57 protein-coding genes and 1 riboswitch (2 of these 58 running past the window's edge) are annotated in these 55,372 nt (G+C 66.5%); of the genes, 33 read left to right on the top strand and 24 right to left on the bottom strand.

From position 1 onward, the window contains the following. The 4 genes in view from OSH07_RS20090 to OSH07_RS20105 are tightly spaced (at most 25 nt apart) and all read right to left on the bottom strand, a layout consistent with a single transcriptional unit that may run on beyond the window. Window positions 1-311 carry the beginning of a GMC family oxidoreductase gene (locus OSH07_RS20090; protein WP_266340469.1) on the bottom strand. 1,720 nt of this gene lie to the left of the window's left edge, so the window shows 311 of its 2,031 coding nt (coding positions 1-311); its start codon is at window positions 309-311; the stop codon falls past the left edge of the window. Between the two features lie 21 nt (window positions 312-332). Next, window positions 333-1,169, bottom strand: coding sequence for a carbohydrate ABC transporter permease (locus OSH07_RS20095; RefSeq protein ID WP_266340470.1), 837 nt, complete (start codon window positions 1,167-1,169; stop codon window positions 333-335). Next, window positions 1,166-2,059, bottom strand: a complete 894-nt coding sequence (locus OSH07_RS20100) for a carbohydrate ABC transporter permease (RefSeq protein WP_266340471.1) — start codon at window positions 2,057-2,059, stop codon at window positions 1,166-1,168. Before OSH07_RS20100 ends, OSH07_RS20095 begins: the two co-directional genes overlap by 4 nt. Before the next feature lie 25 nt (window positions 2,060-2,084). Further along, window positions 2,085-3,323: an ABC transporter substrate-binding protein gene (locus OSH07_RS20105; RefSeq protein WP_266340472.1), complete on the bottom strand. Its 1,239-nt coding sequence runs from the start codon at window positions 3,321-3,323 to the stop codon at window positions 2,085-2,087. Window positions 3,324-3,721: 398 nt separating this feature from the next. Here OSH07_RS20105 and OSH07_RS20110 point away from each other — a divergent pair, with 398 nt between their 5' ends. Further along, on the top strand, window positions 3,722-4,735 hold the full coding sequence (locus tag OSH07_RS20110; protein ID WP_266340473.1) for a LacI family DNA-binding transcriptional regulator: 1,014 nt from the start codon (window positions 3,722-3,724) through the stop codon (window positions 4,733-4,735). 34 nt (window positions 4,736-4,769) lie between these two features. Here OSH07_RS20110 and OSH07_RS20115 read toward each other — a convergent pair whose 3' ends face one another. The 8 genes from OSH07_RS20115 to OSH07_RS20150 all read right to left on the bottom strand — a co-directional run bounded on the left by OSH07_RS20115 (window position 4,770) and on the right by OSH07_RS20150 (window position 13,088). Next, window positions 4,770-5,537, bottom strand: coding sequence for a sugar phosphate isomerase/epimerase family protein (locus tag OSH07_RS20115; protein WP_266340474.1), 768 nt, complete (start codon window positions 5,535-5,537; stop codon window positions 4,770-4,772). 522 nt (window positions 5,538-6,059) lie between these two features. After that, on the bottom strand, window positions 6,060-6,962 hold the full coding sequence (locus tag OSH07_RS20120; protein ID WP_266340475.1) for a hypothetical protein: 903 nt from the start codon (window positions 6,960-6,962) through the stop codon (window positions 6,060-6,062). 246 nt (window positions 6,963-7,208) lie between these two features. Then, a complete protein-coding gene (locus OSH07_RS20125) occupies window positions 7,209-8,558 on the bottom strand; it encodes an LLM class flavin-dependent oxidoreductase (protein WP_266340476.1) in 1,350 nt (449 codons plus the stop codon). 29 nt (window positions 8,559-8,587) lie between these two features. Then, window positions 8,588-9,316 carry an ABC transporter ATP-binding protein gene (locus OSH07_RS20130; protein WP_266340477.1) on the bottom strand — a complete coding sequence of 243 codons (729 nt, stop codon included), beginning with the start codon at window positions 9,314-9,316 and terminating at the stop codon, window positions 8,588-8,590. 26 nt (window positions 9,317-9,342) lie between these two features. Further along, on the bottom strand, window positions 9,343-10,371 hold the full coding sequence (locus OSH07_RS20135; RefSeq protein WP_266340478.1) for an ABC transporter substrate-binding protein: 1,029 nt from the start codon (window positions 10,369-10,371) through the stop codon (window positions 9,343-9,345). Further along, window positions 10,358-11,191 carry an ABC transporter permease gene (locus tag OSH07_RS20140; RefSeq protein WP_266340479.1) on the bottom strand — a complete coding sequence of 278 codons (834 nt, stop codon included), beginning with the start codon at window positions 11,189-11,191 and terminating at the stop codon, window positions 10,358-10,360. The genes OSH07_RS20135 and OSH07_RS20140 overlap by 14 nt, the downstream gene beginning before the upstream one ends. A gap of 10 nt (window positions 11,192-11,201) precedes the next feature. Then, on the bottom strand, window positions 11,202-11,987 hold the full coding sequence (gene thiM, locus OSH07_RS20145) for a hydroxyethylthiazole kinase (RefSeq protein ID WP_266340480.1): 786 nt from the start codon (window positions 11,985-11,987) through the stop codon (window positions 11,202-11,204). 219 nt (window positions 11,988-12,206) lie between these two features. Beyond that, entirely contained in the window at window positions 12,207-13,088 is an 882-nt protein-coding gene (locus tag OSH07_RS20150) for a sulfurtransferase (RefSeq protein ID WP_266340481.1), read from the bottom strand. A 511-nt stretch (window positions 13,089-13,599) separates the two neighbouring features. Here OSH07_RS20150 and OSH07_RS20155 point away from each other — a divergent pair. Both OSH07_RS20155 and OSH07_RS20160 read left to right on the top strand, forming a co-directional pair. Continuing rightward, entirely contained in the window at window positions 13,600-14,220 is a 621-nt protein-coding gene (locus OSH07_RS20155; RefSeq protein ID WP_266340482.1) for a hypothetical protein, read from the top strand. Between the two features lie 69 nt (window positions 14,221-14,289). Further along, window positions 14,290-14,393, top strand: a riboswitch (yybP-ykoY riboswitch). A 71-nt stretch (window positions 14,394-14,464) separates the two neighbouring features. After that, a complete protein-coding gene (locus OSH07_RS20160; protein WP_266340483.1) occupies window positions 14,465-15,028 on the top strand; it encodes a manganese efflux pump MntP family protein in 564 nt (187 codons plus the stop codon). A gap of 54 nt (window positions 15,029-15,082) precedes the next feature. Here the strand turns inward: OSH07_RS20160 and OSH07_RS20165 are convergent, their stop codons facing one another. Beyond that, window positions 15,083-15,409 (bottom strand): NIPSNAP family protein, encoded by a 327-nt coding sequence (locus OSH07_RS20165; protein WP_266340484.1) that lies wholly within the window; start codon window positions 15,407-15,409, stop codon window positions 15,083-15,085. Between the two features lie 319 nt (window positions 15,410-15,728). Here OSH07_RS20165 and OSH07_RS20170 point away from each other — a divergent pair, with 319 nt between their 5' ends. The 6 genes from OSH07_RS20170 (at window position 15,729) to OSH07_RS20195 (ending at window position 20,788) form a co-directional block, all read left to right on the top strand. After that, window positions 15,729-16,088: a c-type cytochrome gene (locus OSH07_RS20170; RefSeq protein WP_266340558.1), complete on the top strand. Its 360-nt coding sequence runs from the start codon at window positions 15,729-15,731 to the stop codon at window positions 16,086-16,088. A 153-nt stretch (window positions 16,089-16,241) separates the two neighbouring features. After that, a complete protein-coding gene (locus OSH07_RS20175; protein WP_266340485.1) occupies window positions 16,242-17,069 on the top strand; it encodes a cytochrome c oxidase subunit II in 828 nt (275 codons plus the stop codon). Between the two features lie 86 nt (window positions 17,070-17,155). Then, complete coding sequence (locus tag OSH07_RS20180) at window positions 17,156-18,961, top strand: cytochrome c oxidase subunit I (RefSeq protein WP_266340486.1); 1,806 nt, start codon at window positions 17,156-17,158, stop codon at window positions 18,959-18,961. Beyond that, window positions 18,958-19,662 carry a cytochrome c oxidase subunit 3 gene (locus OSH07_RS20185; RefSeq protein ID WP_266340487.1) on the top strand — a complete coding sequence of 235 codons (705 nt, stop codon included), beginning with the start codon at window positions 18,958-18,960 and terminating at the stop codon, window positions 19,660-19,662. Before OSH07_RS20180 ends, OSH07_RS20185 begins: the two co-directional genes overlap by 4 nt. Window positions 19,663-19,672: 10 nt before the next feature. After that, window positions 19,673-20,407, top strand: a complete 735-nt coding sequence (locus tag OSH07_RS20190) for a heme-copper oxidase subunit III family protein (protein ID WP_266340488.1) — start codon at window positions 19,673-19,675, stop codon at window positions 20,405-20,407. Window positions 20,408-20,416: 9 nt separating this feature from the next. Beyond that, a complete protein-coding gene (locus OSH07_RS20195) occupies window positions 20,417-20,788 on the top strand; it encodes a cytochrome C oxidase subunit IV family protein (protein ID WP_266340489.1) in 372 nt (123 codons plus the stop codon). A gap of 73 nt (window positions 20,789-20,861) precedes the next feature. Here OSH07_RS20195 and OSH07_RS20200 read toward each other — a convergent pair whose 3' ends face one another. The 3 genes from OSH07_RS20200 to OSH07_RS20210 all read right to left on the bottom strand — a co-directional run bounded on the left by OSH07_RS20200 (window position 20,862) and on the right by OSH07_RS20210 (window position 23,904). Next, complete coding sequence (locus OSH07_RS20200) at window positions 20,862-21,188, bottom strand: BrnA antitoxin family protein (protein WP_266340490.1); 327 nt, start codon at window positions 21,186-21,188, stop codon at window positions 20,862-20,864. 122 nt (window positions 21,189-21,310) lie between these two features. Next, window positions 21,311-22,480, bottom strand: a complete 1,170-nt coding sequence (locus OSH07_RS20205; protein WP_266340491.1) for a cystathionine gamma-synthase — start codon at window positions 22,478-22,480, stop codon at window positions 21,311-21,313. Continuing rightward, entirely contained in the window at window positions 22,477-23,904 is a 1,428-nt protein-coding gene (locus tag OSH07_RS20210) for a cystathionine beta-synthase (protein ID WP_266340492.1), read from the bottom strand. Before OSH07_RS20210 ends, OSH07_RS20205 begins: the two co-directional genes overlap by 4 nt. A gap of 277 nt (window positions 23,905-24,181) precedes the next feature. Between OSH07_RS20210 and OSH07_RS20215 the strand changes: the two genes are divergently transcribed. The 22 genes from OSH07_RS20215 (at window position 24,182) to OSH07_RS20320 (ending at window position 43,491) form a co-directional block, all read left to right on the top strand. Continuing rightward, window positions 24,182-24,358 (top strand): hypothetical protein, encoded by a 177-nt coding sequence (locus tag OSH07_RS20215; protein ID WP_266340493.1) that lies wholly within the window; start codon window positions 24,182-24,184, stop codon window positions 24,356-24,358. A 14-nt stretch (window positions 24,359-24,372) separates the two neighbouring features. Further along, window positions 24,373-25,005 carry a helix-turn-helix domain-containing protein gene (locus OSH07_RS20220; RefSeq protein WP_277614345.1) on the top strand — a complete coding sequence of 211 codons (633 nt, stop codon included), beginning with the start codon at window positions 24,373-24,375 and terminating at the stop codon, window positions 25,003-25,005. A gap of 105 nt (window positions 25,006-25,110) precedes the next feature. Next, window positions 25,111-25,506, top strand: coding sequence for a hypothetical protein (locus OSH07_RS20225; RefSeq protein ID WP_266340494.1), 396 nt, complete (start codon window positions 25,111-25,113; stop codon window positions 25,504-25,506). Window positions 25,507-25,880: 374 nt separating this feature from the next. Further along, window positions 25,881-27,173: an ABC transporter substrate-binding protein gene (locus tag OSH07_RS20230; RefSeq protein ID WP_266340495.1), complete on the top strand. Its 1,293-nt coding sequence runs from the start codon at window positions 25,881-25,883 to the stop codon at window positions 27,171-27,173. Window positions 27,174-27,455: 282 nt separating this feature from the next. Beyond that, complete coding sequence (locus OSH07_RS20235; RefSeq protein ID WP_266340560.1) at window positions 27,456-28,313, top strand: carbohydrate ABC transporter permease; 858 nt, start codon at window positions 27,456-27,458, stop codon at window positions 28,311-28,313. Further along, window positions 28,310-29,176 carry a carbohydrate ABC transporter permease gene (locus tag OSH07_RS20240; RefSeq protein WP_420909659.1) on the top strand — a complete coding sequence of 289 codons (867 nt, stop codon included), beginning with the start codon at window positions 28,310-28,312 and terminating at the stop codon, window positions 29,174-29,176. The genes OSH07_RS20235 and OSH07_RS20240 overlap by 4 nt, the downstream gene beginning before the upstream one ends. Before the next feature lie 323 nt (window positions 29,177-29,499). After that, a complete protein-coding gene (locus tag OSH07_RS20245; protein ID WP_266340496.1) occupies window positions 29,500-30,750 on the top strand; it encodes an extracellular solute-binding protein in 1,251 nt (416 codons plus the stop codon). 104 nt (window positions 30,751-30,854) lie between these two features. Beyond that, window positions 30,855-31,790 carry a carbohydrate ABC transporter permease gene (locus tag OSH07_RS20250; protein ID WP_266340497.1) on the top strand — a complete coding sequence of 312 codons (936 nt, stop codon included), beginning with the start codon at window positions 30,855-30,857 and terminating at the stop codon, window positions 31,788-31,790. Continuing rightward, on the top strand, window positions 31,790-32,629 hold the full coding sequence (locus OSH07_RS20255; RefSeq protein ID WP_266340498.1) for a carbohydrate ABC transporter permease: 840 nt from the start codon (window positions 31,790-31,792) through the stop codon (window positions 32,627-32,629). The genes OSH07_RS20250 and OSH07_RS20255 overlap by 1 nt, the downstream gene beginning before the upstream one ends. Continuing rightward, a complete protein-coding gene (locus OSH07_RS20260) occupies window positions 32,626-33,396 on the top strand; it encodes a PIG-L deacetylase family protein (RefSeq protein ID WP_266340499.1) in 771 nt (256 codons plus the stop codon). Before OSH07_RS20255 ends, OSH07_RS20260 begins: the two co-directional genes overlap by 4 nt. Next, the gene (locus OSH07_RS20265) at window positions 33,393-34,295 is read left to right on the top strand and encodes an ROK family protein (protein ID WP_266340500.1); all 903 of its coding nucleotides are present in this window, start codon (window positions 33,393-33,395) and stop codon (window positions 34,293-34,295) included. Before OSH07_RS20260 ends, OSH07_RS20265 begins: the two co-directional genes overlap by 4 nt. Next, the gene (locus OSH07_RS20270; protein ID WP_266340501.1) at window positions 34,292-35,035 is read left to right on the top strand and encodes a GntR family transcriptional regulator; all 744 of its coding nucleotides are present in this window, start codon (window positions 34,292-34,294) and stop codon (window positions 35,033-35,035) included. Before OSH07_RS20265 ends, OSH07_RS20270 begins: the two co-directional genes overlap by 4 nt. Before the next feature lie 60 nt (window positions 35,036-35,095). Next, on the top strand, window positions 35,096-35,881 hold the full coding sequence (locus OSH07_RS20275; RefSeq protein ID WP_266340502.1) for an SIS domain-containing protein: 786 nt from the start codon (window positions 35,096-35,098) through the stop codon (window positions 35,879-35,881). Between the two features lie 630 nt (window positions 35,882-36,511). Then, entirely contained in the window at window positions 36,512-36,691 is a 180-nt protein-coding gene (locus OSH07_RS20280; protein ID WP_266340503.1) for a hypothetical protein, read from the top strand. Between the two features lie 49 nt (window positions 36,692-36,740). Further along, window positions 36,741-37,154: an OsmC family protein gene (locus OSH07_RS20285; protein WP_266340504.1), complete on the top strand. Its 414-nt coding sequence runs from the start codon at window positions 36,741-36,743 to the stop codon at window positions 37,152-37,154. 62 nt (window positions 37,155-37,216) lie between these two features. Continuing rightward, on the top strand, window positions 37,217-37,723 hold the full coding sequence (locus tag OSH07_RS20290) for a nucleoside deaminase (protein WP_266340505.1): 507 nt from the start codon (window positions 37,217-37,219) through the stop codon (window positions 37,721-37,723). 147 nt (window positions 37,724-37,870) lie between these two features. Then, window positions 37,871-39,469, top strand: a complete 1,599-nt coding sequence (locus OSH07_RS20295; protein ID WP_266340506.1) for an ABC transporter substrate-binding protein — start codon at window positions 37,871-37,873, stop codon at window positions 39,467-39,469. Next, window positions 39,470-40,549, top strand: a complete 1,080-nt coding sequence (locus OSH07_RS20300; protein WP_266340507.1) for an ABC transporter permease — start codon at window positions 39,470-39,472, stop codon at window positions 40,547-40,549. After that, a complete protein-coding gene (locus OSH07_RS20305) occupies window positions 40,546-41,412 on the top strand; it encodes an ABC transporter permease (RefSeq protein WP_266340508.1) in 867 nt (288 codons plus the stop codon). The genes OSH07_RS20300 and OSH07_RS20305 overlap by 4 nt, the downstream gene beginning before the upstream one ends. Next, window positions 41,405-42,247, top strand: coding sequence for an ABC transporter ATP-binding protein (locus tag OSH07_RS20310; protein WP_266340509.1), 843 nt, complete (start codon window positions 41,405-41,407; stop codon window positions 42,245-42,247). Before OSH07_RS20305 ends, OSH07_RS20310 begins: the two co-directional genes overlap by 8 nt. Then, on the top strand, window positions 42,244-42,960 hold the full coding sequence (locus OSH07_RS20315; RefSeq protein ID WP_266340510.1) for an ABC transporter ATP-binding protein: 717 nt from the start codon (window positions 42,244-42,246) through the stop codon (window positions 42,958-42,960). Before OSH07_RS20310 ends, OSH07_RS20315 begins: the two co-directional genes overlap by 4 nt. A gap of 24 nt (window positions 42,961-42,984) precedes the next feature. Beyond that, on the top strand, window positions 42,985-43,491 hold the full coding sequence (locus tag OSH07_RS20320; RefSeq protein ID WP_266340511.1) for a heme-degrading domain-containing protein: 507 nt from the start codon (window positions 42,985-42,987) through the stop codon (window positions 43,489-43,491). Window positions 43,492-43,761: 270 nt separating this feature from the next. Here the strand turns inward: OSH07_RS20320 and OSH07_RS20325 are convergent, their stop codons facing one another. The 7 genes from OSH07_RS20325 to OSH07_RS20355 form a co-directional block, all read right to left on the bottom strand. Beyond that, window positions 43,762-44,628, bottom strand: coding sequence for an RNA polymerase factor sigma-32 (locus tag OSH07_RS20325; RefSeq protein WP_266340512.1), 867 nt, complete (start codon window positions 44,626-44,628; stop codon window positions 43,762-43,764). Between the two features lie 233 nt (window positions 44,629-44,861). After that, window positions 44,862-45,455 (bottom strand): CarD family transcriptional regulator, encoded by a 594-nt coding sequence (locus OSH07_RS20330; protein WP_266340513.1) that lies wholly within the window; start codon window positions 45,453-45,455, stop codon window positions 44,862-44,864. Window positions 45,456-45,920: 465 nt separating this feature from the next. Further along, window positions 45,921-46,259, bottom strand: a complete 339-nt coding sequence (gene fdxA / locus OSH07_RS20335; RefSeq protein ID WP_266340514.1) for a ferredoxin FdxA — start codon at window positions 46,257-46,259, stop codon at window positions 45,921-45,923. Between the two features lie 119 nt (window positions 46,260-46,378). Then, window positions 46,379-46,783 (bottom strand): RNA-binding S4 domain-containing protein, encoded by a 405-nt coding sequence (locus tag OSH07_RS20340; RefSeq protein WP_266340515.1) that lies wholly within the window; start codon window positions 46,781-46,783, stop codon window positions 46,379-46,381. 18 nt (window positions 46,784-46,801) lie between these two features. Continuing rightward, on the bottom strand, window positions 46,802-49,969 hold the full coding sequence (locus tag OSH07_RS20345; RefSeq protein WP_266340516.1) for a helicase-related protein: 3,168 nt from the start codon (window positions 49,967-49,969) through the stop codon (window positions 46,802-46,804). A 585-nt stretch (window positions 49,970-50,554) separates the two neighbouring features. Then, complete coding sequence (locus OSH07_RS20350) at window positions 50,555-52,564, bottom strand: DUF2075 domain-containing protein (protein WP_266340517.1); 2,010 nt, start codon at window positions 52,562-52,564, stop codon at window positions 50,555-50,557. Window positions 52,565-52,729: 165 nt separating this feature from the next. Then, window positions 52,730-53,587, bottom strand: coding sequence for a DUF3108 domain-containing protein (locus OSH07_RS20355; RefSeq protein ID WP_266340518.1), 858 nt, complete (start codon window positions 53,585-53,587; stop codon window positions 52,730-52,732). A 255-nt stretch (window positions 53,588-53,842) separates the two neighbouring features. Here OSH07_RS20355 and rpmB point away from each other — a divergent pair, with 255 nt between their 5' ends. Continuing rightward, window positions 53,843-54,145: a 50S ribosomal protein L28 gene (rpmB, locus tag OSH07_RS20360; protein ID WP_266340519.1), complete on the top strand. Its 303-nt coding sequence runs from the start codon at window positions 53,843-53,845 to the stop codon at window positions 54,143-54,145. Between the two features lie 4 nt (window positions 54,146-54,149). Then, window positions 54,150-54,791 carry a queuosine precursor transporter gene (locus tag OSH07_RS20365; protein ID WP_420909660.1) on the top strand — a complete coding sequence of 214 codons (642 nt, stop codon included), beginning with the start codon at window positions 54,150-54,152 and terminating at the stop codon, window positions 54,789-54,791. Window positions 54,792-54,854: 63 nt separating this feature from the next. Here the strand turns inward: OSH07_RS20365 and OSH07_RS20370 are convergent, their stop codons facing one another. Next, window positions 54,855-55,372 carry the 3' portion of a DNA helicase gene (locus OSH07_RS20370; protein ID WP_266340521.1) on the bottom strand. 196 nt of this gene lie beyond the right edge of the window, so only the last 518 of its 714 coding nucleotides appear in the window; its start codon lies beyond the right edge, outside the window; it ends in the stop codon at window positions 54,855-54,857.

A 55,372-nucleotide genomic window follows, 5' to 3' on the forward strand; every position in this document is an offset into this window, starting at 1 on the left:
CGCCAGGACGCGGCGCCCGGATTGCCGCCATTGTCGGGATCGGCGTAGACGCCCTCGGCGACGAGTTCGGCCAGAAGCTGGAACCAGGCCTCCGTCTCGCGCGCGCGCAGGATCGCCTCCTGCGCCTCGGCGGCGCGTTCGACGAAATCGGCCGGCAGGGTGTCTAGGCCGGAGGCCACGATGGCCGCCTGGTCCGGGTTCTCGCGAAAATGTCGGTCGAGATAGGCGGGCGCGCCGAATTCGAGGGCTCCGCCATCCTGGTCTATAGGCATGATGAGGGCCACGGCGGCCAGCAGCAGCGCGTTGTTCATGGCAGTCGACTCCGACAGTGATTACCGGCCGGCGAGAGAGCCGCCGATGCCGCCGATGCTGAAATAGCGGTTGAGAACGGCGAACAGGATCACGGGCGGGGCGAGCATGATGACGGCGCAGGCCATCACCGGTCCCCAGTCCGCGAGGTTCTGCTGGAAGAAGGTCTGCAGGCCGATCGGCATCGTGAAGGCGCGCTCCGACCGCAGGAACACCGAGGCGACGATGTAGTCGTTCCAGGAACTCAGGAAGGTGAACAGCGCCGTCGACAGGATGCCCGGCAGCGAGTTGGGCAGGATGATGCGGACGAAGCCGCCGAACACGGAGGCGCCGTCGATCCAGGCGGCTTCCTCGAGCGTGATCGGCAGGGAGTCGAAATAGGCCGTCATCATCCAGCAGCCGACCGCGATCGACGAGGCGACATAGACGATCGACACGCCGGAGAGCGTGTCCGCGAGGCCGATCTTGGCGAACATGATGAAGAGCGGGATGATGAAGGCGACCGCCGGCAGGCTCTGCAGCACGAAGATGAACAGCGAGAAGGCGGAGGTCGCCCGGCCCTTGCCGCGCGAGAGCACATAGCCGGCCGGCGCCGCCACCGCGACGGCGGCGACCGTCGAGATCGCGCTGACGAGGAAGCTGTTCGTCAGCCAGCGCAGCACTTCAGTCTGCGTAAGCACGTACCAGAAGGTGCCGAGCGTCGGTCCGGTCTGCTGCCAGGCCATGGGCGGGCGAAGCGCCAGCCAGAAGACGACCAGGATCGGCGACAGCAGCACCAGGGTGATCGCCAGCGTGACGAGCGACCGCAGCCAGGGGCGGGGGCTCGCGCCGACGGGGCGGACGGAGGATTTCGCGTTCATTGCAGGCTCGACTTCTGGATCTGGCGCAGCAGGACGACCGAGAGCGTGATCATCACCGCGGTCATGAGGAAGGCGATCGCCAGGCCGATGCCCGGCAGGAAGTCGAGGAAGGTCGTCCGGTAGGCGAGGACGATCAGGGACGTCGTTGCCTCGAGCGGACCGCCTCGCGTCAGAAGATAGATGGTCGGGAAGTCGTTGACGCAGAACACCGCCATCAGGATCCAGCTGATGTAGGTGGAACGCGCCGTCACCGGCAGGATGATGTGGCGGAACTGCTGCCACTTGCCGGCGCCGTCGATGGCGGAGGCTTCGTAGAGATTGCTCTCGACGCTTTCCAGCGCCGCCGCGCACATCATCATCATGAACGGGTAGCTGATCCAGACCTTGAACACGCAGACCGTGACCATGGCGAGGGTCGGGTTGCCGAGGAACATGACATTGCCCATGCCGAGGGCGCGGGCGATGTTGGGGAGCACGCTGTCACGCGCCGCCAGCAGCCAGTTCCAGCTCATGGCGGTGACGACGATCGGCACGATCCACGGCAGCAGCAGCAGCACCTTGAAGGCGTCCCGGCCGGGAAAATTCGGCTTCAGCTGCAGCGCCAGCGCGAACCCGAGCGCCCAGCTGCCGAAGACGCCGCAGGCGGTGAAGACCAGCGTGAACCAGGTCGCCCGCCAAAAGCTCTGGCCGGTCAGCACCTCGGCGAAGTTCTCCAGGCCCACGAAGGGGCCTGGAGCGATGAGGCTGCCGCCATGCACCGATTGGATGATCGCGAAGAACAGCGGGTACGCGTTCACCGCGACCATCAGGATCAGCGCCGGAAGCGCCAGCCCTGTCAGGGTCAGCCGGTGGCCGAATTGCGGGATCTGTCTACGTGTCGCGGCAGTCATGCCTCGGTCTCCGGCCGGATCTTCGCTACGCCTTCATGACCTTGACCAGGCCTGCCTGCAGCTCCTCGAGCAGGGCCTTGGAGTTCTTCTCGCCCTGCAGGATCCGTTGCAGCATGTTGATCATGGCGGAGCCGCCATCGACGGCGTTCAGCGCGCCGAAGGGATATTTGGAGCGGGCCGCGATGGTCTTGCCGATCGGCTGCCATTCATTGATCGACCGCGCCATGTTCGGGTCGTTCTGGAAGATCGGCAGGTCGGTGATGCTCTTCTTCGTCGGCAGGTCGGAGCACACGCCCCGCTCCCAGAACAGGTGCAGATTGTCGAGATAGTGTGCCAGGAAAGCTTCCGACGACGGCTGCGACGGCGTGGTCTTGAACATCATCAGCGGGTTGACCCAGTAGGCCGCGCCCTTGTTGCCGCTGACGCTGGCGAGCGGCGAGGCAACGATCAGGTCCGCCGCCACCTCGGCCGGCATCTTGGCGGGCAGGCCGACCTGCTCGAAGCCCATGGCGATGTGGCCGCTCGTCCAGTCCGGCATGACGTTGGCGGCGTAGTCGTAGCCGATCGCATAGGGATCGATGATCTCCTTGGCGACGAGCTCGTGCAGGAAGTCGATCGCCTCGATGTTGCGATCGGTGACGCAGTCCGGATCGCCGTCCTCGTTGAACAGGCCGCCGCCATTGTTGAGCAGGACCGACGCGACGTTGTGGAAGCCGTAGCCGGAGGTCGCGAAGCCGACATAGCCGGCCTTCTGCAGCGCCTCGCCGGCCTTGATGTAGCTCTGCCAGTCGGTCGGAACCTCGGCGCCGGCCTTTTCCAGGATCGACTTGCGGAACCAGAGCACGCGCAGGTCGATCGACCACGGCATGGCGGCCAATCCGTTCTTGGTCTGCAGCGCATCGATGAGGCCGGGCAGGAAGTCGTCCTTGCCGTCCTTCTTCAGCCACGCCAGCAGGTCGTCGGCCGGCGCCATCTTGCCCTGCTCCATGAAGTAGAAGGGCAGGTAGGCCGCGCCGGAGCTGACGGCGGGGGTCGTGTTGGCGGCGCCGGCGGCGGTGAAGGTCTGGTACCAGTTCGCCCATGGGATCGACTGGTACTCGACGCCCAGCAGGCCTTCGGCCGGCTTGTAGGCGTTGGCGATGCCCTTGGCGGCGTCGGTGTAGGTCTGGCCGGTGCCCCAGACCATGTCCCAGAACTTGATCTTCTCGCCGGACTGGGCCCAGGACTTCCCTACGCCAAGGCTCAGGGCCGTGGCCGCTGCCATCGTGCCGCCGAGAAAGGTTCTCCGGTTGATGGAACGCGGGGGTATCGACGCTTCGTTCATGCTCAATTCCTCCTTTTGAGCGCGGCAGAATTCGTCCCCTTCAATGGGGCTTCGGTCAAAGTCCTGCCCCCGCCATGGTGACGGGCGCGAAGATGTGGATTGATGTCGTCGTGAACCGCTGGTCGGCGTGTTTGCAGATGCCCGGCGGTCCTTCTCCCAAATCACCGAACCGTTTCGGTATTCCATGCTCCGCTCGATCGAGTCAAGGGCCGATCGAGCGCCGGACGCAGGATCGACTGGGGGCATTCGGCTTGCATTCAGTCGCTCGGTCCGGGTTGCAGTGGCCGATCGCGGTGGTTATCCTCATGGGAATGAATTCTGAAGAAACGGTTCGGTAGATGGCGACCATTCGAGACGTGGCCAAGATGGCCAAAGTTTCCATTTCGACGGTCTCGGTCGCCCTTCGCGACGGCTCGCAGGTCACGCCGGAGACTTTGCGACGGATCACCGAGGCGGCCGAGGCAGTGGGCTATTCGCCCAATCCGGTCGCGCAGAGCCTCAAGGCCGGGCGTTCCCGGCTGATCGGCGTCGTCATCGGCTCGATGCAGAATCCGTGGTTCGGCGACCTGATGGCGGCCATCGAGGAGACGGCGCTCGAGCATCATCATCTCGTCACCCTGTCGGAGACGAAGACGGATCCTCTGCGTGAGCGGGCGATCATCGATGCCCTCACCGGCCAGCGTGTCGGTGGCATCATCATCTCGCCCCATCTGCCGGCCGGCGACCACCTGCAGTTCCTGGCGACGCTGAAGACGCCGCTGGTCGCCATCGATCACAAGATCGAGGCGCTCAATACCGATTTCGTCGGCATCGACAACGAGCTCGCGACCGCGATGCTGACCCAGCATCTACTGCGCCTCGGCCATCGCAGGATCGCTCACATCGCCGGAACCGCCGGGTTGTGGACGTCCGGACAGCGGGAGAAGGGATTTCGCGCAACTCTCCTCGCCAGCGGGATCGAGCCCGATGACGCCTTGATCGTCGACGGTCAGTACAGCGGCGACGTCGCCTATGACCAGACGATGCGGCTACTGACCCGCCCGGACCGCCCGACCGCGATCGTGGCGGCGAACAGCCTGATGGCGCTCGGCGCGCTTCAGGCGATCAACGATCTTCGCTTCAATTGTCCCGACGACATTTCGCTCGCGACGATCGACAGCGTGCCCTGGGCCAGCGTCATCTGTCCGCAGCTCACCGTCGTGGTGCAGCCGATCGCGGAAATCGCGCAGGCGGCGACGATGTTCCTGCTCGACCGTATCCATCATCGTGGCAGCGAGCCAATCAAGCCGCGCGAAAAGATCTTCGTACCGAAGTTCATCGCTGGACGCAGTTGCGCTCCCCCGAGGGGGTAAAGGTCTCGGGCCGATATCGGCCCGATATACAGCGTCAGCGGTCGTCCTTGCCGTCGAAGAGTTGCGCGAGGCTTTCGTAGGACCGCCTGGCGACATATTCCCAGTCGGCCGGCTCGTCATGTTCGACCACGGCAAGCGTGGCGTTGGTCGCCCTGATCGCGGGCAGCAGCGCTACCCAGTCGATGACGCCGTCGCCATGCGCCAGCCAGCCGTCTTCTTCGGCCGTGCCGAGCGGCGCCGCGTCCTTGGCGTGGATGGCGATGATGCGGTCGGCGAAGCGCCTCAACTCGGTCTCGATGTCGCTGCCGGCCTGGAACACCCAGCCGCAATCAAGTTCGAGGCGGACAAGCGGGTCGGAATGCTCGACGAGAATGTCGATCGGCCGCGCTCCGTCGGCAAGCGGCTGGAACTCGAAGTCATGGTTGTGCCAGGCGAAGTTCAGGCCTGCGGACCAGGCGATCTCGGCCTCCTTCGAGAGTCGTTCGGCGAGCCGCTTCCATCCATCCGCTCCGGTGGGGCGGCGCTCCGGCATGACCCCGGGCCGGACGATGGTCCTGCCGCCCAGGACCTGTGCCGCTTCGATCCATGCCGGCAGGTCGTCCGCCTCGGTGGGGTCGGCGATGAAGACGCTCGGTGCGTCGAGGCCGGCGTCGTCGAGGGCGCGACGGAAGCCCCTGGGGTCGTCCTGATAGGCGCCGGGCCACAGCTCGATATGGTCGTAGCCGACACGCTTCAGGAACGGGAGCTGGCCCGTCAGCGGGAGGGCTTTCCGGGAGGTGTACAGCTGGTATGCGATTTCCACTTGCGGTCTCCGGGTCGAGAGGGGCCGGCCTGTCCGTAACAGCCGACGATGCGAGATATGCGGTGTCGCCGGTTGTCGGCGACGATCTGCGGACGGTCCGTCGGGAGGCGTGTCTGGGTGGGCGTTACCGAAACGGTATGGTAAGAACCGGGCGATTGAGCCTCGCGACTTTACCGGCTTCGGTTCGTCTTGCCTGAGGCGTGCCGCGCGCGTCGTCGGCCGCCGTGGAGCCGACCCGGATCGCGCGGCGAAAAGGCAAAAATGGCTGATTTATGGGCCAGTCGACGCCATCTTGCGGCGCCGCCCGAGGGCGCGATCTACAGCGGCCGGCGTCGCTCATGCTCGTCGCTACATCGTCCTCCCCACGATGAAAGCGCTTCAGGCCGAAAACGTATCGGCGTGGGAAAACGCTGTCAATGCCGAATCGTTTCGGTTCTGTGGTGTCGAGGGCAGACATGGAAAAATTCAGGCCGCCCGGAAGCCGGGCGGCCTGAGTTTCGATGGAGCTTCGGGATGCGTCGGTCAGCGGTGGAGGACTGCCGCATCGTCGTCGCGGCGGCTGCCGGCGTAGGCGGCGGCGACCGAGGCGATGAAGGCGCCCACGAGCATGGCGACGACGGTCAGGAGCGTGGTGGTCAGGCCGGCCTTGCGCGCCGCGTCGGCGGCCTCCTTGGCCTTGTCCTTCGCCGCCTGGATCTGGGCCAGCACGTCGGTGACGCGCTTTTCGGCGTCGGCCTGCGTCAGGCCGGTGCGGCTCGCGACCAGTTGGGCCAGATAGGCCTTGTCGCCGGCCGGGAATTCACCGCTCGCCGCATCCTGCAGCAGGATTCGCGTCACCTCTGCGCGCATCGCGCCATTGTCGCCCTGCGCGGAAGGCGCCGAGCCCGCCTGGGCTGCCGGGCGGAACATTAGGTCGATGAAGTAGCCGCTCGGATCGCCGGCGCCGTCGGCGGAAGCCGTCGCGCCATGCGCCGCTCCCTGGGCCGCGCCGGAAACCAGCGCCGTCGTCGACTGCACGCCCTGCGAGATCGCGGCGCCGATCGCCGAGGTCAGCAGGGCGACGACGAAGACGGTCGCGATGCACCAGGCGATGAAGCCATGGGCGGTATCGCGGAAGAAGACCTCGTCGGTATGGACACCGACCCATTTGGTGCGCAGCCGCCCCGCGAGATAGCCGGCGACGCCAGAGGCGACCCATTGCGTTACCACAAGCCAGATGATCGCCGAGATCGCCACCGTGGCGATCGACGCGCCGTGCCCGGACCAGGGGGAGACGGCGGCGAGCCCGAGGCCGGAGCCCAGTAGCGTCAGGATAATGGTGACCGCGACCGCGGCAGCCGCGCCGGCGAAGATCGCGCTCCACGAAACCGCCGAGCGGGGCGATTCGGCTGTTGAAGTCGCCGCTTCTACTTCGACAAGTGCCATTTCATCCTCCTATCGGAAGAAGATGGCGAGAAGGATGATAATCGGAATAGGAACACCGAGCAGCCAGAGCAAGATACCGCGTCCCATGACATCCTCCTTGTTGAATGGATGCGGGATAAACGGCCCGAGCGCTGTTTGGTTCCGTCTCGGCTAGATTGCTCTGGGTGCTCCCAGAGGAGCGTGTCCTGCTTTCTGGCGGTGTCGAACTTGGCCGGATTTCGCTCGCGCGCGCCGCTCCTCGCCGGCCTAGCGCAGGCGGGATTTCCATTCGCCGGCCGCCGGCCGCGGCACGCCGAGGTTTTCGCGCAGCGTCGCGCCTTCATAGTGCTCGCGGAACAGGCCGCGCCGCTGCAGTTCCGGTACGACCAGTTCGGCGAACTCCCCGAAGGCGGCTGGCACATGCGTGGGCACGACCATGAAGCCGTCCGCCGCGCGCCGGTCGAACCATTCCTCCATCCGGTCGGCGATCAGCGCCGGCGTGCCGACGAGATCGCCTTCGGTGCGCGCGCCATACCATTTGCCGAGCTGCCGGACGGTGAGGTTCTCGCGCGCCGCGACCTCCAGCACCTCGCGGTAGTGACCGTAGACGCCCTTGACGTCGAGCGGCGGTAGCGGCTTGTCGAGGTCGAACTGCGAGAGGTCGACGTCGATGTGATAGGAGAGGCGGGCGAGGCCGGCCTCCGCCGGCACCAGCTCCTCGAATTCCCGCTTCCGCGCCTCGGCCTCTTCCTCGCTCCGGCCGACGATCGGGGTTACCGCCGGCAGGATCTTGATGTGGTCGGGGTCGCGGCCGTATTTCGCCGCCAGCGACTTCACGTCGGCATAGAAGGCGATGGCGGAATCGATCGAGGCGTGGCTGCAGAAGATCACGTCGGCCCAGCGCGCGGCGAAGTCGCGGCCGTCCGGCGACGAGCCGGCCTGGATGATGACGGGATAGCCCTGCGGCGCGCGCGGCAGGCTGAGCGGGCCCTGGACCTGGAAATGCCGACCCTGGTGATCGATCGAGGCGACCTTGCCCGGATCGGCGAAGTCGCCGCTCGCCTTGTCGAGCTTGAGCGCGCCATCCTGCCAGCTGTCCCAGAGCCTGGCCGTGACCTCGAGGAACTCGTCGGCGCGCTGGTAGCGCTCGGTTCGGCCGGGCAGCTTCTCGTTGCCGAAATTGAGCGCTTCCGCGTCCTGGAACGAGGTGACGACATTCCAGCCGGCGCGGCCGCCGGTCAGGTGGTCGAGCGAGGAGAAGGTGCGCGCCGCGTTGAAGGGCTGCTGATAGCCGGTCGAGAGCGTCGCGCCGACGCCGAGGTGCTTTGTGACCGCGGCGATCTGCGCGATGACCGGGATCGGGTCCAGCCTCGGCGTGCCGACGCCGTAATGCACGTGGTTCTCGATGCTGTTGCCGAAGCTTCTCGGGATGCCGAGGCTGTCGGCGAAGAAGACGAAGTCGAACCGCGCCGCTTCGAGGATGCGGCCGACCTTCTGGTAGAAGGCCGGCGAGAACCAGCCGGATTCCGCGTCCGGATGGCGCCACGAGCCGACGCCGCCTGGGCCGGCGTTCATGAAGGCGGCGAGATGGATCTGTCCGGGGCGGGTGCGGGGCATGATGGTTCCGATGGTGGTGGCCGAGGCCGTTAGGGATGCGCCGGCTGCGGTGCGGCATCGCCGGCCGGCAGCGGTACGCCGAGATGGCGCAGCAACCGGGCTTCGAGCGGGGCGAGATGGCCGTCCTCGGGGCTGCGCGGCCCGCGGCCCGGGATGGCGACGGTCTCGGAGATCCGGCCGCCGTCGAGCACGATGACGCGGTCGGCGAGCCGCACTGCTTCGGCGACGTCATGCGTGACCATGACGACGGTCCAGCCATGCGTCCGCCACAGCGTGCCGACCAGGTTCTGCATTTCGAGCTTGGTCAGCGCGTCGAGCGCGCCGAAAGGCTCGTCGAGAAGCAGCACCTCGGGCTGGCGGACGAGCGCGCGCGCCAGCGAGACGCGCTGGGCCTGGCCGCCGGAAAGCGTCAGCGGCCAGGCATTGGCCTTGCCGGCGAGGCCGACCTCGGCGAGCGCGTCGGTGACGATGCGCGCCTGGTCCTTCGCCGGCAGTCCGAAGCCGACATTTTCCGATACCTTCAGCCACGGCATCAGCCGCGCCTCCTGGAAGGCGACGGCGAGCCGGTCGGTCGATTGCAGCCGGCCGGAGGTGGCCTGCTCCAGTCCGGCGATGATGCGCAGCAGGGTCGATTTGCCCGAGCCGGAGCGGCCGACGATGGCGATGAACTCGCCCGCCGGGATGACGAGGTCGACGCGATCGAGAACGGGCGCATCGCCGAAGGACTTCGCGATGCGCTCAAGCCTGATTTCGGGCACGGGCTGGGGCTTTCGATGGCTGGCGACTATTTCGACAGGTCGACGACGTAGCCGGCGATGTCGGGCGCCTTCTCGATGAAGCCGAACTCGACATATTGCGCGCCGAGGCGGTTCAGGTCGGCGACGGCGGCGGCGTCGAGCGGCAGGATCTTCGGCGTGTCGAAGCCGGCGACGACCTTGGCGAGGCCTTCCGAGGCGCCGAATTCGCGATAGGCGTCCGGGATCAGGGCCGGGTTGGCCTGGGCGCGGGCCGCCTCCTGGACGAGGCCGTCATAGACCGCCTTCAGCGCCTCGCGATGCTTCTCGGCGAATTCGCGGCTGACGATGTGGATCGACCAGTTGGCGGTCGGCAGCTGGTCGGCGGTGACCAGCACCTTGGCGCCTTCGGTCGCGATGGCGTTGGCGAGGTTCTGGTCATAGCTCGCGATCGCCGCGACCTGGCCGCTGGCGAAGGCGGAGGCAAAGCTCGTCGTGTCCAGCGTCACCTTCTCGACCTTCGAGACGTCGAGGCCAGCCTCCTTGAAGGCGAGGTTGAGGATGTAGTCGCCGGTCGCGCCTTCGCCGTCGATGCCGACCTTCTTGCCGTAGAGGTCCTTGAGCGAGGTCACGCCGGAGCCGGGCGCCGCGACGATGCCCTGGCTGTTGCCCGAATACTTCTCCAGCGCGAAGGCGACCCAGTCGCTCTTCTGGGCCGAGAGATTGACGAAATAGCCGGTGCCGGTCGACGAGGCGTCGGCGCTGCCGGAGGTGACGGTGTTGTAGGCCGAGAACGGGTCGAGCGGGCCGATGAACTCGACCTTGGCGCCGACCTTGGCCAGTTCCTTCTCCAGGATGCCGGTGGTGCGGACGGTGGTCAGGTAATTCGCTGTCGGCAGATAGGCCGCGCGGAAGGTCACCGCGTCTTCGGCGAGCGCCGCGCCGCTGGAAAGGAGGAAGCCGAGGGAGGCTACGGCGGCCGTGCGGCGGAGGCTGGAATGCATTGCAGACATCATGTCGTCCTTGAAGATCCAGGTGGAGGAATGGGCTGTCGACGGCTCGCGGTCAGCGTCCGTCATAGGTCTTGCGCCAGGCGAGCAGCCGGGCTTCGAGAAGGCGCACGAGATAGTCGGTGAGGATGCCGAGCAGCGCGTAGATGACGATGCAGAGGAAAACCTGGTCGGTGCGGACGAAGCGCTGCGCCTGCGCCAGGATGTAGCCGATGCCGGCATTGGCATTGACCGTCTCGCTGGTGACGAGCGCGATCCAGGCGATGGCGAGCGAAAAGCGCAGGCCGGTCAGGATCGAAGGCAGCGCGCCGAGGAAGAGGATCCTGTAGGCGATCAGCCGGCGCGGCACCCGGTAGACCAGCCCCACCTCGACCAGCTTGCTGTCGACATTGCGGACGCCGGCGAAGGTGTTCAGATAGATCGGCACCAGCACGCCGACGGCGATCAGCGACACCTTCATCCATTCGCCGATGCCGAAGGCGACGATGAAGAGCGGCACCAGCGCGTTGAACGGCACGGCGCGCAGCATCTGCAGCGGCTTGTCGACGACGATCTGCCCGGCCCGGTAATAGCCCGCCAACAAGCCGGCCACGAGGCCGAGCGCGACGCCGATGATCGTGCCGGCCAGCACGCGGGCGAGGCTGGCGACCAGCGCCTGCGGCAGCCGGCCGTTCAGCGTCAGCTCCCAGCCGGCCGCCACGACCTCGACCGGAGAGGGCAGCGCCTTCGGCCCGACAAGCCCCGTCGCCGCGACGCCCCACCAGAGGAAGAGGATCGCGACCGGGCTGAGCCAGGGCAGCAGCACGCCGCGGACGACGGACTGCCCGCTCCGACGTGGCGACGCCTTGACGATCCGGGCCTGCGGCAATGTATCGGTCTCGGCGCTCATGGGAGCGGGATCAGGCGGCGGCGTCGAGCAGCGACAGCTGGTCGAGCAGCGCGATCGAGAAGGAGCCGGTTCCCGGCGCGATCGCGGCTGCCCGCTCGGCCGCCACGGCGAGGACCGCATGGGCGGATACCGCCGCCTGCAGCCTGTCCGGCACGACGCCGGCGAACGCCGCCACCAGTGCGCCAAGACTGCAGCCCGTGCCGGTGACGCGGGTCAGGTTGACGTGCCCGCCCGGCACCGCGACGACGGCCTCGCCATCGGTGATGTAGTCGGTCGGGCCACTGACGGCGACCACGCCGCCCGTCTTGCGGGCGAGACTTTGCGCGAAGGGGATGGCCTCTTCTGCGCTGGCGGTCGAATCAACGCCCTTGGTGCCGCCCGTGCCGCCGGCAAGCGCGATCACCTCGCTGGCATTGCCTCGCACGACGCCGGGGCGAAGCTCCACCAGCTCGGCCGCGAGGCGGTCGTTCGCCGTCGCGCCGGCGCCGACCGTCACCGGGTCGAGCACCCAGGGCGTCTGTCGGGCCGAGGCTGCCTTTGCCACGCCGATCAGGATGCCGGGATCGTCGGCGACCAGCGAGGCCAGGTTGATCCAGACGCCCTGCGCGATGCCGGCAAAGTGCTCGGCCGCCGAGGGGATGCCACCGATGGCCGGCGAGGCGCCGACGGCGAGCAGCACGTTCGCGCTCAGGGGGGCGGCGATATAGTTGGTGAGGCCGAAGACCAGCGGCGACGTCGCGCGCACGGCGGCGAGGTTCGACGTGATGGCGGGGGCGGGCCAGATCTGGGAAGTCATGGTTCTGGATCTCGAGCAGGCCGCCGAACAGTCTCGGCTGGCGCGTGGAATCGTCGGGAACCGCGCCTCGGCGCAGGCCCCTCGGAGGAAATCGAGATCAGCTTAGGGAGTTCGGCGGGCGGCGGTAACGCCGTAACGCTCTGAAATGTCAGGCGAAAGGTGTATCCTATTCTGCCCTTGCCAATAAGGGCGGAATATCATTTCGAGACGACGCCGCGCCTAGCCGGCCTCCATCGGCAGCGAATCGTCCGTCGCCCATTCCTGCAGCGAGGCGTCATAGAGGCGCGGTTCCGGCTTGTCGGCGAGCGCGGCGGCGAAGGCGATGGCCGACCCCGCGATGCCGCCGCCGCAATAGGCGATGCCGGCCCGGCCCTCGTCGAGACCGACCGATTTCAGCCGCTCGGCCAGGGCTGCGACAGGCAGGAAGCGGCCGGATTCCGCGTCGACCAGTTCGCCGGCCGGGAGGTTGACGCTGCCGGCGATCCGTCCGGCGCGCCCCTTCGAGGGCGCCGACGCGCCGGAGAAGCTCGAGCGCGGCAGCGCGTTGACAATGCTCTGTTGCCGATCGCCGATCGCGGCGAGGACGGCTTCGCGTGTCGCCACAAGCGGGCGTCGTGCCAGAGGCGGCGCCGGAACGGCCGCCACCGGCCGCGCCGGGCCGGTCTCCACCGGACCCCGCGCCTCGATCCAACCCTTCCAGCCGCCGTCGAGGACCGAGACATTGTCGAGGCCGAAGAGGCGGAACACCCACCAGACCCGCGTCGCCCACCAGGGATTGCCCCGGCTGTAGACGACGACGTGGGAAGAGCCGCCGATGCCGAGCCGGGTGATCGCCGCCGCGAATTCGGCTTCGCTCGGAGCCATGAACAGCAGCACGGAATCGATGTCGGAAAGGTCGCGCTGCAGGTCGAGGAACTGCGCGCCCGGAACATGGCCGGCCTCGAAGCCTTCCAGATCGCCCTTCGGCCGTTCGTCGGCGACGAGACGGGTAGTCGAATCGAGGATGCGAAGATCGGGTGAGCCGAGATGCCGCTTCAGCCAGTCGGTCGAGACGAGCAGGGGAGCCGGAATCGGTGCCGGCAGGTCGTCGGGGGGGCTCATCTTCGTCTCTCTGGCTGTGTTGCGCAGGGTGGTCCCGTGGTCGCTTCCTGCCGGACGAATCCGTCGGACCGGGCCGGGGCGGATCCCTAGGCTAGGGCCTTCAACGGTGGCGCGCCATGCCAGAGGCGCCTCAGGTTGGCCCGCCGGCAGGCAATTCGCCGGCAGGCCGGATGTCGCTTAGTCGGGCTGGCCGCTGGTCGGCATGGTCGCGGCGACGCGCTGCAGCAGAGCGCCCTTGTCGAAGCTCGGCTTTTCGTAGGTCTTCTTCATCTCGTGCCCCCTTGGCATTGTTGACGGCGCGGCTTGTGCCATCCGCCGCTTTCGTCCGTCGATGACCCGTGGGCAACACCTTGAATCAAAAAGCCGATTTCCCCGGTTCGCCTCGACAGGGCGATGGCGCGGGAACGGATCCGCGCCGAGGGGTTTCAAACGGGCGGGCGCCCGTCCATATGAGGAACAGTCTTCGACGCGGCCTCGTTCTGCCGCAAGCCTGGGAGAGGAACGCTGACCGATGCGCGGCACACGGACTGGACCAGCGCGGCCGACGACCCTGTCGGCCGAGGATCGGCTCGCGATCGCAACCGATCTCGCCGTGAGCCTTTATGAGGCGGGCCTGATCCGGGCCGACCGGCTGAAGGACGCGCCGCATGACATCGCCACCTATGGTGATTTCACCAAGGATGGCCGCGAACTCGGCCGCGACCTCGTCCGCTACGAGGCCTGGCGCTGCGACGAGGCCGTCTATGCCGCGCTTGACGATTACAGCCGGCTGCTGAACGAGCAACTCGAGGCGGTGCAGGCACGATGGGCGGCCGAAAACGGCATCAGCCCGCGTTTCCGCGTTGGCGACCGCGTCGCCTGGCCCAGGGTCGAGGGCCAGGACAATGTCGGGACCGTCATGGCGATCGAGCCGGGCGGCCGCTATTCCGTCATGCGCGACGACGCGGCGGCGAGCGGATCGAAGCTGCGCTTCCGGGTCGATTTCGAAGCCTGCCGGGCCGAGGGCGAGCCGGCGCCGTCGCGGCTTTCGACGCTGAAGGGTCTGCCCGGAAAGATCTGGGCCGCCGCCTCGGCGCTGCTCGCCATGGAGGCGATGGACTTCACCATGCGGGTCAACCTGCTGCTGCCGTGAGCCTGCTGTTGCGAGCGATTATCAGAAGCAATTCAAGCGTTTAGTCGAAGGTTGACACTCGCGGGCCGACCCCTTAAGTGGCGGGCCATCGGGGAGTAGCCACCGTCCTGGACGGGGTCGCGTCAACATACTCGCGCAGTCGCGCGTGGCGCGTCCGGACGCAGAAGCGTCTCGGCGAGACCGTGTCGCAGGTTCCTCACAGGGCGGGGAATCGGACGCGACCGGCCCGTCCCCGAGAGATATCGTGTCCCCCTTCGCCATTCTCATCCTGGCCGTCGGCATGTCCGTCGACGCGCTGATCGCCTCGGTCGGCCGCGGCGCCGCCATCGCGCGTCCGAATCTCGGCACCGCGCTTCGTACCGGCATTGTCTTCGGCGTGGTCGAGGCGATCACGCCGCTGGTCGGCTGGCTGCTCGGCATCGCCGCCAGCCAGTTCGTTCAGGCGGTCGATCACTGGATCGCCTTCGGCCTGCTCGCCGCCGTCGGCGGCCGCATGGCGCTGCATGCCATCCGGCGACCGGATGACGCCGTCGCCGCGGCGCGCCATGGCGGCTTCGGCACGCTGCTCGCGACCGCGATCGGCACCAGCCTCGACGCGATGGCCGTCGGCGTCTCGCTCGCCTTCCTCGACGTGAACATCGTCGTCATCGCCATCGCGATCGGTCTCGCCACCACCGTCATGTCGACGGGCGGCATTCTCGCCGGCCGGTTCGTCGGCCAGCGCTTCGGCCGCTATGCGGAAATCGCCGGCGGCATCGCCCTGATCGGACTCGGCGTCATGATTTTGGTCGAGCATCTGAGCGCCTAGCGGCCTCCGGGCCGGTCAGCCGGTCCGGAAGCCCTGTCGCGTCGCTTCGGTGGCCTAGCGGACCGAGGAAAAATCGGTCGGCTGCAGGAACGAGCTCGCGACATTGGCGACGATCAGGCCGTCCTTCTCGCTGTCGGCGCGGGCTGCCTGCCATTCCGGGTCGGCCATGAAGGCGTTCCAGCGGCTCTCGCGGTCGGCCAGGCTCTCCCACGCGATCAGATAGGTGAGGTCGTTGTTGGCCGGGCCGATCAGCGTCGTCCAGAAGCCGGCCTGCCGGATGCCGTGCCGGTCCCACAGGCGGAGCGTGTGCTCGCGGAAGCGTTTCTGCAGCGCCGGCATGCGGCCGGGCAGGCAGGAATAGACGCGCAGTTCGTAGATCATTCGCTTCTCCGGCATGGCGCCGCGTTTATCGCGTTGGCGTTGTGTTGTTGGACGGAAACGGTCGCCGGGAAGACAAGCCTGTTCGGCCGGCGGAGGCAAGGGCCGTTCGGCCGCGTCGCGTTACCTATATTCCTTGATCATATTCATTCTAAACTGACATTCCCTTGCGGAAATGTGCTAGATTGCGCGCGATACGTGCCGTCCGCGACGGTTTCGTCGCGGAATCGGCGCAGAACGAGCCGATTTGGCTGCGATGTCCGGTTGTCGGGAGGCTTCGATGATTCAGCGGGGCTACGCAACGCTGCTGGTTCCTTTGCTCATGTTCGCCGTCTTGCCGACGGTTGCGCGCGCCGCCGGCGATCCGGCACAGGGCGAAAAGGTGTTCCTGAAGTGCCGCGCCTGTCACCAGATCGGCGAGACGGCCAAGAACGCCGTCGGGCCAGAGCTGAACGGCCTGTTCGGCCGCAAGACCGGCTCGGTGCCCGGATACAGCTATTCGGCCGCCAACAAGAATTCCGGCATCGTCTGGGACGAGGCCATCTTCCGCGAATACATCCAGAATCCAAAGGCCAAGATCCCCGGCACCAAGATGAGCTTCCCGGGGCTCAAGGATCAGACGGACATTGACAACGTCATCGCCTACCTGAAGCAGTTCGGGCCCGACGGCAAGAAGCAGTAGCCGGCCGCAGGGTCGCTGCAGCGGACGGTCCGGATCGGAGAGAGGCGGCGGGCGAAGCGTTCGTCGCAGCAAGGAATGACCGGGAGACGCCGGCCGCGTCTTCGGGTTCGTGCATGCATTCTGTTCCGACGCCGTCCGGCAGGGAGCAAGAGGATGCTGATCGCGATAGTGCTGGCTCTGGTGGTCGTCGGCTCGGTGCTCTTCCATTTCCTGAGCCCGTGGTGGTTCACGCCGATCGCCTCGAACTGGGGCTATATCGACGATACCGTCAACATCACCTTCTGGATCACGGGCGCCGTCTTCGCCGCCGTCGTCCTCTTCCTCGCCTATTGCGTGCTGCGCTTCCGCCACCGCCCCGGCCGGCGCGCCGCCTATGAGCCGGAGAACAAGCGGCTGGAGAGCTGGCTCGCGATCGGCACGGCGATCGGCGTCGCCGCCATGCTGGCGCCCGGGCTGGTTGTCTGGGCGCGCTTCATCCGCGTTCCGGCCGACGCCAGCGCGGTCGAGGTGGTCGGCCAGCAATGGCAATGGGCGTATCGGCTGCCCGGCAAGGACGGCAAGCTCGGCGCCGCCGACACGCGCGACGTCAGCGATACCAACCCGCTCGGCATCGATCCCGACGATCCGCGCGGCCGCGACGACGTCATCGTGCAGGGTGGCGAACTGCATCTGCCGGTCGGCAAGCCGGTGGCGTTGCTGCTGCGTTCGCTCGACGTGGTGCATGATTTCTTCGTGCCGGAGTTCCGCGCCAAGATGGACATGATCCCCGGCTCGGTCACCTACTACTGGCTGACGCCGACGCGCACCGGCAGCTTCGAGGTGCTGTGCGCCGAGCTCTGTGGCGTCGGCCATCCCTATATGCGCGGGCTCGTCGTGGTCGAGCCCGAGGCCGACTACCAGGCCTGGCTCGCCCAGCAGCAGACCTTCGAGCAGATGCAACCCGCCAAGACGAGCGCGCTCCAGACGGGAGCGCTGCGATGACGATCGATCGTTGCGACGGCGACGGCAGGAGAGGGACGGGGGAGGGCTCGACGCCACGCCCCCGCAACGCAGCGGGGTGACGGCTCATGGTCGATGTCACGCATGGCGAACCGGTAGCGGGCGGGCACGACGCCGAGGCGCCGCATGAAGGCGGCGAACTCGATCTCTACCACCCGAAGAGCTGGGTGACGAAATACGTCTTCTCGCAGGACGCCAAGGTTATCGCGGTTCAATATGGACTGACGGCAATGGCGATCGGGCTGGTGGCGCTGGTGCTGTCCTGGCTGATGCGGCTGCAACTCGCCTTTCCCGGCCTGCTGACCTTCCTCGATGCCGACCACTATTACCAGTTCATCACCATGCACGGCATGATCATGGTGGTGTACCTGCTGACCGCGCTCTTCCTCGGCGGCTTCGGCAACTACCTGATCCCGCTGATGCTCGGGGCGCGGGACATGATGTTCCCCTATCTCAACATGCTTTCCTACTGGATTTACCTGGTCGCGGTGCTGCTGCTCGCCGCCGGCTTCTTCGTGCCGGGCGGCCCGACCGGCGCCGGCTGGACGCTCTATCCGCCGCAGGCGATCCTCGCCAACACGCCCGGCCAGCAATGGGGCATCATCGTGATGCTGGCCTCGCTGATGCTGTTCATCATCGGCTTCACCATGGGCGGGCTCAACTACGTCGTCACCGTGCTGCAGGGGCGCACGCGCGGCATGACGCTGATGCGGATGCCGCTGACGATCTGGGGCATCTTCACCGCCACGGTGATGGCGCTGCTCGCCTTCCCCGCGCTTTTCGTCGGCGCGGTGATGATGCTGTTCGACCGGCTGTTCGGCACCAGCTTCTTCATGCCGGCGATCGTCGTAACCGGCGAGCAGGCGCCTTATGCCGGCGGCAGCCCGATCCTGTTCCAGCACCTGTTCTGGTTCTTCGGCCATCCCGAGGTCTACATCGTCGCGCTGCCGGCCTTCGGCATCGTCTCCGACCTCATCAGCACGCACGCCCGCAAGAACATCTTCGGCTACCGGATGATGGTGTGGGCGATCGTCATCATCGGCGCGCTCTCCTTCGTGGTCTGGGCGCACCACATGTATGTCAGCGGCATGAATCCGGGCTTCGGCTTCTTCTTCGCCACGACGACGCTGATCATCGCGGTGCCGACCGCGCTCAAGGTCTACAATTGGGTGCTGACGCTCTGGCGCGGCGACATCCATTTCACCGTGCCGATGCTGTTCGCGCTCGGCTTCATCGTCACCTTCGTCAATGGCGGGCTGACCGGGCTGTTCCTCGGCAATGTCGTCGTCGACGTGCCGCTCTCCGATACGATGTTCGTGGTGGCGCATTTCCACATGGTGATGGGGGTCGCGCCGATTCTCGTGATCTTCGGCGCCCTCTATCACTGGTATCCGAAGATCACCGGGCGGATGCTGAACCCGACGCTCGGCAAGATCCATTTCTGGATCACCTTCCTCGGCGCCTACGCCATCTTCTTCCCGATGCACTATCTCGGCCTGCTTGGCGTGCCCCGGCGCTATTACGAGATGGGCGACACGGCTTTCGTGCCCCATTCGGCGGCGGCGCTGAACGTCTGGATCACGGTCGCGGCCCTCATCGTCGGTGCGACGCAGGTGCTGTTCCTGTTCAACCTCGCCTGGAGCGTCAGGCACGGCCGCGAGGCCGGCGGCAATCCGTGGCGGGCGACCACGCTCGAATGGCAGACCCCGGAGACGCCGCCGGCACATGGCAACTGGGGCGCCGAGCTGCCGGTCGTCTATCGCTGGGCCTATGACTATTCCGTGCCGGGGGCGGCGGAGGATTTCGTGCCGCAGAACCAGCCGGGACTGGATCCGGACATACCGGGCCATGCCGTCGCGGGGGGCGCGCGATGAGCCTGATCCTTGCCTTTCTCACCGTCATCATCCTGATCGCCTTCGCCTGGCTCTGGCGTCAGGGCATCCTTGCGAAGCCCTGGCTGGAGACCGGCGTCGTCGGCCGCTTTCCCGCCGCTGATCCGTCGGGCGCTCGCGTGGCCAAGGTCGGCCTCGCCGTCTTCCTCGCCGTGGTCGGCTCGCTCTTCGCGCTCACCATCAGCGCCTATCTGATGCGAGCCAGCCTCGGCGACTGGGAAGCGGTGCGGATGCCCGGCATCCTCTGGGTCAATACCGGGGTGCTGGCGCTGAGCAGCCTCTCGCTTGAAACGGCGCGGCTCGCCGCCGGGCGCGACGATGCGGACGGGGTGCGGGCCGGCGTGCTGGCGGCAGGCGCTACCGCGGCGCTCTTCGTCATCGGCCAGTTGATCGCCTGGCGGCAGCTCGAGATCGAGGGCTACTATCTCGCGACCAATCCGGCGAATGCCTTCTTTTACCTGATCACCGCCCTGCACGGGCTGCATGTCCTCGGCGGGCTGGCGGCGCTCGGCCGCGTCACCTGGCGCATGCAGCGCGGCGCCGGCGTCGCGCAACTGCGGCTCGGCGTCGAGCTCTGCGCCACCTACTGGCACGCGCTGCTGCTGATCTGGCTGGTGCTGCTCGGGCTGCTGGCGAACTGGCTCAGCGACTTCGTCGCCATCTGCCGCCAGTTCCTGACGTGAGGAGGCGCACATGACCGATCATCCCGCCGATCTCGCCCCTTCAGCCGCCGCCGGCGGCCGTCGCGCCGCTTCCGGCTGGCCGAGCTTCCTCGCCGACTGGGCCTCGGACCGCAACGCCTTCAAGGGCGTGTCGTGGGGCAAGGCGATGATGTGGGTGTTCCTGCTCTCCGACACCTTCGTCTTCGGCTGCTTCCTCGTCGCCTACATGACGGTGCGGATGTCGACGACCGTGCCGTGGCCGAACCCCAGCGAAGTGTTCGCGCTTCAGATCGGCGGCACCGAGGTGCCGCTGATCCTGATCGCGATCATGACCTTCGTGCTGATTTCCAGCTCGGGCACCATGGCGCTGGCGGTGCACTATGGCTATCTGCGCGAGCGGCGAAAGGCCGGGACACTGATGCTGGTGACGGCGCTGTTCGGCGCCTGCTTCGTCGGCATGCAGGCATTCGAGTGGACCAAGCTGATCCGCGAGGGCGTCCGGCCCTGGAGCAATCCGTGGGGCGCGCCGCAGTTCGGCTCGACCTTCTTCATGATCACCGGCTTCCACGGCACCCATGTCACTGTCGGCGTGATCTTCCTGATCATCCTGGCGCGCAAGGTGCTGCGCGGCGATTTCGACACCGGCCGGCGCGGCTTCTTCACCAGCCGCAAGGGCCGTTACGAGACGATCGAGATCATGGGCCTGTACTGGCACTTCGTCGATCTCGTCTGGGTCTTCATCTTCGCCTTCTTTTACCTCTGGTAGGAGGTTCGCATGGCCGAAGCGATCGTTCATGCCGATGCCGGCAAGCCCGCCGGGGAGCGGCCGCCCGCCGACGTGCAGCACCATCCGGTCAAGCTCTATCTCGCCGTCTGGGCCTGGCTGTTCGTGCTCAGCGCCTGTTCCTACCTGGTCGATTATGTCGGCCTGCATGGCTGGCTGCGCTGGACGCTGATCGTGCTGTTCATGCTGCTGAAGGCAGGGCTGATCGTCGCCATCTTCATGCACATGGCCTGGGAGCGGCTGACGCTGATCTACGCCATCCTGCTGCCGCCGCTGCTGGTTCTGGTCTTCGTCGCCATCATGGCGTCGGAGGCGAACTACACGCTTCTGACGCGGCTGCTCTATTACGGCGGCGGCAACTAGCCGCCCGCTCCCGGTTGGCGTCGGTCAAAGCGATGCGGCCGCTTCTTTGCCGTCATTGTTTCACGTGAACCGATCAGCCCGCCGCGGCCGGGCGGCGGCGGGCCGAGGTGCGGGCGCGCAGGCGGGCGCGCTTCTTCGCCTCGCGGGCGACATGGCGGTTGACGATGAGGTTGAGGGCCTCGTTGACGCGGACCTGCCAGTCGTCGCCTTCGCCCTGGAAGTATTCGAGGACGCGGTTGCTCAGCGCCAAGGTCACGACGGTGACGGCCTCGGCCTCGGCTGCCGCCTTGCGGCGCCGGGCTGGAACGGACTCGGCGGTCGAGGAAGCGAAAAGCTCCGTCGCGGCGCCGTCAGAGACCGAAAGGGGCTCGAAGTCCGAGGATTTCGTCGAGCTGGACATGATCATCCTGATGCCGAAGGTTTATCTTCTACACCAAGCTTACCGTAGCGTCATGATCCCAGCAGTGATCGGCGTCACAGGCCGGTCGGAACCAGCCCGTGGCGCAGTGTTCGCGCCTCCACCTAGAGCAGCGCCTGCGCGATGTCGGCGATCAGGTCGTCGGCTGCCTCGATGCCGGCCGAGAGGCGCACCAGCCCGTCCGAGATGCCGATCGCCTCGCGCTGCGCCAGCGGGATCGAGGCATGGGTCATGGTGGCGGGGTGTTCGATCAGGCTCTCGACGCCGCCGAGGCTCTCGGCGAGGGTGAACAGGCGCACCCGTTCCAGGAAGCGCCGGGTGCCGGCGAGGTCGCGGTCGAACTCGACGCTGATCATGCCGCCGAAGGCGTGCATCTGCCGCCTGGCGATCGCGTGCTGCGGATGGCTCTCGAGGCCCGGATAGATCACCCGCTTCACGTCGGGGCGTGCCTCCAGCCAGCGGGCGATGGCGAGGCCGTTCTCCGAATGCCGCTGCATCCGAAGCGCCAGCGTCTTCAGCCCGCGCAGCGCCAGGAAGCTGTCGAACGGACCGGAGATGGCGCCGACGGCGTTCTGCAGGAAGCGGATCTGGTCGACGATCTCCTGTTTCGGGCCGACGACGACTGTGCCGCCGATCATGTCGGAATGGCCGTTCAGATATTTGGTCGTCGAATGGACGACGACGTCGATGCCGAATTCGAGCGGACGCTGGATGTAGGGGCTGGCAAAGGTGTTGTCGGCAACCGTGATCAGGCCGCGCCGCTTCGCCAGCGCGGCGATCGCCTCGAGGTCGACGATGCGCAGCAGCGGATTGGTCGGCGTCTCGATCCAGAGCAGCTTCGTCTCCGGCCGGATCGCCGCCTCGACGGCATCAAGATCGGTGAAGTCGGCGAAGGAGACGTAGAGCCCGGCGCTGCGCTTGCGCACCTTGTCGAGCAGCCGGAAGGTGCCGCCATAAAGATCGTCGGTCGCGACGATGTGGTCGCCGACGGAGAGGAGCTCCAGCGTCGTCGAGATCGCCGCGAGGCCGGAGGCGAAGGCGAAGCCGGCCGTGCCGCTCTCCAGGTCAGCGACGGCGCGCTCGAAGGCGAAGCGGGTCGGGTTTTGCGAGCGGCCATATTCGAAGCCCTTGTGCACGCCCGGGCTTTCCTGCGCGAAGGTCGAGGTGGCGTAGATCGGCACCATGACGGCGCCCGTCAGCGGATCGTGGCTCTGGCCGCCATGGATGGCGCGGGTCTCGAAGGCAAGGCGGTTCGGCTTCAGGGGCTTGTTCAAAATGCCAACCTTTCGTGATTGATCAGATCGATCCGGGTGATGAGCCCGACGAACTCGTCGCCATCCATGACGATGGCGACCTCGTTGCGCTCGAACACCGGCAGCAGCGCCTCGACCGGCTCGTCCGCCTGCAGCGTGTTGAGCTCCGTCACCATGGCGTCGCGCACCGAGGCGCCGAAAGCGCTGCGGCCGGCGCGCGCCTGCGGCCGCAGGCCGCCCAGCACGTCGCTTTCGTCGATGAGGCCGATCAGCGCGCCATGTTCGATCACCGGCAATTGCGAGACATCGGCCGAGCGCATCCGGGCGTAGGCGGTGGAGAGCGTGTCGTCGGGCGCGACGGTCACCGTGCCGCCTTCGGCGAAGCTGCGGGCGACGAGATCGCGTAAGTTTCCGTGGCGGATCTTCTCGATCAGGCCCTGCTCGGCGACCCAGACGTCGTTGAACACCTTGGACAGGTATTTGTTGCCGCTGTCGCAGACGAGGGTGACGACGCGCTGCGGCTCCGTCTGCTCGCGGCAATAGCGCAGCGCCGCCGCCAGCAGCGTGCCCGAGGAGGAGCCGGCCAGGATGCCCTCCTGCGCCAGCAGGGCGCGCGCCGCCGCGATGCTTTCACGGTCGGTGATGGTGTAGGCGCGCGACACCAGCGACAGGTCGGCGTTGGGCGGCACGAAGTCCTCGCCGATACCCTCGACGGCCCAGCTTCCGGGCTCGATCGTCTCGCCGGTATTGACCAGCGGCGCCAGGATCGAGCCCTTCGGATCGGCCAGCACCATCTTCGTCTTCGGCGAGACGCGCCGGAAATAGCGGCCGATGCCGGAAAGCGTGCCGCCCGAGCCGACGCCGACGACGATCGCGTCGACGTCGCCGTCCAACTGCTCGAAGATCTCCGGCCCCGTCGTCGTCTCATGCGCGCGCGGATTGGCCGGGTTGGCGAACTGGTTGACGAAGAAGCCGCCGGTCTCCTCGGCGATGCGGGCGCCCATGTCCTGGTAATAGTCGGGATGGCCCTTGCCGACGTCGGAGCGCGTGGTGCGCACGTCGGCGCCGATGGCGCGCAGATGCTGCACCTTCTCGCGCGACATCTTGTCGGGCACGACGAGGATCAGGTGATAGCCCTTCGGCAGCGCCACCTGGGCGAGGCCGAGGCCGGTATTGCCGGCGGTCGCCTCGACGATGGTGCCGCCCGGCTTCAGCCGGCCGTCCGCCTCGGCGGCGGCGATCATCGACAGCGCGATGCGGTCCTTGATCGAGCCGCCGGGATTCTGGCTCTCCAGCTTGACGAACAGCCGGCACGGGCCGGTGTCGAAGGTCGTCAGCTCGACAACGGGCGTGCGGCCGATCAGGTCGAGGCTGGACCGCACCGGGCGGGGCAGGGGCGCTCCGTTTCCCGGGATTTGCGACGTTGCGGGCGGTTGCTTGCTCATGTCGAAGCTCCAGGCGGGTTTCTCGCTCTGCCACCCTATGTAGGTGGCGGCAAGCATAGCGAAATGCCAGCCGGCCGGGCGTCGCCGCGCCATCGCCCTTGCTGTCGCCGAAACGTGGAAAAGGATTTTGCCTTCTTCCGCGAGGTCCGAATTCGCGCCTCGCCCGAGCGCGGAATGGCGGAAATCATTACTTTTTTGCGCGAGATCACGGTCGCTTGCGTCGAAATAGCGGCCGGACTTCTGATATAACGGACGCATTCAGCCGGCATTGGAGGCCATGGACGTGCAGCAACAGACGGCCCAGATCATCGACCTCGCATCGTATCGCAAGGCGCGCAGCCCGCAGCCGGCGGCACCGCAGATGGCGATGCCGATGGTGTCGATGCCGGTCGCCTGGATGCCGGTCTGGGTCATGGTTCCGGTGCCTGTAACCCAGCCGGTCGCGATCGGCTGAACCGGGGCGCGGCCATGGTGCATGCGACGCCAGCCCTGATCGAAGACGCGCCGGACGAGGTCGCCACCGACACATCCGGCGAGCTCGCGGCCCTGGTCGGCCGCAACCTGCGCCGCCTGCGCACCCGGCGCGGCCATTCGCTGGAGCGGCTCGCCAAGCTTTCCGGCGTCAGCCGCGCCATGCTCTCGCAGATCGAGACCGGCAAGAGCGCCCCGACCATCAACCTGCTCTGGAAGGTGGCGACTGCGCTCGGTGTGCCGTTCGCGACGCTGATGAACGGACAGGAGGCGCGCGGCACGACGGTGATGCTGCGCGACAAGGCCAAGATCCTCACCTCGAGCGACGGTCGCTTCTCGTCGCGGGCGCTGTTTCCGTTCAGCGGCGAGCGCAAGGTCGAGTTCTACGAGCTGCGGCTCGGCCCCAACCATCGCGAGGACGCCGACCCGCACGCGCCGGGGACGCTGGAAAACCTGGTCGTCGCCCAGGGCACGATCGAGATCATCGCCGGCCGCGACGCGCCGCAGGTTCTGGGCGAGGGCGACGCCATCGCCTTCGAGGCCGACGTGCCGCACAGCTACCGCAACCTCCGCGCTTCCGAGGCGGTGATCTATCTCGTCATGACCTATGTCGAGACGATCTCGGGCTGAGACAGGCTTTCTCGACGCATCCCGTGACGAAAAAAAAAGGGCCGCCCGGCGGGCGACCCTGAGACGGCGTGCGACGGAAGCAGGCCTCAGGCCTTCATCTCCATCATGCACATCATCATCGGCATGCCGGCCATGCTCATCATCATGGGCATGCCCATGCCCATCATGCTCATCATGCGATTGCAGCAATCCATGAACATGTCCTTGGACATGCCTTCCATCGGCATCATCTCGCAGGTCATGCCCTTGTCGGTCATGGTGCAGGTCATCTTCGCCATCATCATCGGCATGGGCATCATGCCGCCCATCGGCATCATATTGCCCATCATGGGCATCATGCCGTTCATCATGCCCATGCCGGGCATCATGTTCTGCATCGGCATCGGCATCATGGCGGGCATCGGCATCATCTGCATGGCACTGCTCATCTTTCCATCTCCGGGTCGCTCGACGGCCGCTGCCGTCCATGTCTCGGCATCTAGACGCGGCCCCTGGGCCTGACAATGCGCGATCGGAGGCCGGCCGACGTTTCCTCCGAGCGAACGGAGGGGCGGTCGCCCGGGCGAACGGCGACGGCGGAAATCTCGAAAAATCCTCCGCTATAACGGAAATGGCCGCGCCGGCGCGGGGGCGATTTTGGCGCCAGGCGCGGCGAAATTCGAACAACTTCGCGCGCGGGCGATGATTGTCGCCAATTCGATCTCCTTCGCGCATTCTGATGCCGGCCGCGATTGCCGGTGACGAATCGGCCGGCGAGGCGGCGAAGCCGAAAAGGCGTCTTGCCGATTGGCCAAAGTCATTATAACGTCCTTACGTCATAATGAAGCGGCGGCCGAGACACCGTCGGACCGTCGGCACTGAAACGGAGGGGTTCCGTGACGATCAGACCATTGATGGGCTTGTTCCTGGGTACCGCCATGGCGGCTTTCTCCAGCGTTGCCTGGGCAGAAGACGTGACCGTGTCGTTCCTGACGCACTGGCCGCCGGAGACGGTCGCCAAGCTGGAGGCGGCCGCCGCGACCTATGCCAAGGATCATCCGGGCGTGAAGGTCGAGGTTCGCGCCGTGCCGTTCGGCGACCTGCTGACGACGCTGCGCTCGCAGGCCGGCCAGGCCGGCGGCCCGACGATCACCGGCATCTACGACCTCTGGCTGCCGGAACTGGCGCGCGACAAGCTCGTCAACGCCGCGCCGGAAGCGAACAGCACCGACGTCACCACCAACTGGCCGAAGGGCGTCGCCACCGCCGCCAGCGTCGGCGGCACGGTCTACGGCTATCCCAACGAGATCGACGTCTACGCGCTCAACTACAACAAGAAGCTGTTCGAGGAAGCCGGCATCAAGGAGGCGCCGAAGACCTGGGACGAGTTCTACGCCGCGGCCGAGAAGCTCACCAACAAGGACAAGGGCCAGCAGGGCTTCGGCATGATCAATTCGTGGGCGGCCGGCGTCGTCCATCCCTTCGCCTCGCTGCTCGCCTCGAATGGCGGCGCGCTGGTGGTCGACGGCAAGCCGCAGCTCGACAGCGACAACGCCAAGGCGACCTTCGATCTCTATGAGAAGCTGATCAAGTCGGGCGCCTCGGTCGCCACCATGGGCACCGCCGACGCCAACACCACCGGCCCGTTCCTCGACAATTTCGTGTCCGGCAAGACCGGCATGATCATCATGGCGAACTGGTGGGAATCCGCGCTCAAGGCCGGCATGGGCGACCGGTTCGCCGACATCGCCACCGCGCCGATCCCGGTCGGCCCGAAGGGCGACGGACCGCACTCGATCTCCTACTCCTGGATGACCGTCGTCTCCGACGGCGCCTCGGACGCCGAGAAGAAGGCGGCCTGGGACTTCCTCGCCTGGTTCAACGGCCCGACCTCGGGCGAGAACGGCGCCTCCGCCATGGGCGACCTGCTGCAGTCCATGGGCATCCTGCCGTCGCGCACCTCCGACGTCGCGGCCTTCGCCGAGCGCCTGAAGACGCCGTTCCTCGCCGGCTATGTCGATGTCCTCTCCGAAGCCCGCCCGTTCCCGACCGTGCTTGGCGGCCAGGAATTCACGGAATCGCTGCAGGGCCATATCGAGGCGGTGCAGTTCGGCAAGGAGACGGCTGCGGAAGCCGCCGCCGCCGCCCAGGCCGACGCCGTCGCCATCCTCGAGAAGGCGTCGCAGTAAGCTCGCGATCATCCTCTTCCGTCATCCCCGCCTTCGCGGGGATGACGATCGAGGGGAGCCGCCGTCCCGACCCCCTCGCCCGCGCAAGCGGGAGAGGGCTGGGGTGAGGGCCTTGTTTTCGGCCCTCGAATCTAGCGCCTCCAAGCGTTCCGAAGACCCTCACCGCAACCCTCTTCCGTGACCGGGAGAGGGAGCCGGTCGAGTCACGCCCCGCCGATCCCGAACTGCCATGAACAGAGAACACGCATACCGATGAGCGGCTTCCGAAAATCGATCGTGGCGATGCTCGCACCGAGCCTCGGGCTGATCGCGGTCTTCATCCTGGTGCCGATCGCGCTGACCGTCTGGCTCGCCTTCACCAAATGGTCGTCGCAGACGCCGTTCTCGACTGCGACCTTCATCGGCCTCGACAACTTTCGCGAAATATTCGGCGCAGGTTCCGTCGGCCGCGACTTCAAGGGCGCGCTCGTCAACACGGCGCTCTATTCGGGGATGTCGATCGCGCTGATCCTGCCGCTTTCCGTGCTGTTCGGCATGCTGATCCACCAGGCCGAGCTCAAGGGCGCCAACGTGCTGCGCACCATCCTGTTCGCCACCTACATGGTGCCGATGATCGCCGTGGCGCTGGTGTTCTCGAAGCTCTATTCGCCGTCGGAAGGGCCGATCAACCAGATCCTCGGCTGGGTCGGCATCGGCCCGCTGCCATGGCTTTCCTCGCCCGATACGGCGCTGGTCTCCGTCGTGTTGCTGAACGTCTGGCAGCAGGTCGGCTATTTCACCATCCTGATCATCGCCGGCCTGACCCAGATCCCGCAGTCGATCTACGAGGCGGCGAAGATGGACGGCGCGCGCGGCCCGGCGCTGTTCGGCTTCATCACGCTGCCGCTCTTGAAGCGGACGCTGCTGTTCTCCGCCGTCATCGCGCTGATCAACGCGGTGCAGGTATTCGAGCCGGTGGCGCTGGTGACGCAGGGCGGCCCGGTCGGCTCCACCAATGTCATGACCTATCACATCCGCCGCGTCGGCATCGAGCGCGCCCAGGGCGGCCTCGGCTCGGCCATGTCGGTGACGCTGCTGCTGGCGCTGGTCGTCACGGTGACCGCCGTCTTTGCCTTTGCCCGCAGGGAGGATCGGCGATGAGCGTTCCCGCCACCACGCCGGCGCCCGGCGCCGCATCGCCCGCCTGGCGCGGCTTCCTCTATCTGCTGATGATCGCGATCGCCGTCGTCTCGGCCTTCCCGCTCGTCTGGATGGTGCTGTCCAGCCTGAAGACGCCGGCCGAGGCGATGCAGACGCCGCCGGTCTGGATCCCGGCGACGCCGTCGCTCGATGCCTATGCCAAGGTGTCGGAACTGATCAGCGTCGGCCGCTCCTTCGCCAACTCGGCGCTGATCGCCGGCATCACCACGGCCGGCATCCTCGTCACTTCGCTGATGGCCGGCTACGCCTTCGCCAAATACCGCTTCCGCTACCGCGAGGCGCTGTTTGCGATCACCATCGCGACGATGTTCCTGCCGCCGATCGTGACGCTGATCCCGCTCTACCGGCTGGTCGGTTCGATCGGCCTCAATGCCAGCCTCGCCGGCGTCATCGTGCCGAACCTCGCCAACGCCTTCGGCATCTTTCTGATGCGCCAGTTCATCGCCGGCGTGCCGGACGAACTGGTCGAAGCGGCGCGGCTCGACGGCGCGTCGGAATTCCGCATCGTCTTCACCATCGTGGCGCCGGCCGTCGCCCCGGCGCTGGCGGCGCTGGCGCTGTTCGCCTTCGTCTATCACTGGAACAGCTATCTCTGGCCGCTCACCGTGCTGCAGGGCAATTCTAGCCAGTATCCGATCGTGATCAGCCTCTCGCGGCTGCTCTCCTACAACCGCTCGGCCGTCAACACCGGCCTGGTGATGGCCGGCGCGACGCTCGCCGTGCTGCCGCCGCTGGTCCTGTTCGTGTTCCTGCAGCGCTTCTTCGTCCGCACCATCACCGCTTCGGGAATGACCGGACAATGAGGAATCGAAGCAAGACCCTCACCCCAGCCCTCTCCCGCCTTGCGGGAGAGGGGGCGATCCCGACCGCCTCGATCCATCGCTCCGGTCTGGTGCCCGCCAGGAAAAGGCTCTGCCTCGCCACGACCACCGACCAAACTCCCTCGCCCGCAAGGCGGGAGAGGGTTGGGGTGAGGGCTTTTCTTGTCCAAGCTTCCCGAAGACGCAAAGCGCGCAACCGATTCCCGCCGCCATCACAGAATCCCTCTTGCCTCCATCCAATCCCGAGATAAAGTGATTACGACGTTATAACGACATAAGCACTGTCGCAGAGGGGAAGACCGGTTATGTTGAACGTTCGCAGACATCTGAAATCCGCAACCATCGGGGTGCTCGCCCTGGCCGCCACCGCGCTCTCGGCCTCGGCCGGCGAGGTGACGCTCTGGAGCTGGCGCACCGAGGACCAGGCGGCGATGGAGAAGATCTTCGCCGCCTTCACCGCCAAGAACCCTGACATCACCGTCAAGCTGCAGTTCACGCCCGACGCCGACTACCAGAACCGGCTGTCGACGGCGCTGCGCGGTGGCAAGGGTCCGGATATCGCCCAGCTCAAGGCCTATGGCGAATTGCAGCCGCTGGTCGATGGCGGCTATCTCGACGCGCTCGACGAGAGCGTGCCGGCGCTGAAGGACTTCACGCCGGCGGCGCTCGGCGGCTCGGTCGGCATCGCCGACGGCAAGATCTACGGCGTGCCCTATTCGACGCCGGTGATGGGGGTCTTCTACAACACCGAGATCTTCGAGAAGAACGGCATCGCCGTGCCGAAGACCTATGACGAATTCGTCGCCGCCTGCGAGAAGCTGAAGGCGGCCGGCGTGCTGCCGATCGCGGCCGGCGGCGCCAACGGTTCCGGCTGGGCGCTCGAGATCAATGCCGGCGTCGTCGGCCCGTCCGTCTTCGGCGCCGGCTTCTACGACGAGATGATGAGCGGCAAGGCGAAGTTCACCGATCCGCGCTACGTCAAGGCGCTGGAGAAGATCAAGGCGCTGCAGCCCTATTACTCGGACGGCTTCGCCGGCGTCGACTACACCACCGCGACGCAGCAGTTCATCTCCGGCAAGGCGGCGATGTTCTTCGGCGGCGCCTGGGAGAACGGCAGCTTCAAGGCCCAGAACCCGAACCTGAAGTTCTCGATCTTCCCGTTCCCCGGTGACAAGGCCGAGGCGCAGCCGGCGGTGTCCGCCTTCTCGGACGGCTCCTACGGCCTCGTCTCCGACAGCGGCAATAAGGAAGACGCGACCAAGGTCCTCGCCTTCATCGCCTCGCCCGAGTTCGCCCAGCTCTTCGCCGACAATCTCGGCTGGCCGCCGGCCCGCACCGGCGCCACCGCCAACGACCCGGTGCTGAAGTCGATGCTGGAGATGCAGGCGAACGCCACGCCGTATCTGACGCTGGTCGGCTTCCGCTGGCAGACGCCGACGGCCTCCTCCGTCATCCAGGCCGAGATCATCGACATGATCGAAGGCAAGATCGCGCCGGAGAAGCTCGCCGCCGACGTCGATGCGGCCGTTTCGACCTGGTTCAAGCCGAAGTCGTAGCCGTCACCATCACCAAGGGGAGGGGCGTCCGCCGCCCCTCCTTGCCGCCCTCCCGCAAAGGGAGAGGCGAGCCAGAAACAAGCATCGGCCCGGGGGAGGCGAGAATGACGGCACAGCGCCTTCGGCGTGCGCCCATCGAATGGCAGAAGCATCGCGCCGCGATCCTGTTCGTGCTGCCCGCACTCGTCATCTACTGCCTGTTCGTCGTTTATCCGCTGGCCAGCTCGCTCTGGGGCTCGCTGTTCGAATGGCGCGGATTCCGCATGCGCGGTTTCGTCGGGCTGGACAATTTCGCCCGCCTGTTTGTCGAGCCGAGCTGGACCAAGCTTTCCGGCGCCTTCACCCACAATGTGTTCTGGTTCTTCGGCATCATGGTGCTGCAGAACGGGCTGGGGCTGATCTTCGCCTACCTGCTGTTCCTTAGGAACCGCGGCACCGCCTTCCTGCAATCGGTGTTCTTCTTCCCGGCGGTGCTGTCGCCCGTCATCGTCGGCGCGCTCTGGCGGCTCTTGCTGACGCCGGACGGCGCGGTCGAGACGCTGCTGCACAATCTCGGCCTGCTCGAGGGGCGCCTCACCATCCTCGGCGATTCCAGCTGGGCGCTCTGGATCCTGATCGCCGTCGACGCCTGGAACTGGATGGGCCTGCCGGTGCTGATCTTCACCGCCGGCCTGCGCCAGATCCAGCCGGAAGTGTTCGAGGCGGCGCGGCTAGACGGCGCCGGCAATGGCCGCATCCTGTGGTCGATCGCGCTGCCGCAGCTGGTGCCGTCCATTTCCTCGCTGACGACGCTGACCTTCATCAACACCTTCAACCAGTTCGACCTCGTCTATGTGATGCAGGGCGTGCAGGGGAACCCGAACTTCGCCACCGACACTCTGGTGACCTACTTCTTCCGCCTCGCCTTCGGCGCGGAAGGGGCGGTCGGCATCACCGATATCGGCCTGGCGCTGGCGCTCGGCACGCTGCTCTTCCTGCTCCTGACCGTGGTGACGATCGGGCTGCTGCGCTTCTTCGAACGGCGGACGGTGAGGCTCTGATGACCAATCTCGACGTCTCGCAGCGTATCCGGCAATTGCCGGGCTGGATCGTCCTGGCGCTCTGGGCGCTGGTGGTCGCCGTGCCGCTCTACATCCTCGTCGTCTCCTGCTTCAAGACGACGGCCGAGATCTATGGCGACAAGTTCGGCCTGCCGACCAGCTGGACGCTCGACAATTTCGCCAATGCGTGGACGCAGGCGCAGTTCGCCCGCTACATGTGGAACTCCTTCGCCGTCACCGGCGGCGCGGTGATCCTGACGCTGGTCGTCTCGGCGATGGCGGCGTTTCCGCTCTCCCGCTACCAGCTCGGCTGGTCGTCGCCGGTGCTTGCCTTCTTCCTCGCCGGCGTCATGCTGCCGATCCGCCTCGCCTCGGTCGAATTGTTCTCGCTGATGAAGACGCTCGACCTGCTCGACAGCCGCCTCGGCCTGATCCTCGTCTATTCCGCGATCCGCATTCCCTTCGCCGTCTTCATCCTGGCGAATTTCATGCGCGTGCTGCCGCGCGAGCTGGAGGAGGCGGCGCGGCTCGACGGCGCCAAGGAGTGGCGCATCCTGTTCCGCATCATCCTGCCGACGATCAAGCCGGCGGTGGCGATCGTCGCCATCTTCACCGCGATCGCCGTCTGGAACGACTTCTTCTTCCCGCTGATCTTCATCTTCGATGACGCCTACAAGACCGTGCCGCTCGCCATCACCACCTTCATCGGCCAGTTCCGCACCGACTGGGGCATGGTGTTCGCGGCCCTCGCCATCTCGATGATGCCGGTGCTTGTCATGTATCTCCTGCTGGCGCGCCAGATTCGCGAAGGCGTCGGCGCCACCGGAGGACTGAAATGATCGACGAACGCATCTATGGCGGAAAGAGCCTGCTCGTCGTCGGGGCGCACGCCTTCGACGCCGAGGTGATCGCCGGGCCGCTGGCGGCGACGGCGGCGAAGCGCGGCCTCGACGTCACCTTCCTGCACCTGACCATGGGCGAGCAGGGCCACACCTCGCTGTCGCCGGCGGCCTATGCCAGCCAGAAGCGCGCCGAGGCGGACCGTTTCTGCGCGAAGCTCGGCATCCAATGGCGCGAGCTCGGCTATCCCGACGCCTTCCTGCCCGACACCGACGAGGTGGCGCTGAAGATCGCCGACGTCATCCGCGAGCTGAAGCCGGACACCCTTGTCACCCACTGGCACGGCAGCTGGCACAAGGATCACCGCGCCGCCGCCAATGCGACGAAGACCGCCGTTCTCTACGCCGCGCTGCCAACGCTGGAGCGCGCCTACCCCGCCTTCAGCCCCAGCCTGCTGCTGTTCGGCGAGAACTGGGAGGACGACGAGGGCTTCGCGCCGACTGAACTGGTCGATGTCAGCGAAGGCTTCGAGGTCTGGCGCGAGGCGATCACCGAATACGAGCTGGCCCGCGGCCTCTCCTCGTTTCCCTATGTCGATTACTATTCCGCGCTCTACCGGATGCGCGGCTGCCTGAACGGGTCCATGTACGCGCAAGCCTTCTCCACGACGTCGCATTCCTTCAATGCCGGCGGCGGCATGTTCAACGCCAGATCTTCCTCCAGCAGGGCCCGCCGTTCCGGCTGCGGCTGCGGAGGGCACGAATGACCGAGACCCCGCAGGTCCTCGCGCTCGATCTCGGCGGCACCAGCCTGCGCGCCGGCTTCGCCATCGTCGACGCGCCGGCCGAGCTCGCCGCCGTCGAGCGCTGGCCGGCGCCGGAAAGCGCCTGCGCCTTGCGCGACAGGATCCTTGCCCTCGTCGCCGCGCGCGCCGGTTCCGCGCCGCTCGCCGGCATCGGCATCACCATTCCCGGCCTCGTCGAAGGCACGGTGTCGCGCTGGGTGCCCAACCTGCCGTTCCTCGACGGCGTCGATCTCGCCGATCTGCTCGGCGAGGCGGGCGTGCCCGTCGCGGCCGGCAATGACGCGCAGATGGCGCTGCTGGCGGAAGCCCGGTTCGGCGCGGCGAGCGGCCTCGACGACGCCATCCTGCTCGCGATCGGCACCGGCATCGGCTCCTCCGTGCTCGCCGGCGGCCGCATCGTGCGCGGCGGCCGCGGCGCCGCCTGTTCGTTCGGCTGGGCCTCGGCCGACGTCGCCGATCCCGGCGAGGACCGTTCCGGCTGGCTCGAGCGGCAGGCGGCGGGCCGGGCGCTCGACAGGCTCGGCCGCGACGCCGGCCTTGCCGATGGCGCGGCGCTGATCGCGGCGGCGCGGACGGGCGACCCGGTGGCGAGTCTCGCCATTCATCAGGTCGGCGCGGCGCTCGGCACGACGCTTGCCGGCGCCGTCGCGCTGCTCGATCCGCAGGCGGTGCTGCTCGCCGGCGGCGTCTCCGACGCGATCGACGTGCTGGGGCCGCCGCTGCGTGCCGCGCTGACGCGCAACCTGCCGCCGCATCTGCGGTCAATCGAAATCCGGCCGGGCCAGTTCGGCCCGCGCGCCGGCCTTGTGGGTGCCGCCGTGGCCGCTGGCCTCGGTCCGGAATGGTGGAGGGTCCGATGACCGAAGCTGCGATGACATCGCTTGACCGTCGCCGGCCGGAGCCGCTCTGGCACCAGGCCGAGCGCGCCATCCGGGCCCGCATCGAGGCCGGCGAATGGCCGGCCGGATCGCAGATCCCGGCCGAGGACCGGCTGTGCGAACTGCTCGGCGTCAGCCGCATCACGGTTCGCCATGCCCTGCGCAACCTGGAATCGCTTGGCCTGCTGCGCCGCGAGCATGGCCGCGGCACCTTCGTGCGCAGCGCCACCGTGGTCGCCGGCGCGCGCGGCCTCACCAGCTTCTCCGACGAAATGGCGGCGCTGGGGCTCACCGTCGGCTCGCGCATGCTGGAGCAGCAGATCGTGCCGGCGAGTGCCCGCGTCGCGGCCGCGCTCGAGATCGAGGAGGGCGAGCCGGTCGCGCTCGTCCGCCGCCTGCGCCTCGGCAACGGTTCGCCGATCGGCGTGCAGACCGCGCATCTCCGGCTCGACCGCGTGCCGGGCCTGCTCGACGAGGATCTTTCGGACGGCTCGCTCTATGGCCAGATCGAGCGCCGCTACGGCATCAAGCCGTCCGAGGCGACGGAAATCTACCGCGTCGGCTCTGTCGGTCCCGAGGACGCCGAGCTCCTGGAAATCGCCGTCGGCAGCCCGGCCTTCATCGTCGAGCGCCTTGCCATCGATCCGCGCGGGCCCTTCGAATTCACCCTCTCGATCATGCGGGGCGACCGCTACGAGATCCGTTCCACCTTGCGGATCTGACGGCCGCCGGCCGCAGCTCCCGACCCTTTTCCCTCATACCATCCCCCAAGGAGACGACTGATGTCCGATTTCTACCTGCACCGGCTGATCAAGTTGATCGAGACCGCCGGCAGCGCCAACGACGCCGCCTTGACCGAAGCGGCCAAGCGCTTCTCGGAGTCGCTCGCGCAGGGTGGCCTGATCCACCTGTTCGGTTCGGGCCACTCGGTCCTGCCGACGCAGGAAGCCTTCCCGCGCTACGGTTCGTTCGTCGGCTTCAATCCGCTGACCGACCCGCGCGTCATGTGGCACAACGTGCTCGGCGCTGGCGGCGTGCGCGAACTGCTCTGGCTGGAGCGCACCGAGAACTACATCGACAAGTTCCTCGACCACCAGCCGCTGAACCCCGGCGATTCTATCATCATCTACTCGCATTCCGGCACCAACTCGGCCGGCATCGAGACGGCGCTCTACGCCAAGGCGCGCGGCCTGTTCGTCGTCGCCGTCACCTCGAAGGCTAACGACAAGCCGGCTAAGCATTCCTCCGGCAAGCGCCTGAAGGATGTCGCCGACGTCGTCATCGACACCAACTCGCCGGTCGAGGACGCCATCGTCCCGATCGAGGGCTGGAGCCGTCCGGTCTCGGGTTCCTCGACCGTGCTGGCGATGATCCTGACCCACGAGCTGATCGCCCGCACCGCCGACGCGCTGTCGAAGAAGGGCGTCGAGCTGCCCGTCTTCGCCTCGCCGACCATCGAGGGCGTCACCCTGCACGACACCGACGTCATCTACGGCATCTACCGCGAGAAGATGATCGAGGCGCAGCAGAAGCACCTCAAGACCTTCCAGGAGAAGATGAAGGGCTGATCCAGCCGTTTCATCCAGCCTGGTTGTCGACGCCGCGAGCCTCCCGGTTCGCGGCGTTTTTGTTTTGCTGGCCGTGCCCTCCAGATTTGCCGAAGTGAAGCTCGACCGCACCCGCACGCTCGCCGTCATCCCGGGCTTGACCCGGGATCCATGTAGCCGCGGCGTCGGGAGTTTTGCGCAGCGAAAACCCGGCTGCATGGATCCTCGCCTGCGCGAGGATGACGCCGGAGGATGTCGGGTCGAAAGACCCTCACCCCGGCCCTCTCCCGCGCGCGGGAGAGGCGGCCCGCCAGAGCCTCTGGGCTGGACGTCGACGACGGCCGCCGGCCGAACCCTCGTCCGCTTGCGGGAGAGGGCAGGGCGAGGGCCTTGCCGCCCTGAGTCCCGCCCCGAATCGGCCTCTGTCCCGCCGGCTTTTCGCCGCGTTGGACAAACCGAAATCCACGATGTGGATCAGTCGCTTGCCCGTCGCGGGGCGCCTATCTTACACGATCGATTGAGTCGGGTTTGTTGACAGCTGCCTGCAATTCGGGAAATCTCGGAGCTGGCCGGGGCGTTCCGTCCCGGCCGCCGAACGACGGAGACTGCCGGCCGCCCGCTCTTCGCGGCGCCAATTTTGGGAGAAACCCGATGACGCTTGCCAACGACGTTCCTTCCGACCTTCCCCGTTTTTTCTCGTTCTTCCAGGCCCCCGGGCCGAAGGCCAGCCTGGCGAAGCGCCCGCCCGAGGCGCGTGAACTGGACAAGGCCGATGATGCCGACACGACGTCGGATTTCGTCTGGGCGCTTGCCTATTGGCCCTGGCTGTAGCACTCGAAATGGGGCCGGGCATGACCCGGCCCGTATTCGAGGGTAGAGCATGAACGCCACGATCCGAACCCGCGCCGTCGGCGCCACCGCCACGGCGACCCGTGACGGCCTGCCGGAAGTCACCAGCGAAACCGGCGGCCATCTCTCGGTCGTGACTCGGCCCTCTGCCGAGGGTTTCAATCCTCTCGATCTGATGAGCGCGTCGCTCTCCGCCTGCATCGTGTTGAGCGTCCAGATCGCGGCGCGGCGGGAAGGCTGGCTCGACCAGATCGAGCAGGTTTCGGCCAAGGTCATCCCGGAAAAGGCGCATGACGAGCCGTCGCGCGTGGAGCGCTTCGTCACCACGGTGACCATCGAAGGGCCGCTCGACGAGGCGAAGAAGGCGCATCTGATCGAGGCGGCGGAAACGATCTGCACCGTCTCGAACACGCTTCGCGCCGGCGCTGCGGTCACGAGCAGCTAGGCTCTGTCCGGCTGGCGTCGAATTTGCAAAGCTCGGCGCATCTTTCGCTGGGAGCAAAGCACATGACCACGCCAGGCCCGACCTCGCCGCCGCCGCTCGATCACGAGCATTTCCTTCGCCTCGCCTTTGCCGTGGCGCGGCGCTCGCTGGAGGGCGGCTCGCATCCGTTCGGCGCGATCCTGGTCGGGCCGGACGGCAGCGTGCTGATGGAGCAGGAAAACGCCTTCCAGCCGGATCACGACATGACCGGCCATGCCGAGCGCGTGCTGATGACGCGGGCATCGAAGGCCTATGAGCCGGGCTTCCTGCGCGGCTGCACGATGTACACCTCGGCCGAACCCTGCGCGATGTGCTCGGGCGCTGCCTATTGGGCGGGCATCGGCCGCGTCGTCTATGGCCTCGGCGAGCACGAGATGAAGGCGATTACCGGCGACCATCCCGAGAATCCGACGCTGGATCTGCCCTGCCGGATCGTGTTCGCCGCCGGCCAGCGGCCGATCGAGGTGATCGGACCGATGCTGGTCGAGGAGGCGACCGCCCTGCATGACGGCGTCTGGGGCGAAGGCTGACGCGTGTCGGCGCCGGTTGTCGACCGTTTTTTTCACCATCCGATCAAACCGCGCAATCGCCACCGTTGCGAAGCCCTGCGCGGAGTGGTTCCATCCGGCGGGCGGGATGGCCGGTGGAGGGCTCCCCGACTGCTATGGAGATTTCACATGACCATCCGCTTCCTGACCGCGACGGCGCTTGCCGGCGCGATTGCGCTTGGTGGCCTGTTTGCGGCGCCGTCCGCCATCGCGGCGACGCCGAAGGACCTGTTGATCGTCGCGCAGGCGATCGACGACATCGTCAGCCTCGACCCGGCCGAAGGATTCGAGCTCACCTCGGTGCAGTCCTTCAACAGCCTGTATCAGCGGCTGATCCAGTCGAATCCGAACGAGCCGACCAAGCTCGATCCGGTGCTGGCCGAAAGCTGGGTTGTGGCGCCGGAAGGCAATGCGATCACCTTCAAGATCCGTGACGGCGCGACCTTCTCGTCCGGCAATCCCGTCCGCGCCGACGACGTCATCTACTCGCTGTCTCGCGCGGTAAAACTCGGCAAGTCGCCGGTGTTCATCCTGAATGAGCTCGGCTGGACCGCCGACAATGTCGACGGCTTCCTCACCAAGGTCGATGACAGCCACGTCAAGGTTTCCTGGCCGGCCAAGGTGGGCCCGTCCTTCGCGCTGTCGATCCTCTCCGCCCCGGTTGCCTCGATCGTCGACCAGAAGGAAACCGAGGCGCATGCCAAGGACGGCGATTTCGGCAATGCCTGGCTGCACACGGCCTCGGCCGGCTCCGGCCCGTTCAAGATCCGCGCCTACCAGCCGCATGAGGCGCTCGTCCTCGACGCCAACGCTTCCTCGCCGACCGGCGCGCCGAAGCTGAAGGGCATTATCTTCAAGAACGTCGCCGACCCGGCCGCCCGTCGCCTGCTGATCGAGCAGGGCGACGCCGACATCGCCCGCGACCTCGGCGCCGACCAGATCGCGGCGCTGACCGGCAAGCCCGGCATCAACGTTCTGTCGGCCCCCTCGGCCGAGATCGACTACCTGGCCTTCAACGTCGCCAGCAAGGACAACCCGAATTCGAAGAACCCGGCGCTCTGGGAAGCCGCGCGCTACCTCGTCGACTATGAGGGTATCGCCAAGAACCTGCTGAAGGGCCAGTCGGCCGTGCATCAGGGCTTCATCCCGAAGGGCTTCGCCGGCTCGCTCGACGACACGCCGTTCCATCTCGACGTCGAGAAGGCGAAGGGAATCCTCAAGGCGGGCGGCATCGATGGCGGCATCACCGTCAAGCTCGACGTGATCAACCAGCCGCCCTACACCGACATCGCCCAGGCGATCCAGGCGACCTTCGCCGAGGCCGGCATCAAGCTGGAGATCCAGCCCTCCGTCGCCAGCCAGTTCTATTCGAAGATCCGCTCGCAGGGCCACGAGGCGGCGCTGCTGTTCTGGATCCCGGATTATTTCGACCCGCACTCCAACGCCTCGGCCTTCGCGCTCAATCGCGACGACGGCACCAAGACGGTGGCATGGCGCAATGGCTGGGTGATTCCGGAGCTCTCCGACAAGACCCAGGCCGCCGTCGAAGAACAGGATGCGGAGAAGCGCGCGGCGGACTATAAGGCTATTCAGCTTGAGGTTCAGCAGAAGTCGCCCTTCGTCGTCCTCCTGCAGCCGAACAACCAGATCGTGCTGCGCGACAACGTCAAGGGCTTCATCCAGGGCCTCAATGCGGATCAGGTCTATTTCGCAGGGGTCGAGAAGTAATTGACGGATTCCAGCGGCCGCCTCGCGGCCCCTGAGCTTCTTCCCCGTCGGCCACGCGGCCGGCGGGGACTTTCGTTTCTCGCGGGCCTCGCCAACTGGCTGGTGACCCTGGCGATAACCCTGCTCGGCCTGATGGTCGTGACCTTCGCGCTGGCCGAGCTTTCGCCGGCCGATCCGGCGCTGCATCTCGCCGGCGACAAGGCGAGCGAGGCGACCTATCAGGCGGCGCGCCAGTCGCTCGGCCTCGACAATCCGCTGCCGCAGCGCTTCCTTTCCTATGTCGGCAATGTCCTGACCGGCAATCTCGGCACCTCCTGGTCGACCAACCAGCCCGTCTTCACCGACATTCTCCGCGTCTTCCCGGCGACGCTGGAGCTCGCCACCGTCGCCATCCTCTTCGGCGCGCTGATCGGCGTGGCGCTCGGCGTCATCGCGGCGCTCCGGCCGCGTGGGCTGATCGACGGCCTCGTCCGCATCTTCTCGCTGATCGGCTATTCGGTGCCGATCTTCTGGCTCGGCCTCCTGTTCCTGCTGCTCTTCTATGCGCGGCTGCACTGGGCCGCGGGCCCCGGCCGGCTCAGCGACATCTACGCCTACACGATCACGCCGGTGACCGGCTTCTACCTGATCGACACCGCGCTCTGGGGCGAGGAGGGCTCGTTCGTCGACACGCTCTCGCATCTCGTGCTGCCGGCGACCGTGCTCGCCATCCATTCGCTCGCCTCGATCTCGCGGCTGACGCGGGCGAGCCTGCTCGGCGAGCGCGGCAAGGAATACGCCGTCGCCGCCCGCGCCAAGGGCGTCGGCGAGGTGCGGCTGATGCTGACGCATCTGCTCCCCAACGTCGCCGGAACCGTGCTGACGGTGATCGCGCTCGCCTATGCGACCCTGCTCGAGGGCGCGGTGCTGACCGAGACCGTGTTCGGCTGGCCGGGCCTCGGCCGCTACATGACGACGGCGATCTTCGCCTCCGACATGCCGGCCGTGCTCGGCGGCACGCTCGTCATCGGCGTCTGCTTCGTGATCGTCAACGCGATCACCGACATTCTCGCCCGCATCGTCGATCCGAGGCTGTCATGACCAATCTTCCGCTGACGGTCGCCGTCGCCCCCAACCGGATCTCGCTGGCGAAATTCGCCCGCCGTTCGCCCTCCGCCGCGATCGGCGCCGGGCTGGTGGTGCTGATCCTGCTCGTCGCGCTGTTCGCGCCCTTGCTCGCACCCTATGACCCGATCGCGCAGGACGTCGCCAACCGCCTCGCGCCGCCCTCGGCGGCGCATTGGTTCGGCACCGACAGCTTTGGCCGCGACCTGCTCTCGCGCCTGATCTACGGCACGCGGCCGACGCTGATGCTGCTCGCCATCGTAATCCTGCTGACGACGCCGATCGGCATCGCCATCGGCATCGTCGCCGGCTTCTATGGCGGCATCGTCGAGCGTATCCTGATGCGCATCACCGACATCGCCATGGCCTTCCCGAAGCTGGTGCTGGCGCTCGCCTTCGTTGCCGTGCTCGGCGCCGGCCTCGTCAATGGCGCGCTGGCGCTGGCGCTGACCGCCTGGCCCGCCTATGCGCGCCAGACCCGCGCCGAGACCGTGGCGCTGCGCAAGAGCGACTATCTCGCCGCGGCCGAGATGATGGGCATCACCGGGCCGCGCCTGCTGTTCGGCCATGTCCTGCCGCTGGTGCTCCCCGGCGCCATCGTGCGCATGGCGCTCGACCTTGGCGGCATCATCCTGATCGCGGCCGGCCTCGGCTTCCTCGGCCTCGGCGTCCGTCCGCCGACGCCGGAATGGGGCGCGATGGTCGCCGACGGCACGCAGGTGATTTTCGACCAGTGGTGGGTGGCGGCGACGCCGGGCGCGGCGATCCTCCTGACCAGCTTCGCCTTCAACCTCCTGAGCGATGGGCTCCGTGACCTGATGGACCCGCGCAATGGATGATCCGACCCTTCTCAATGTCGAGCGGCTTTCCGTCCGCTTTCCCTCTGATCGCGGCCCGGTCGAGGTCGTGCACGGCATCTCCTTTGCCATGGGCGCGGAAAAGCTCGGCCTCGTCGGCGAATCCGGCTCCGGCAAGTCGATGACGGCCCGCGCGCTGATCGGGCTGGTGGCGAAGCCCGGCCGCGTCACCGCCGACCGGCTGACGCTGGACGGCGCCGATCTCGCGGCGCTCTCGCCCCGGCAATGGAAGCACTGGCGCGGTTCGAAGATCGGCCTCGTGCTGCAGGATCCGAAATTCGCCCTCGATCCGGTGATGAGCATCGGCCGCCAGGTCGAGGAGCCGCTGAAGCTGCATACCAACGCCACCAAGGCGGAGCGGCGCGAGCGGGCGCTGACCATGCTCGAGGCCGTCGGCCTGCCGGACCCTCTGCGCGCCTATCATTCCTATCCGCACCAGCTCTCCGGCGGCATGGGCCAGCGCGTCATGCTGGCGGCGACGCTGATCGCCGAGCCGCGCCTGCTGATCGCCGACGAGCCGACCTCGGCGCTCGACCGCGACCTGCGCGACCAGGTGCTCGACCTGATGCTGAAGCTGGTCGACGAACGGCAGATGGGGCTGATCCTGATCAGCCATGATCTCGACCAGGTGGCGCGTTTCTGCGACCGGGCGCTCGTCATGTATCGCGGCGACATCGTCGATCGCCTGCCGGCGGCGGAGCTCGCGAATTCCGAGCATCCTTACACCAAGACGCTCTGGGCCTGCCGGCCGTCGCCGGAGACCTTCGGCACGCTGCTGCCGACGCTCGACCGCGTCCGTATGGAGGCCGGCGCATGAGCCTCGTCGATATCAGCGATCTCAACGTCACCTTCCGCGACCAGGACGTCGGCCGCCATATCCTGCGCGGCATCACGGTCGCGATCGGGGAGGGGGAGACGTTTGGGCTGCTCGGGCCTTCCGGCTGCGGCAAGTCCACGCTGCTGCGCGTCATCGCCGGGCTGAACCGTGACTGGCATGGCTCGATGGCTCTTCTCGGCGCGCCCGTGGCGCCGCGCCGGCGCTTCACCGGGGCGCTGCGCCGGCAGGTGCAGATGGTGTTCCAGGATCCATACGCCTCGCTGCATCCGCGCCACAGGATCGGCCGCGCGCTGCGCGAGCCGCTCGTCGTCAACGGTCTCGACAATCCCGACAAGCGTGTCGCCGAGGCACTCGCCGAAGTCGGGTTTGGCCCGGATGTCGCGGCGCGATATCCGCATCAGCTTTCCGGCGGCCAACGCCAGCGCATCGCCATCGCACGCGCCCTGCTGCTTCGGCCGAAGCTGCTGCTGCTCGACGAGCCGACCTCGGCGCTCGATATGTCCGTGCAGGCGGAAATCCTGAACCTGCTCGTCACGCTGAAGGCGCGCTTCGGCATGACTTTCGTGCTGGTCAGCCACGACCCGGACGTGATCGGCCATATGTGCGACCGCGCCGCGCGCATGGCGGAAGGGCGGATCGCCGCCACGTTCGACCGACCGGCCCTTGCCGCCGGCGCCGCCGCCGCGCGATGATCTCAGGAACATGGAGGGGAACGAATGAGCGACGAGGCCCTGCTGCAGGAACTTCTCGACCAGGAAAAGCGGCTGGTGTTCGACCGCTTCGACAACGACACGGCGATTGCGCTTGGCCAGCGCATCATCGAGCGGGCGCGGCTCGACGCGCTTTCGATCGTCGTGGAGATCGCCCGCGGCGAACAGCGGCTGTTCTACTGCGCGCTGGCCGGCACTTCCGCCGACAATGAATTCTGGGTCGCCGGCAAGACGGCGGTCGTGCGCCGCTACGGCCATTCCTCGTTCTACATGGGCCAGAAGGCGCGCGTGAAGGGCGTCGATTTCGCCACCGCGCAGCAGGTCGACCCGCACAAATATCTGCCGCATGGCGGCGCCTTCCCGATCATCGTCCGCCATGTCGGCATGGTCGGCACCGCGACGGTCTCCGGCCTGCCGCAGGCGGAGGACCATCGCCTGGTGGTGACGGTGATCGAGGAGATGCTGGCGGAGCTCCGCGACGGCGAGGCCCGCCCCGAGGTGTGGACGGCGTAGGCCCGGTACTCGCACCTTCTTTCACCTCTCCCTGAGGGTAAGCGCAGCTCCGGGTGAGGGTTTACGTCCTCTCCGGACGGTTCCCGGGATCCATGCAGCCGCGCCGACGACGAGCGGCGCGCTGCCTGAGGCACCTGCGCGGCCCCGATATGGATTCCTGCTCTCTTTCGCAGGAATGACGGATGTGTGGTGTCTAGGCTGCCGCTGTGCCCACGCAAGCCAGCTTCCCCGTCCTTTGGAAGGGGATAAGCTGTATCGGATCGGGCCGCTTCAGACGAAGTTGGCGCGGTCGGGGTGGTCGCGCAGCAGCGCCGCCTTCAGCTTCTCGATCGCCCGGCTCTCGATCTGGCGGACGCGTTCCTTGGAGATGCCCAGCGTCTCGCCGAGCGATTCCAGCGTCGCGCCTTCCTCGCGCAGCCGCCTCTCGCGCAGGATCCGCACCTCGCGGTCGGACAGCACCGCCATCGCGTCGTGCAGCCAGGTGACGCGCCGCTCGCTGTCGATGACGTCGCCGACCATCTGGTCGGGCAGGGGCGTCTCGTCGACGAGGAAGTCCTGCCGGTCGGAGCTGGCGGCCTCGGTGTCGTAGGCGGGGGCGTTGAGCGAGGTATCGGCGCTCGAGAGCCGCGCATCCATCAGCGCCACGTCATTGGTCGAGACGCCGACGGCGATGGCGATCTGCTGGTAGATCTGCTGGTTGGGGATCGGCACCGCGCCCTGCGAGAGCTTGGCCCGGAGACGGCGCAGGTTGAAGAAGAGCGCCTTCTGGGTCGAGCTGGTGCCGCCGCGCACGATCGACCAGTTGCGCAGGATGTAGTCCTGGATCGAGGCGCGGATCCACCAGGTCGCATAGGTCGAGAAGCGGACGTCGCGATCGGGCTCGAACCGGGCGGCCGCTTCCAGCAGGCCGACATGGCCCTCCTGGATCAGGTCGCTCATCGGCAGGCCGAAATGGCGGAAGCGTGAAGCGATGGCGATGACCAGCCGCATATGCGACGCGGCGAGCCGGTGCAGCGCCGCCTGATCCTTCACGTCGCGCCAACGCATGGCGAGATCTTTTTCCTCATCCCGCTCGAGATAGGGCGCCTGCATCGCCGCCTTGACGAATTGACGCCCAGAGATCGCCGATGTGCCCATGCGACCTGCTCCTGTCCTGGAAGGTTTCGTGCGCCCCGCTACTGACAAGACCAAGCCTACGCCGCGGTTCCGAAAAGGCGACGCACATTGGTGTGATGCAACCGTAAGAACGATGTGATGGCGACAGAGCGTCGCGGTCGCCGGGCCGCAGTCGATCCGGCGGTCCCTGAAAAGACGCATAAAAAAACGCCCGGCAAGCCGGGCGTTTTTGTCGAATTCCAAGACGGCGGGACTTATGCGGCCTCGTCGTGCTTCTCGTCGTCGCCGTCGATCTCGGCCGTGGTCTCTTCGTCGACCTTGCCGCCGCGCTTGGGGCTCTTGGCAAGGTTCTGCTCGATCTGGCGGACCGCTTCGGTCTCGGAGATCTCGTTCACGGCCGCGATCTCGCGCGACATGCGGTCGAGGGCCGCCTCATAGAGCTGGCGCTCGCTGTAGGACTGCTCCGGCTGGGTGTCCGAGCGATAGAGGTCGCGGACGACTTCGGAGATCTGGATCAGGTCGCCGGAGTTGATCTTCGCCTCGTATTCCTGGGCGCGACGGCTCCACATGGTGCGCTTGACGCGGGCGCGGCCACGGATGGTCTCGAGCGCCTTCTTGACGGTCGGTGCGTCCGAGAGCTTGCGCATGCCGACCGATCCCGCCTTCGCGACCGGGACGCGCAGCTTCATCTTGTCCTTCTCGAAGGCAATGACGAAGAGCTCAAGCTTGATGCCGGCCACTTCCTGCTCTTCGATGCCGACGATCTCGCCGACGCCATGCGCCGGATAGACGATGTGTTCGCCGGTCTTGAAATCGGAGCGCTGAGTGGTCTTCTTCAGGGTGGCCATACGCGTATCAACTCCGTTAAATTGGCGGGGCCCGGCTCGCCAAGCCAAGGGCCGGATTCGGACGAAACCCGTCTCATCCGTGGCTAAGGCAAACCCGACCGGTCCCGGAACAAGACGTTTCGGGGGCGACCCGGCCGGGGTCGCTCATCCACTGTCAGCCGATCAGGAAAACGCTCGCCCCATATGGGTTCTGTGCGCGCGCAATCAACATCGACGACGATCCATCGCCAGCGCGCCTTAATGTCGCGGCTGGACGACTTATCGCTTCAATGTTGAGGGTTGTTCACGAACAAAACACCAAAACGGTGCGGTGACGCCGTAAGTGGTTACCGACTGTATTTGTATATATATCACAAAATACCCAAAAATCAAAGCACTGCCGTCAGGGCGCGCCGGGGCGCCGCTGGGGCAGGCCGATCATCGGGTTCCGCGTCGGTCGGAGGGCGGCCGAAAGGCTGGCCCGGATCAGTCGCCTTCGCCGGGTTCGGCGGAGAACTGGGTGTCGAGCTTGTTGGCGACGCCGTCGAACTCGGCCGCTTCCGGGAGCGGGTCCTTGCGCACGGTGATGTTCGGCCACTTCTCGGCATATTCGGCGTTGAGCTTCAGCCACTTCTCGAGGCCCGGCTCGGTATCCGGCTTGATCGCCTCGGCCGGGCATTCCGGTTCGCAGACGCCGCAGTCGATGCATTCATCCGGGTGGATGACGAGCATGTTCTCGCCCTCGTAGAAGCAGTCCACCGGACACACTTCGACGCAATCCGTGTACTTGCAGCGGATGCAGTTGTCAGTCACGACATAGGGCAAGATCGTCTCCTCGGGCGAGCACGCTCCAAGCTCGCCGGCGTCGTCTGGGTAAACGCTTTAGTTGGACGGCGCAAGGATCGCGGATGCCGCAGCGCCGCTCCAAAGTCGAATGAATTTCCTCAATCTTCGTCGTCGCTTGGAAAATTCTCGCCATCGTCGTCCGAGACGGCGGAATGGAACGCGTCGAGCACCCGGCGATCACGCTTTGTCGGCCTCGGGCCGTTCCGCACCACCGGTTCGGTCAGGATCGCCGGCGGCGTCAGGTCCTCGTAGAGGCGCTGCGCCTCCGGGGCGGGACCGCGGCGCATGCCGGGGTCGAGGATCTTAACCACCCGCACCTGCCGCTCCAGAGACAGGGTGAGGACGTCGCCGGGCCGCACGAGGCGGCTCGGCGCGTCGATCTTGTCGCGATTGACCCGGACCTTGCCGCCCGTCACCAGCTTCTGGGCGATCGAGCGGCTCTTCGCGAAGCGGGCGAACCAGAGCCATTTGTCGATGCGCTGGCGTCCGGTCTCCTCGCTCATCGCCGCTCCGCGCTTGCCTCAGCCGCCGCGCTTCTTGGCTTCGAGATCCGCCTTCAACGCCGCCAGCGCCGCGAAGGGCGAGTTCGGGTCGATCGGACGCTCGCGGCGCGGCTCCTCGCGGCGGGACTGCGGCGCATTCTGGCCCTGACGGTTGTCGCCGCCCTTGCCACGGTGCTCGCCACCCTTGCCGCGATGATCATTGCCGCGATGGTCGTTGCGGTCGCCCCGCTCCGGACGCTGACCGCGCTGCTGCTGCGGGCGGCCGCCCTGGCGGCGTCCGTCGCGTTCGCCGTCCTGCTGGCGGCCACGGCCGCCGTCGCGGCCTTCCGGCTTCGCCTCGCTGGCGCCGGCTTCCGCCGGGGCGCCATGCTGCGGACGACGGTCGCGGCGATGGTCGCGCTGCTGCGGCCGGCGGTCGAAGCGGCCGGGACGCCAGACATCGATCATCTCCGGCTCGGCCGGGACGGCCGGCTCGGTGTCGCCCGTTTCGAGCGACGGCGCCTCGACGACCGGGGTCGCGTCGGCCTCCGTCGCCTCTTCGGCCGGGGCTTCCGCCGTGGTCTCGGTGACGACGGTCTCCGCCGTCTCCTCCGTCACCACCGTCTCGCCCGCCGGGGCTTCGACGGCCGCGTCGGTGGCGGTCTCGGTGGTTTCCACCGTCTCTTCCGAAACGACGGTCACGGCCGGGGCCGCTTCTTCCGCCACGGGCGCGGCCTTCGGCGGCGCCGGACGGCGATCGAGGCGATAGCCGAGCGACTTCAGCACGCCGGCGAAATCCTCGCCCGAGCAGCCGAGCAGCGAGGTCATCGCCACGGTGACGGTGAAGCCGTTGCCGTCGACGGCGCCCTCGGGCGGCACGAGATTGTCGGAGGTCGGCTTCCAGGCGATCAGCGGGCGGATGATGTCCGCGAGCCGCTCGAGGATGTCGATGCGGACGGCGCGGTTGCCGGCGATGCGATAGCCGACGACACGGTAGAGCGGGCGGGCGAAGCTCGGATCGACCGGCACCGTGGTGCGGCCGGTGGCCGAAAGCTGCGGCAGCTCGATCAGGCCCGGGGCGTCGAGGCCCTGGTTCTTCAGCGCCCAGAGCATGGCGTTCAGTGCGCTCGGGGCGGGCTTCAGCAGCGCCGGGACGTAGATGTGGTAGGCGCCGAAGCGGACGCCGAGCTTGCGCAGGCCCGAGCGGGCCTCCTGGTCGAGCGCCTTGATCTCCTCCGCGAGCTCGGAGCGCTCCAGCACGCCCTGGCCCTCGACGAGGCGGAAGGCGATGCCGCGGGCCGGACCCGAAAGCTCGACGCCGGCGAGCAGCTCGAACAGCGGCTTCAGCAGCGTCTCGATGTGGCTCTTCAGCCAGATGTCGACGCGATCCTGGACGCGCTCGCGCGCCGGGCCGGTCAGGCCCTCATCGGCGAGCAGGATCAGGCGCGGGCGCAGCGCATCGTCGGTCGCGACGATCCTTGCCACCGGCGCGCCGAGCCAGCGCAGCGTGCCGTCGGTCGACAGCAGGAATTCGGGATTGGGCGCATTGCCGATCTTCTCGGCGCGGCGTTCGATTTCGCCGGCAAGCGCCTTCTGCGCCACGGCGCCGATCGCCTTGGCGTCCGGTCCGTCGGCCTGGGGATCTGGCGTGAAGCGGAAACCCTGCAGGCTTCCGACATGCTGTCCCTCGACCAGCACATCGCCGGAGGTCGTGATTTCTGCTTCAAGCATGGCGTTTTCTCTAAGCCGCTTCATCAGTACACTTGTGCGCCGATCCACGAAACGCTGGGTGAGCCTTTCGTGGAGCGCATCGGAAAGACGATCCTCTATCGCGCGGGTGCGCTCCTGCCAATGGCGAGGATCCTTAAGCCAGTTAGGCCGGTTTGCCGCAAAGGTCCATGTCCGAATGTGCGCAATGCGGTTGGCGAGCGTATCGATATCGCCATCTGTGCGATCTGCAAAGGCGACCTGACGCTTAAACCAGTCATCCGGCACCGCCCCTTCGCGCGCGACGAAGGTGAAGATATCGCCGACCAGTTCGGCATGATTAGCCGGTGCAATGCGTCGATAATCGGGCGTCTGGCAAATATCCCACAGCAGTTCGAGCCGTTCGCGCCGGTCGGCCAGCGCCCGGATGCCGGGATCGCGGGCGAGGATTTCGAGCACCGTCACGTCTTCGGAAGGCGGCGCCTTCGACAGGCCTTCCATGCCCGGCGGCCGGTCGAGGCTGGCGCGCAGCGCGTCGATCGAACGGAAATCGAGCGCACGATTGCGCCATTGCAGCGTTCGGACCGGCATGAAGTGGTGGCTCTCGAGCGCCTCGATCAGCTCGTCCTCGAAGGGATCGACCTGGCCGGTGACGCCGAAGCTGCCGTCGCGGGTGTGGCGGCCGGCGCGGCCGGCGATCTGGCCGAGCTCGGCCGCCGTCAGCCGGCGATACTGGAACCCGTCAAACTTGCGCTCCTGCGCGAAGGCGACATGGTCGACATCGAGATTGAGGCCCATGCCGATCGCGTCGGTGGCGACGAGAAAATCGACATCGCCCGACTGATAAAGTTCGACCTGGGCGTTTCGCGTGCGCGGCGAGAGCGATCCCAGCACGACGGCGGCGCCGCCGCGCTGGCGCCGAATCAGCTCCGCCACCGCATAGACCTCGTCGGCCGAGAAGGCGACGACGGCCGAGCGGCGGGGCAGGCGGGTGATCTTCTTCGAGCCGGCATAGGTCAGCATCGACATGCGCGGCCGGGTGATCACCTCGATGCCGGGCAGCAGCTTTTCCAGGATGCCGCGCATGGTGGCGGCGCCGAGAAGCAGCGTCTCGTCGCGCCCGCGCAGATTGAGCAGCCGGTCGGTGAAGACATGGCCGCGGTCGAGATCGGCGGCGAGCTGGATCTCGTCGATCGCCACGAAGGAAACGTCTGTGTGCGAGGGCAGCGCCTCCACCGTGCAGACGCGAAAACGCGGATTGGGCGGGACGATCTTTTCCTCGCCGGTGATCAGCGCCACCGATTCCGTGCCGATGCGGGCGGCGATGCGGCCATAGACCTCGCGCGCGAGCAGGCGCAGCGGCAGGCCGATGATCCCCGAGGAATGCGCCAGCATCCGCTCGATCGCCAGATGCGTCTTGCCGGTGTTTGTCGGACCCAGGACGGCAGTGACGTTGCGCCCGCCCGCTCCGGCGCCTGGTGGTCTTGTCCGTTCATTCATATCGCGGGCAGTCTCACTTCCAGATCAACGCTTCCGAGCCTGTTCTGTATCTTATCGGCACACAAAACAGACTCGAATTCTTGCCGCAGACGGTCCCGATTAAGCTTTGGAACCTTTCTGGAACAAACGATGTCCGAATCGCTGACTCGCCGGAAATCGCGTTCTGTTCACCACCATATATGTGCCGGCCATCCGGAAGCGCCACGAAATAGTGCCGCAGCCGCCATCGCGCGGACCGGAGCGGCCCTTTCGGCGTTAACGCTTTCACCCTTGGCGCCATGCCGGCGTGGTTAGCGAAAGGTGAATGATTTCAAACCATTCCGCGCGATGCCGCTTAAGAATTCGATCGAATCCGGAACGGAGCATGGACGAATCGCTGGCGAATCGCGGTTCCCGATTCGTGCCGACTAGCGCTGGTGGGCGGTTGCCGTTCAGACCCCATCGGCAGGGCGCGCAACGGACCGGCGACAGGGGGCGTTCCGCGCGCAACCGGATTCGGGGCGTCGCGGCGTTAACGGATGGCGGCAACCATGTCGCAATTCGGGACAGGGCGAATGTATCTCGCCGACTGCCTCCTAAACGATCCTAAGGGATCGCCTCTATGCCACACGCTCTGAGGAAAGCGTAAGTCTCGTCGTAGAATTCCGGCGCGCGCGTTTTGTCCTCGGGCTCTCCTTGGGGGACAAAAATGACCATCCCCTGGCGGGCTCGTGTCAGAAGCACTCGATAGGCGTTTGCGCGATAAGTCCGACGGACCTCGTCGTTGATTCTCTGCCAAGCCGCGCCCCGGAAATTGTAGTGAGACCATCCCTGTGGGCTCTGGCGCAGGTCAGCGTCCCAGCAGACGCCGACCCAATCCAGTTCCAATCCTTGAATGTCGAACTCGGTCGCGACGTCTTCCAGGTAGTAGGAGGAGCGGACGTCGTCGTTGCCGTTCAAAAACCAGTTTTCTGGGTCAATCTTCGCCTTCACGTGCAAGCCTTCAGGCTTGAGGCGCAAGGCCCCTGACGATGCAACGAGTCCTGTTCGCTCTGTGCCACGGGCCTGAAGGCGTAGCCAACGTCTGGCCGAAGCTAGGTCGCGCGTTATGGCGAGAGGGTAATGAGTTAGCTCTGCCTTCAACGCAAAGGCGCGAGTTGAGTCGCCCTCTATGACCGCACCTACGAACTCGGAGAGCTTTTCGGCGCGATAGGAGCGCACCGAAACGGCCAAATGCAGGTCCTCGACAACGGTAGCGTTGCGTCTGCTCAGTTTTGAATTGAGATCCTGGCCCCAGCTATAGTTAGGGTGGATTATGTGGCCCGAATGATAGATATGCCAGTCGGGGAAGTGGTTCTGAAGAGCGCTGAACCATTCCACCAAGCCAGCTTCGCCAGTGTTAATCTCTTGGCCGCCGCCAATCAGGCATATGATCGTCGCCCAGTCGGTCCGGCGATCCATGACGCTGATCAAGAACTCTGGCTCTGACATGTCAAACGAGGGCATGCCTCGTTTTTGAGTCATGAATTTCTCAGCGTGCTCGCGATCCCAGGCTCGTTGGGCTTCATCAAACACGACGACGTGCTCAACGGGTGGCTTGTCGCTTCGCAGTGCCTCGTCTCTGAAGTGATGAATGTTCTGAACAAAGGAACTGACCTTTTCGAAAGCCGATTTCTTGTCCATCCGGTCGCCCCGCATGCTGGCGCGGGCGACGTCATCGCGCGCGAGCGCCTCGCGCAGGACCGTAACCAATGGTCCGTTCCCAGACAGGAAGACCGCGTGTTCCTCCGAATCGCTGTCGTTGCGAGTGGAAATGTTCAGTCCGGCCAGCGTCTTTCCGGCTCCGGGGACACCGGTTACGAAGCAAATGGCTTTACGGGAATTGGCGCGAGCCTCTTGGACAACCGCCTGCAATGCGGATGCGGTCAGTGTCAGATTCTTCGTGCCTGCGTCGGCGCGGGAAATTTCCTCGACTTTGTGACCCTGGTAGAGCGCCTGAGCGGCTTCAACAATCGTCGGAGTTGGGTGGTATCCACCTTCGGCCCAGTTGGCCATCGGTGCTTGCGGCATTTCGCCGAAGCCCTGAATAGCGTGGGGTCTAGATCGCGGATCGCCCGTCACGCTTTCAATCAGAGACGCCAAATCGCTGCCGTTGGAGAGAAGCGGGCGAGCTACCGAATCGTCGAACCAGACAACGGTGTTGACGACCGGGCTTGCGGCAGTTGCCACGACAATCGGGACAATCGGTTTGTCGTGGCTATGCTCGTGGAAGTTTTTCAAATCCAGAGCGTAGTCGAGCACCTGATCCATGGCGGCGCGATCTTGAGTTCGAGCGCCGACCTTGTACTCGATGAGAAAAATGACGTTCGCACTGTGAACGATCGCGTCTACTCTTTTTCCCATTCGTGGGATCGCAAATTCGAAGAATACGTCGCCGTCGCTGAGCGTCAGCATCCCCAACTGCTGCTTCAGCTGGCTGATCTGGCAGACCCAGGCGTTCGTTTGCTGGATCTCTAGGCTGAAATGATGCGCCTTGGTGAGGGTGCCTAAGATTGATTCGCTAGAATCGGTCAGAAACTCGCGGATGGATTTCTGATAGTAGGCTCTACGCAGCATTGGCTGTTCGCTATTGTCGAATGGAATGCAACGAACCATTCGACAACAGGCGTGACAAATGGCTTAAGCCATCCGTCATATGGATGAAAGCATAACGATCTATTAGTCGTTCGGCTTACTTATCTCCGGCTTTAAGAGCGCTGGGCAGGACTTGGCCCAATCCCCTCACTCCGCCGAGGCGCGCTGGGTCTCGGCTTCGCCGACGAAGCGGGAGGCGTGGATCGTCAGCATGCCGACCTCGGTGCCGATCTGCATCCGGTAGGGCATCATCACGCCGAGCGCCTCGACCGGCGCCAGCCAGACCTCGAGCGCCTTGTTGTTTTCCATGTATTCGATCGCCTCGCGCGTCGGCCGATGGCCGGCGACGGGGACGTAGCGCGCGCCGCAGACGACGACCGAGCCCTTGTAGGAGCCGTTCAGGCCGTCGACCTCGGCCGTGCCCTTGTAATAGAGCTTGACGTCGAAGCGCTGCCAGCCGTCGAAGACGGGAACCGTGCGGTTGCAGGCGGCCGTCATGTTGCCCTTGGGCAGCGGCACGATCATCGCGCTCAGGGGATCGAAGATGTTGCGCTTGTGCTGTGGCAAGAGCGGCACGCGGTCGGCCTTCTTGGCGAGCGGCGGCAGGGCGGCGACCTGGACGATGTTGCCGGCGTTCATCTGCATCGAGACGCTGCTGTTGCGCTGGCCGCTCTCGCTGGTGTCGAGCAGGTAGGCGGCCGGCAGGACGCGCGAGCCGACGATGCTGCCGCTGCTCTTCAGGAAGCCCTTGCCGTCGGAGACGAAGCGGGTGACGCCGCTGGTCGTGCCGCGCACCGTGATGGTGTAGCCCTTGCCGTCGAAAACCGTGTCGAGGGCGAAACGGCCGATGGTGATGCCGCCGAGCAGGATGGTATAGCTGGCGTCGACCTTGCCGGATTGCGGGCCGGCAGGCGCGGCCTGGGCGATCGGCGCGACCGAAGTCGTGGGCGCGGCGGCGAGGAGGGCCGGCAGGACAAGGGCGCGGAGGATGCGGAGCGGTCGCATGAAAAGGGTTCCGTCGAAGGAGCGGCCAAGGCCGATTCCCGTCCCGGGATCGGCTCCAGCTTCGTGGTCGTGATGATGCCCCCAAATCACATCGTGCGATTCTAGGTGATTTGCCCCGCCTTCGTCACTAGTCATCCCGCGCTGAATGCTTGACGGGCGAAGCTTCGGCCACTATGAGAAGGCCCACTTTCCGATACCCCTGCTGCGATCGAGGCCGAGACCGGCGCGTTGCGGCGGAATAGAAGGATTTTTGTTATGTCCCGTGTCTGCGAGTTGACCGGCAAGGCCGTTATGACCGGCAACACCGTCAGCCATGCCAACAACAAGGCCCGTCGCCGCTATCTGCCGAACCTCGTCAACGTGACGCTGATCAGCGACGCGCTCGGCCGCAGCTTCAAGCTGCGCGTTTCGGCTCACGGCCTGCGCTCGGTCGAGCACCGTGGCGGTCTCGACGCCTTCCTCGCCAAGGCCAGCGCTTCGGAGCTGTCCGATCGCGCCCTGACGCTGAAGCGTGCCATCGCCAAGAAGCTCGAACTCGACGGCGCTGCCGCCGCCTGAGGCTTTGATGATCAAGCCGGGTCACATCCTAGCGGCCGCCTTCATGGCGGCCGTTGTCGTTCTGTCGAATATCCTCGTCCAGTACCCGGTCGAGGCGACGGTGGGCCGACTCCAGCTCGCGGATCTCCTGACCTGGGGGGCGTTCACCTATCCGTTCGCCTTCTTCGTCAGCGACCTGACCAATCGCCGCTACGGCCCGCGCGTCGCGCGGCTGGTGGTGCTGGTCGGCTTCGTCTGCGCCGTCATCGTCTCGTTCAAGCTGGCGACGCCGCGTCTCGCGATCGCCTCGGGCACGGCCTATCTGGTGGGCCAGCTGCTCGACATCAGCCTGTTCGCGCGGCTGCGTCGGCAGGCCTGGTGGCGGGCGCCGCTGGCGGCCTCGGTCGTCGGCTCGGTGATCGACACCGCGATCTTCTTCACGCTCGCCTTTGCCCCGCTTGCGGCTTTCCTCGGCCCCAACGACGCCTTCGCGCTCGAATCGGCGCCGCTGCTCGGCGTGCTGTCGATCGCTGGGGCGCGCTGGATGTCTTGGGCGCTGGGCGACCTGACGGTGAAGCTCTGCGCGGCGTTGCTGCTGCTCGCGCCCTATCGCGCGCTGATGCGCTTCGTGCTCGCCTTCCCCGAGCCGCAGCGCAGCCCGGCCTGAGCTGTCGCCTCCCTTTCGAGAAATGAAGAGCCCCGCAATTCGCGGGGCTTTTCTTTTTTGGGCTCAGTTCGCGGCCTGGAAGCGGATTTCGCCCTGGTTCAGGAAGCAGGTCTTGTCGAACAGCGCGAGATCGAGCGGATTGGGCAGGCGGACGTCATCGAGGTCCGGAAACGGCTTCTCCGCCGGATCGTAGGCGCGGTCGATCTGGGCGATGAAGACCAGGATCAGCCCGCGCTCGCGGGCAAACGACCGCAGCGCCCGGACCTGCGTCATCAGGTCGGGATTGTCGCGCCGCTGGTCGAGCAGTTGCAGATAGTCGATGACGGCGAGCGTGCCGCGCGGCGCGGCGGAGAGCTCCGCCATGATGTAGCCGGCATGGATGGCGTCGGAGGCGTCGAAGGCGAAGCGACCATCGGCGAGCATCGCCTCGGCGCCGATCGCCCGCAGCCGGTCGGCGATCTCGGCGCCGGTATATTCCAGTGTGAAGAGCCGGCCGGGATGGCCCGCCTTCACCGCCTCGGCGGCGAGCGCGAGGCTCATCAGCGTTTTGCCCTGGCGCGGGCGGGCGCCGACCAGGACGA

Origin of the sequence: Kaistia nematophila (assembly GCF_026343855.1) — a bacterium.
GTDB classification, from domain to species: Bacteria; Pseudomonadota; Alphaproteobacteria; order Rhizobiales; family Kaistiaceae; genus Kaistia; species Kaistia nematophila.

Excerpts from the sequence above, each read along its gene's own strand:
- OSH07_RS20095 (WP_266340470.1), bottom strand. The coding sequence starts at position 1,169 with ATGAACGCGAAATCCTCCGTCCGCCCCGTCGGCGCGAGCCCCCGCCCC.
- OSH07_RS20100 (WP_266340471.1), bottom strand. The coding sequence starts at position 2,059 with ATGACTGCCGCGACACGTAGACAGATCCCGCAATTCGGCCACCGGCTG.
- OSH07_RS20105 (WP_266340472.1), bottom strand. The coding sequence starts at position 3,323 with ATGGCAGCGGCCACGGCCCTGAGCCTTGGCGTAGGGAAGTCCTGGGCC.
- OSH07_RS20110 (WP_266340473.1), top strand. The coding sequence starts at position 3,722 with ATGGCGACCATTCGAGACGTGGCCAAGATGGCCAAAGTTTCCATTTCG.
- OSH07_RS20120 (WP_266340475.1), bottom strand. The coding sequence starts at position 6,962 with ATGGCACTTGTCGAAGTAGAAGCGGCGACTTCAACAGCCGAATCGCCC.
- OSH07_RS20125 (WP_266340476.1), bottom strand. The coding sequence starts at position 8,558 with ATGCCCCGCACCCGCCCCGGACAGATCCATCTCGCCGCCTTCATGAAC.
- OSH07_RS20135 (WP_266340478.1), bottom strand. The coding sequence starts at position 10,371 with ATGACGGACGCTGACCGCGAGCCGTCGACAGCCCATTCCTCCACCTGG.
- OSH07_RS20140 (WP_266340479.1), bottom strand. The coding sequence starts at position 11,191 with ATGAGCGCCGAGACCGATACATTGCCGCAGGCCCGGATCGTCAAGGCG.
- thiM (WP_266340480.1), bottom strand. The coding sequence starts at position 11,987 with ATGACTTCCCAGATCTGGCCCGCCCCCGCCATCACGTCGAACCTCGCC.
- OSH07_RS20150 (WP_266340481.1), bottom strand. The coding sequence starts at position 13,088 with ATGAGCCCCCCCGACGACCTGCCGGCACCGATTCCGGCTCCCCTGCTC.
- OSH07_RS20155 (WP_266340482.1), top strand. The coding sequence starts at position 13,600 with ATGCGCGGCACACGGACTGGACCAGCGCGGCCGACGACCCTGTCGGCC.
- OSH07_RS20165 (WP_266340484.1), bottom strand. The coding sequence starts at position 15,409 with ATGATCTACGAACTGCGCGTCTATTCCTGCCTGCCCGGCCGCATGCCG.
- OSH07_RS20170 (WP_266340558.1), top strand. The coding sequence starts at position 15,729 with ATGTTCGCCGTCTTGCCGACGGTTGCGCGCGCCGCCGGCGATCCGGCA.
- OSH07_RS20175 (WP_266340485.1), top strand. The coding sequence starts at position 16,242 with ATGCTGATCGCGATAGTGCTGGCTCTGGTGGTCGTCGGCTCGGTGCTC.
- OSH07_RS20180 (WP_266340486.1), top strand. The coding sequence starts at position 17,156 with ATGGTCGATGTCACGCATGGCGAACCGGTAGCGGGCGGGCACGACGCC.
- OSH07_RS20185 (WP_266340487.1), top strand. The coding sequence starts at position 18,958 with ATGAGCCTGATCCTTGCCTTTCTCACCGTCATCATCCTGATCGCCTTC.
- OSH07_RS20190 (WP_266340488.1), top strand. The coding sequence starts at position 19,673 with ATGACCGATCATCCCGCCGATCTCGCCCCTTCAGCCGCCGCCGGCGGC.
- OSH07_RS20195 (WP_266340489.1), top strand. The coding sequence starts at position 20,417 with ATGGCCGAAGCGATCGTTCATGCCGATGCCGGCAAGCCCGCCGGGGAG.
- OSH07_RS20200 (WP_266340490.1), bottom strand. The coding sequence starts at position 21,188 with ATGTCCAGCTCGACGAAATCCTCGGACTTCGAGCCCCTTTCGGTCTCT.
- OSH07_RS20210 (WP_266340492.1), bottom strand. The coding sequence starts at position 23,904 with ATGAGCAAGCAACCGCCCGCAACGTCGCAAATCCCGGGAAACGGAGCG.
- OSH07_RS20215 (WP_266340493.1), top strand. The coding sequence starts at position 24,182 with ATGGACGTGCAGCAACAGACGGCCCAGATCATCGACCTCGCATCGTAT.
- OSH07_RS20220 (WP_277614345.1), top strand. The coding sequence starts at position 24,373 with ATGGTGCATGCGACGCCAGCCCTGATCGAAGACGCGCCGGACGAGGTC.
- OSH07_RS20225 (WP_266340494.1), top strand. The coding sequence starts at position 25,111 with ATGCACATCATCATCGGCATGCCGGCCATGCTCATCATCATGGGCATG.
- OSH07_RS20235 (WP_266340560.1), top strand. The coding sequence starts at position 27,456 with ATGCTCGCACCGAGCCTCGGGCTGATCGCGGTCTTCATCCTGGTGCCG.
- OSH07_RS20240 (WP_420909659.1), top strand. The coding sequence starts at position 28,310 with ATGAGCGTTCCCGCCACCACGCCGGCGCCCGGCGCCGCATCGCCCGCC.
- OSH07_RS20245 (WP_266340496.1), top strand. The coding sequence starts at position 29,500 with ATGTTGAACGTTCGCAGACATCTGAAATCCGCAACCATCGGGGTGCTC.
- OSH07_RS20250 (WP_266340497.1), top strand. The coding sequence starts at position 30,855 with ATGACGGCACAGCGCCTTCGGCGTGCGCCCATCGAATGGCAGAAGCAT.
- OSH07_RS20255 (WP_266340498.1), top strand. The coding sequence starts at position 31,790 with ATGACCAATCTCGACGTCTCGCAGCGTATCCGGCAATTGCCGGGCTGG.
- OSH07_RS20260 (WP_266340499.1), top strand. The coding sequence starts at position 32,626 with ATGATCGACGAACGCATCTATGGCGGAAAGAGCCTGCTCGTCGTCGGG.
- OSH07_RS20265 (WP_266340500.1), top strand. The coding sequence starts at position 33,393 with ATGACCGAGACCCCGCAGGTCCTCGCGCTCGATCTCGGCGGCACCAGC.
- OSH07_RS20270 (WP_266340501.1), top strand. The coding sequence starts at position 34,292 with ATGACCGAAGCTGCGATGACATCGCTTGACCGTCGCCGGCCGGAGCCG.
- OSH07_RS20275 (WP_266340502.1), top strand. The coding sequence starts at position 35,096 with ATGTCCGATTTCTACCTGCACCGGCTGATCAAGTTGATCGAGACCGCC.
- OSH07_RS20280 (WP_266340503.1), top strand. The coding sequence starts at position 36,512 with ATGACGCTTGCCAACGACGTTCCTTCCGACCTTCCCCGTTTTTTCTCG.
- OSH07_RS20285 (WP_266340504.1), top strand. The coding sequence starts at position 36,741 with ATGAACGCCACGATCCGAACCCGCGCCGTCGGCGCCACCGCCACGGCG.
- OSH07_RS20290 (WP_266340505.1), top strand. The coding sequence starts at position 37,217 with ATGACCACGCCAGGCCCGACCTCGCCGCCGCCGCTCGATCACGAGCAT.
- OSH07_RS20295 (WP_266340506.1), top strand. The coding sequence starts at position 37,871 with ATGACCATCCGCTTCCTGACCGCGACGGCGCTTGCCGGCGCGATTGCG.
- OSH07_RS20305 (WP_266340508.1), top strand. The coding sequence starts at position 40,546 with ATGACCAATCTTCCGCTGACGGTCGCCGTCGCCCCCAACCGGATCTCG.
- OSH07_RS20310 (WP_266340509.1), top strand. The coding sequence starts at position 41,405 with ATGGATGATCCGACCCTTCTCAATGTCGAGCGGCTTTCCGTCCGCTTT.
- OSH07_RS20315 (WP_266340510.1), top strand. The coding sequence starts at position 42,244 with ATGAGCCTCGTCGATATCAGCGATCTCAACGTCACCTTCCGCGACCAG.
- OSH07_RS20320 (WP_266340511.1), top strand. The coding sequence starts at position 42,985 with ATGAGCGACGAGGCCCTGCTGCAGGAACTTCTCGACCAGGAAAAGCGG.
- OSH07_RS20325 (WP_266340512.1), bottom strand. The coding sequence starts at position 44,628 with ATGGGCACATCGGCGATCTCTGGGCGTCAATTCGTCAAGGCGGCGATG.
- OSH07_RS20330 (WP_266340513.1), bottom strand. The coding sequence starts at position 45,455 with ATGGCCACCCTGAAGAAGACCACTCAGCGCTCCGATTTCAAGACCGGC.
- OSH07_RS20340 (WP_266340515.1), bottom strand. The coding sequence starts at position 46,783 with ATGAGCGAGGAGACCGGACGCCAGCGCATCGACAAATGGCTCTGGTTC.
- OSH07_RS20345 (WP_266340516.1), bottom strand. The coding sequence starts at position 49,969 with ATGAATGAACGGACAAGACCACCAGGCGCCGGAGCGGGCGGGCGCAAC.
- OSH07_RS20350 (WP_266340517.1), bottom strand. The coding sequence starts at position 52,564 with ATGCTGCGTAGAGCCTACTATCAGAAATCCATCCGCGAGTTTCTGACC.
- OSH07_RS20355 (WP_266340518.1), bottom strand. The coding sequence starts at position 53,587 with ATGCGACCGCTCCGCATCCTCCGCGCCCTTGTCCTGCCGGCCCTCCTC.
- rpmB (WP_266340519.1), top strand. The coding sequence starts at position 53,843 with ATGTCCCGTGTCTGCGAGTTGACCGGCAAGGCCGTTATGACCGGCAAC.